The sequence below is a fragment of the Blautia sp. OF09-25XD genome (genome assembly GCF_003482095.1).
Taxonomy (GTDB): domain Bacteria; phylum Bacillota; class Clostridia; order Lachnospirales; family Lachnospiraceae; genus Fusicatenibacter; species Fusicatenibacter saccharivorans.
This window is the reverse complement of sequence record NZ_QUMG01000020.1, coordinates 1-57,671: the sequence shown is the minus strand read 5'-3', so window position 1 is coordinate 57,671 and position 57,671 is coordinate 1. Positions and strand designations below refer to the sequence as shown.

Below are 57,671 nucleotides of genomic sequence, written 5' to 3'. Positions count from 1 at the left end.
GACAGCTATCTGGAATGGTTTTCCCATGACAGGTTTCTTTCTGCCTTTATTATGATTCTTAATATCCATTCTTCTCACCTCAGAGTCATGTAGTCTTCAGGCTCTGCAAGAATGGCATCACCATCTGAAACATATCCTGTCCAGGTGTCTTTCACAAAGGTATCTTCTCCATCAAACACAATATTCTCATCTGCCGGATAAGCTTCCATGTGTTTAGATATCGCAAGGCAGGTTACCGTGAAAGTATCCTCGTCCTGAACTTTTTTTCCATCTTTTGTAACTTTGCTCAATATGTAACCATCATCTGTTTCTTTGACTTCCACGGAAATGCCGCTGACCACAGGCAGAGAGCCTCGGTTAAACGGAATAAATCCGCCCTCATAGCCTTCTACAAAATTTTTGACTGTCTCTTTCAGTTCTGCTCCGCTCATCTTGCTGCTGTAAGCCGAAAGACTATTTGGCATGATCATGTCTCCCGCCATTTTTTCTGTATAGCCGGCTTTCAGCACGTTTCCCGTAAAGCTGTTTCCGGTTGCAATCAGCACATCTGTTCCATAAATGCCACGCAGAGTGTTTGCCATAACAGAATATGCTTCATTACCTCCACTGCTGTGGAAACGACTGGAATAAGCCTTCTGTGAATCCAATACTATTTTCTCAGAAGTGGATTTCTCCTCAAGGAGCTGGGCATTAAATGACTGATAAGCCTGCCCTGCATCATATTCTCCTGAAATCATCTTAGACACCACATCCTTGGACACAGAGAAAAAGTCATTTGACGCAATACGGATATACATATGGTTTTCCTCTATCACAGGTTTCACATCTTTCATATATTGTGTAAGATGGAGTTCCACATCCTGACTGTAGCTTAACAGATCCTGTCCATCACTAATGATCCGGTTCTGCGCATCCTCCGAAAGCATTGTGTCCAACACCTTCATTGCTTTCTTTCGACGTGTCTCATCCTGTGTCAGATCTCGTTTTAAAGCCACCTGGAAATATGGCGTAGTCATAATCCACTTTTCACCGTTCTCCTGAAAGAATGGAAGAAACGTTGTGTTGATGCCCTGATCCTGAAACATTTTTACACCGGCAGAGCTGCCAAAGTACATGGCAAGCTTGCCACTTTGATACATTTCAACTATGTCATCATAATTCATATCCAGATCATCCTGACTCAGACCGGTATCCTGGATAAACTGTTCCATACGTTCAAAAGCCTGCGGCCAGACGGTACTATCCAGACCTTCTCGATTTGTATTATCCGGGTCACTGTAGGTGGTGCGCCACTTGCGTCCGTCTACAGAAGACAGCTCTGAAGCAGACAATCCCTGCAGTGTTTCCATACAGGTGTAATCATAATAATAGTCTGCAGTAAACCCACGGATTCCCACTTTGTCAAATGCCTGGCAGGCAGAGACAAAGCTTTCATAGTCTGTTGGCAACGGGATATCATATTTTTCAAAAAGATCCTTGTTCACTACAAAGCCATGGGCATCTGCACACACCGGAAGCCAGTTTACGCTTCCATCCTCGTTCATAAAATTGCTAAGGTATGTATCATAGACAGCGCCTGACGCATTGGTTGTGGAAAGATCCATCAGCTGTCTTTCAAGGAACTTGCATCATGAAGTGAAAAGCGACAGCAGGTTATAATATCCGGCAATCCACCATTTTCATTCAGAAATCTGTAGAAATCAAGATCGTTGTTGCCTACAACAAATTCAACATTGATATCCGGGAGCTGTTTCTGGATGTATGGTGCATATTTTTCATACAGGCTTGTGCTCCATAAGTACACCGTGATTGTGTCTGCATCTTCTTTCTCTGCACTTTTACTGCCACATGCTGACAGTAGTGATACGGCTGTCACCATTGCCAAAAGTACAGCCAAAACTCTGTTCCATTTTATTTTTTTCATTACAAGTTCTCCTTCATTTGCCCTGTCAATATATCCAGCAATTCCTAATTTTTCATCACCCCACCAATTTATGAATTACTTTTATCAGTAATTCCACATCAACAGGCTTAGCAACATGTTCATCCATTCCTGCTTCTTTTGCTCTTATTCTGTCCTCCGTGAAGGCATTTGCTGTCATTGCAATGATCGGTACCTCCTTTGCTTCCTCTCTGTCCAGAGACCTGATCATCTTTGTGGCTTCATAACCATTCATTACCGGCATCATAATGTCCATAAGAATGACATCAAATTCACCGGGTTCACTTTTTCTGAACAGCTCAACCGCTTCCTGCCCATTCCATGCTTTGGTCACGTCCGCGCCCTCATTCTGAAGCATAAATTCAGCGATTTCCATATTCAGCTCATTATCTTCCGCCAGAAGAATATGCAATCCCTTTATAGATTTTTCGGATACATCCTTCTGTTCTTCACGTTTATCCGCATCCGGATCTATTTTAAATGGAACCCGGATCACAAATGTCGTCCCTACGCCTTTTTCACTTTCAAAAGTAATGGTTCCACCCATTTTCTCGACCAGCTTCCTTGCAATGGCCATTCCCAGTCCGGTTCCGACAAACTTTGTGCGGCTTCCCGTATATTCCTGTGCAAATGGTTCAAAAATATGTTTCTGGAACTCCTCAGTCATTCCGATTCCTGTATCCCGGCAGATAAATTCCATTGTCGTCATTCCTGGCTGTTCGGATGGGATTTCCATGCAGCTAAGATAAATATATCCATTTTCTCTGTTATATTTCACTGCATTGGACAGGATATTCATCATCACACGTTTTACATACCCCGGACTTCCAATAAGATCACGGTGTATGATTTCTTTTTTCTCCCATACAATCCGGATATTCTGTTCTGCAGCAATCTGTTCAATTACAACAAGCACTTCCTCAGAGATTTTGCTCAGATTAAATGGACTCTCTTCCAGAACAACTTCACCCGACTCCAGCTTACTCATGTCCAGAACATCATTTACCAGTTCCAGCAACAGATTGGATGCCGCTTTAACCTTTGTTCTGTATTCCTTCTGCTTCTCCATATCATCTGCATAATGGTCTGCCATATTGATCAAACCGTAGATTCCATTAATCGGAGTCCTGATATCGTGGCTCATACGATGAAGGAATTCTGTTTTTGCCTCATTGGCGGCTTCTGCCTTTTTTGCTGCTGTCAGAAGTTCTGCTTTATATTTTTCATCTTTTTCAAATTCTTGTTTCCGGTACGCCAGATTGGTTCTGTATGTCCAGAACCAGAATATGCCGGACATCAGAAAATAAAGAAAAATAACACCTATAACACTTAATGGAAGATTACAAAACACTTCCGTATCCGGAAGATATGCGTAGATATAATAATCACGCTGTTTCAGCATGATTCCATAACATCCAATTCCTTCCTTCCTAAAATGATAGATATGCTGACTGTCTGTATGCTTTTTCATTGCCTGAACAACTTCGTTGTCGGCTGTATTCTGTCCCAACAGGCTCTCATTATTGCTGGCAACAACGATTCCGTCGTCTGCAACGATAATCGTTCCATCTTTCTGGATACTATAACCATTTAAAAGCCCCTGTATCGTCAGCGTATAGTTTCTGGCAAATTCAGGAGATGTGTAATAATAGATTGCAACGATACCCGGTGCATCTTTTCTGGCGCAGGCTGCAATGTCAATAAAGGATCCATCTTCCCTGGTAAACCGTTCCGAATAGCTTCTTTCTTCATATCCGGCAAAATCCATGATAATTTCTTTTTGCAGATACTCCGTAATCTCATTAGCCAGAGACTCATCCATGCTGTATTCACAGTCCGTCTTTCCTTCTGCATCCAGTACAATGATACCATCCACCCATAGAGTCTGCAGGTTTTCCTTCAGGAAATCCCGCTTAGCTGACCGCCGTTTTCTATTTCCATATCGATATTCGTACTCATCTGTCTGGCACTTTCAATGGCACGGAGAAGACTTTTGGATTCCGAAGATTCATTATAATGGGTGTAGGTGGAACACTGCACTTTGACATAATTTACAATCTCTACCATTCTTTTCTCTGCTTCCGCTTTCTCCGCATGAAAGAAATAAAACAGAGAGACTGCTGCCACACAGATTCCAATCAGACCACCGATCAGCTGGATTCGTTTTTCTCTTTTCATTCTCTTAATATCCAAGATCATCCACCTCCAGATACTTCTGGGGATCATCCAGATATTTTTCAATAATTTTCAGGGATGTGCCATCCTGCCGCATTTCTTCCAGAGTCTGGCTCATCTGCTCACAGATTCCTCTGTCATCATCTTTGCAAAAGCAACACCTATCCCGGTGATCATCAAAGGTTCTTCCAGGATTCGAAAGCTTACGTCATAATCCTTCATATACTGGACAACAGATTCCTCATGCGCAGCGACTGCATCTACATATCCTTTTCCCAGAAATGTATAGATCAGCTCCCTGTGTCCCAGGCTGATCAGATTGCCCAGCTTTGGGATTCTCTCATCCGTCCGGTTCAGAAAGATACCTTCCGGTTTGGTCGTGGACTGAACAGCCAGGTTCTTTCCCTCCAGGTCACTCAGTTTATAGATATCACTATTCTCATTTACAGCGACCACCTGCCGGCTTGCTATATATGGTCCCGCCCAGCGGTAATCGTCAAGGCGTCCTTCCATGGAAAAGCAGCCCATGATACAGTCAATCTCTCCGCTCTCCACCAGTTCTTTTTTCTTCTCCCAGTTGATCTGGACAACCTCCACCTGATATCCCATTCTTTTGAAAGCTTCCGCAGCCAGTTCTACATCGATTCCCGTCGGTACACCATCCTCATTCAGATAATTGTATGGTGGATAGCTGTCGCTGCCGAGGGTAATAACAGGCTTTTCGGTTTTTTCTTTCGTGTTATCTGTGTTTTTACACCCCGCCAGGGTGACTGCTAAAATCCCTGCAAGCAGAATGCCTGCAATCACTCTTTTTCCTTTCATTTTCTATCTATCCCTAACTATCCTTTTCGATTCTTTTATGTCCGGTTACTTTCCATTTGTCACTGTTCCGTGACCTGCGGTTCGGTACCCCCCCCCCGCCGGATTTTATGCTTCTAATCGTCTTTTCCAGTACCTTCATCTCAACCGGTTTTGAAACATGTGCATTCATACCGGCTGCCAGAGAATGCTGAATGTCCTCTGAGAATGCATTGGCAGTCATGGCAATGATCGGTATCGTCTTTGCCAGTTCATGGGAACTTCTGCGGATTGCCCTCGTCGCCTCATAGCCATTCATAACAGGCATCTGCACATCCATCAGGATCATGTCATAATCACCTGGAGCAGACTGCTCAAATGCCTTCAAAATCTCTTCACCATTTTCACAGATGGTACATTCCGCACCTGCTATCTTTAACAGTTCCGTCAGGATCTCTGCGTTCAACTCATTATCCTCTGCACACAGGAATTTCATTCCCTGCAGGATATTACCATCCTGCTCATCTGTTTCTTCTTGTGTCACCAGAGCAACTGTTCTATCCTCTGCAATTTTCAGATCCATGAGAACCTCAAAACAGCTTCCCTGTCCCAATTCACTCTCCACATCAATGGTACCTCCCATTGCCTCAACCAGATTCTTAGTAATCGCCATTCCAAGTCCGGTTCCCTGTATTTTATTTGTAAGGGAACTTTCCGCACGGGTAAACGCATCAAAAATTGTATCCTTGAAATCTGCCGACATTCCCATACCATTATCGCTAACTAAGAAACGGTACTTTGCATAGACAGATGACTTTGTCTCACATTCTTCTACAAAGAACTGAATTTCCCCACCTTCCTGGGTATACTTCACTGCATTGGAAAGCAGGTTGCTGAAAATCTGTATCAGGTGAACCTGATCCCCATTCACCCACTCATGTTGAATATTTTCTTTTATGATTGTAAGGGTCTGCTGCTTTTCATATATTTGAGTATGAAATATAGTGTCAAGTTCCTGTACAAGATCCAGAATAGAAAAGTCAGAATACTTGAATACTGTTTTTCCCGCCTCAATCTTGCTCATATCCAGAACGTCATTGATAATTCCCAACAGATGCTGCGATGAAATATCTATTTTATCTGCATACTCTATAACTTTTGCTTTATTACCTGCTTCATGTCTGATCAAAGATGTGATACCAATGATTGCATTCATAGGTGTGCGAATATCATGTGACATATTAGACAGGAAATCCGTTTTCGCCTTATTTGCATTTTCAGCTGTCTGTAAAGCCTCTGTTGCAACGTTCTTTGCCTTTTTCAGTTTTTGATTGACTACTTCCATTTCCTTCATTGTTTGTAAATGAAGTTCATTATTTCTTTTTTCATATTCTGCTTTTTGATCTGCAAGACTAAGTCTGGAAATACTGTAGAATAATCCGGCAAAAAGTAAAAGTATAAAACCTGCCATGAGTATTGTTGTAAACAACACCGTTTTCTGGTAATCCATCAGCACATTGTCCACAACTCCCTTGGCCACAATGCACACCAAAATGGTGTTGTTGCTTTCTATCGGGCAATACCCCAGATAATAGGGGTTCTGTTTTCCCAAAAGTGCAACTCCGGATTCTCTGTTATCAAACTTCTTTTTGAACAAATCAGCCTCTTCTTCTGTAATAGCCTGTTCCCCTTTTAAATGTTTTAACAAAGAATAATTACGCAGGTATTTATCTCCACTCTGGTTCGTATACGTAATATTTCCGTCATGATCCAGCATGAACAAATATGCTTTTCCATGATAACCTTTCAATTTTAACATGGAATCCAGTTTCGAATGATCATACACAGTTCCAATTGCCGTATAAGTTTCTCCATTGATCGTGTATTCCTGACATGGAATCGCAACCAGATAACCGTCTTTTTTCTTCTGATCATAATCAAGACGCACCAGTTTTCCAATATTGTATCCGTTCTTTAAGTCCAGCAGAAGTTTACTTGGCATATCAATCCGCATTTTTGTTCCACCTGCTGATATTGCCTGACCATTTTCCTGAAGGAATATAAGAGTACTTTCCGATTCTTTTTCCCATGCTTCAAAGAAATTTTTGTTCGTATCCGTTTCAAGAGACAGTTCCCTCTCATGAAGTAAGAATTCCTCAACCAACTGCAGCTGGCTGTAGTATCCACTCACCTGAAGATCATAGGTCTGCTGTATCTGTTCAACAACAGCTCCCATACTGCTTTTTCCATTTTCGCTGATATACTTATTAGACTTACTTATAAGATACTTGATACAAACTAAGCTTAAAAGAATCATAAGTAGTATAAGCAACAGCCTTGTTATTTTTTTTCTTTTGTTTACCTTTTGTTCTATCTCCACTTTTACTGTTCAACCTCTATATAGTCTTCCGGTGCTGACGGCTGCTGTCCATTTGACATTGCTTCGGTCCATGCACTTGATAATGTTGTATCTTTAAGCTGCTCAATCTCACATTTCAGATTTATTTTTTTCAAAACAGACATTGTGGTGTCTGTAAGAAGAATCGAGTATTCCTTTTCTTTGTCTATTTTCTTATCATTAACTGTTAAGTCCTTTAACGAAAATCCACTTTCCTCTTGATTGACGATCATTTTCATACCGGATGCAATTGGTAATTCGTATTTATTGGTTACGTAAAAATTCTCATCAGCATCAGCAAGATAATTTTCCACGAGTTCATAAACCTGTTTACCATTGATTTTTGCAACATATAATGGTGTATCTGAACTCTTCGCTGTCATCATGCCAACCCGGCTGCTGGTGCATTCTCCTTTGTACATAGAAGAAGTGAAATAATAATATGGTGCCAGAGCCAGCTGTGCATCATTTTCTTCTCTGATCGTAGTTAAAATGGAAGATGCTGCATCACGGCCATTTCTATCGTTCAGTGAAATGGAATATTCATTTTCAAAATTCACCGTTGCTTTTTCTTCTGGATCTTTACGATTCATTACACTGCGAAAAGTATCATAAGCCTGTATTTCATCCATTTCCCCTGACAGTAATCCGTGAACAGCCTCAAGACTTGCATCAAATGATTTTTGGGCGGAATATCGGATATAAACAGCATTATTATTAATTTCCTCTTCCAGTCCAGGCACATCCTGCATCATGGTTGGAACATCTGTATTCAATGAAATAACACCGCTTCCATCCGCAATCAGCTTTTGCCCCTCTTCTGAAATCATACAATCCAGCACATCCAGCGCAGTATCCAGTTTCTCCCGGTCTTTTTCCAGGTTTTTGTTAAATGCAATGTTTAAGGACGGAGTCATGTACACATAGGATTCATCCGATGTCTGTGAAAAGTAAGGAATACGGATCAGCTCCGCATCCATCTGTTTCTGCAGCTGCTGCATAACCGTCGGATGTCCATGAAACATTGCTGATTTTCCTTCGACAAACATCTGGGTTCCTGTATTGATATCAATATTGATATCTTCTTTACCAAAATGCGAGTCCTTAAGAAACTGACTGGTTTCTGAAAAAATACGTTTCCATAATACATCATCAAACTTTACTTCATCCGCTGCAGTCTCTGCACCGTTTCGCCATTCAATACCATCCAGCTTGTAAACTCACCGATTGCTGCAGCCTGGATGATTTCATTATTAGACCAGTCTTCACCAAGATCCATGGAATACGGTTTTATGCCATTATCATAAAACTGCTGACATGCCTGTACATATTCCTCATAATTTTCTGGAATCTTTACGCCATACTGATCAAACAGTGTTTTGTTGGCAATGATCGTCTGCGGAATACCACAGATTGGCAGCCACTGGATTTCATCCTCCGCATTCTTATAATATTGCACCGCATAAGAATAATACTTGGAAACAACATCATAAGAAGCAAAATCCATAAGATAAGGCTGTAAGTCCTGTGCATCTGTTCCAGAAAATCGACGTACTGTTATAATATCCGGTAATTCATCATGTTCTTTAAAATAACTGTATAAATCGGTATCATTGTTACCTATAATAAATTCAATATCCTGATCTGGAAACTGTTCATGGATATAGGGTGCAATATTTTTCATCAAACGATTTTCCCACAGATAAACGGTAAGATGATCATCATTTATAGATACTTCTTTCTTTGACTGTCCACATCCAGACAAGACAGCAGATGCTACAAGTACACCTGACACCACTGCTATCAGACAACGTTTTGCCTTTTTCATACTTTTATTTTCCTCATTCTTTCCTGATAAAATCATTATTGTTACGTCTATGAAATAACACCGTAAAAAAGCACCGTCAGACAGACAGTGCACCTCATTTTATGCAACTGGCTGCCATTTTAAAGGCCCTGTAGCTTTGCGTCCCAGACTTTCATCTGGTTTGCCAATTTCCTTATTATAGCTTTAATCTTATGTAAAAAACTGATTTTATTATACTTTAGTGTTCTACTATACACAAGAAAAAAATTAACATTTTAACGTTCAAAAACAAAAAAAGAACAGCCGATACATATACTCGAACTGTTCTCTTACTTCCGAAGTCCACGCAGCATTGACATTACTGTTTCCTGCTCATTTGTACTCAGATCATTCCATATCCCTAGAACTTCTTTCTGTTTTTCTGTCAGATTCTCTGAATTATCTTCTCGAAAAAACTGCGATAATGTCACGCCCAAAGCTACACATATTTTTTCAAGTGTGATCAGCGACGGCAGGTTTTCCTGCTCTGGTTCATATGGTACTTACAATTCCACGTTGTATGTGATAAACTATTATTGTCCATTTAGACTACCTTTACAATCCTTTTTACAGCAAGTATACTTATTATATCGAAAAAATAATATGAAAATATCTGCAGAAATTATTAAGATATTGCCAAAACATAGAAAACAAATCACGGAGATAACAGAAACCACACTTCCCATCAGACAGATCGTCCTGCAGACCGGCTTCAGCCAGCAGTCCTATTTCGGAAAATGTTTCCGTGAAAAAATGAACTGCTCCCCACGGGAATACCGCAAGAACAGAACCGAATGCCGCTTTGTATAAAATGGCATCCGGTTCTGTTCTTTTTATTTCGCTGCGGCACTTGCCCAAAACGCTCTATTTCTTCCCGCAACCCATTTATTTTCTTTCACACAGTAGCTTCCTCTTAAACGAATATCTTCTGAAGAACTTCCGACCTCTACTGCATATCGTCCTTTTTCCACTTTCCAGTGCATATCAATGTCCAGAAAAGCCATTTGATCCGTTTTCACCTCAAAGCATACCGTTTTCTTTTCGCCCTTTCGCAGGTGAATGCGCTTAAAACCTGCCAGTTCTTTTACTGGTCTTGTCAGGCTGGCATATTCATCTCGTAAATAAAGCTGGACAACCTCATCTCCTTCACAGCTTCCCGTGTTCTCAACAGCGCAGGAGATCTGAACCGTATCTGCTGCCTTTTCATTTCCCATCGAGATATGTAAATCCGAATATGTAAATGTTGTATACGACAGTCCGTATCCAAAATAATATCTCGGTCTGTGCGGCATATTCACATAATTGGCAAAACCGATACTGCCGCTCTGATCCCAGGAGGAACCATATGGATGATTGTAATAAACCGGAAGCTGTCCCACTCCATAAGCAACGGTAACCGGAAGTTTTCCTCCCGGATTATATATTCCGGTTAAAATATCAACTACTGCTTCTGCTCCTGTTTCTGATGGACTCCATGCTTCCAGAATAGCATCTAAATATTCCTCTGCAGCATCACTGGAAATCGGTCTTCCATCAAAGTGAACGCCAACCAATGGTTTTCCAAGCTGCGCAGCCTTGCGAATAAATGCATCCTGACATTTTGGAAGGTTAATATCAGTACTGTCAATTCCTTCTCCCATTGATGCCATGGAACACGTTCCGTGCTTACCGCCAAGCGTCAGTATCACAATGTCTGCCTGCTTTGCTGCCTGCAGCGCTTCTTCAAAATGACTTTCGTCGTTTCCTGCAATCGGATAGCCATATGCATATAAAATCTCACTTTCCGGAAAGCGGATTTGGAATTCTTCATACAGATTTCTGCATTGCGGTTTCTGTCTTTTCAGGATCTGATCAAACTGCTCTGTCTCATCAGACTGAATATTGGTTCCCGGAACCGTAATAATCTCATCTGCATCTGCCTGTACAACTCCGCTTACACCTGCAATAGAATTGGCAATCGCATAGGTAGACTCCATCATACACATATGTGTGTATCCACCAAACATTTTTCTGGCATACCCGGCATGCGGTCCGATCACCGCGATTTTTTTCCCTTTTGCCGCAATCGGCAATACGCCGTCATTTTTCAGCAATACCATGGATTCTCTGGCCGACCGCAGGGAAGTGTTCCTGTCTGCTTCCTGCATTACAAGAGCATGAAGCTCTTTTCCTTCCAGCGCATAGGGATTTTCAAATAAGCCCATTCTGAATTTTCCCTCCAGAACCCGCAAAACCGCTGTATCCAAAATATGGATATCCAGTTTTCCACTTGAAAACATCTCTTTTAATTTCTCATTATAGCCAGTACAGGACGGCATCTCGATATCCATTCCCGCATGAAGACACATCGCACCGGCTTCTTCAAATGTTTCTCCAATATGATGTACACTATGCGCATTTCCCACTGCACCGTAATCGCTGATGCACATGCCGTCAAATCCCATTTTTTCCCGAAGCAGTTTCGTAAGCATGTTATGAGAAGCAGATACATCTTCTCCATTCACAGCGCAATAACAAGGCATAATACCTTTCAGATCTGACTCTGTGATTGCTGCCTGGAAAGGTTTTGCAAACACTTCTTCTAAAAGTCGCGTCGGCGTTTCGCTGTGTGTTCCATGAATTCCACCCTGCGAATTATGAAAAGCCACAAAATGTTTTGCCACACTTTCTGCTTTTCTTGAAGCAACTGTATTCTTTTGTATTCCTTTCGTATACGCTGCCCCCATCGCACTTACAAGGGAAGCATCTTCTCCATAACTTTCTCCAAAACGGCCCATACGCGGATCTCTTGCCACATCCAGAACCGGTGCCAGTATATGGGTAATACCACAGGCCGTTTCCTGTCTGCTCACAATTTCTGCAATCTGTTCTTCCAGCTTGGGATCAAAGCTTGCTCCCCTGCCAATCCCAGACGGAAAACTGGTGGAGTCCTGAATGAAGGCCCCGCACAATCCTTCCATATGAAAGATTGCCGGTATTCGATGGGCACTGTTTTCCATCACAATCTTCTGCACTTTTCTCTGCCATGCAGCCACTTCATCAAGTGTCTCCATCCTGCGCATTTCCAGCGTGCTTACTTCTCCCATTCCGTATTTTGTCTCCTGCTGAATTTTTTCAAAGTTATAGGCATCCTGATCAAAAGGAAAAACACAGTTAATCTGTGCCATCTTTTCATCAAGGCTCATTTCTTTGAGCAGAAGAGAGGCTCTTTCTTTGGCACCCAGTGTATGATCCCTATATGATTTCATTTAAATACGCTCCCCTTTCTCAAATAACTTCAGAACATGTAACAATCTTGCAACACTCCTTTCCAGATCTTTTCTGGTAATCCGTCTCTCCTGATAGGCCTGCAAAATCTGCCGGATCACCGGCGGGCCACCCGGCATCACAATATCATTTCCCGCTGCCACAGCATCGCCGCCATCTGCGACAATATCCATATCGCCCCAGTCAGTAACGACAACACCATCAAAGTTCCATTCTTCCCGTAAAATATGCGTACACAAATCTCGATTTCCAGCTGCAAGAACCCCATTAATTTTATTAAACGATGTCATAATAAAGGATACTCCGGCATCTCGAACCAACATTTCAAAAGGTTTCAGATAAAGTTCCCGCAATGCACGTTCCGTAAGGATGGAATCTACCGCATCGTACCGCTTCTTCGCACTTCCTCTTCGATACGTTTCCTGTTCATTCACGGCAAAATGTTTGGGGCAGACGCGGACAGGATGATTTTCCTGAACGCCCTTTGTAATCTGGACCGCACAGATTCCGGTCAGATAAGGATCCTCCGAAAAATATTCAAAATTTCGCCCGCAAAGCGGATTCCGGTGCAGATTGACTGCTGGTGCCAGCCATACGTCAACCGCTTTCTTTTCGCACTCTGCGCCAACCGCATTTCCAAACGCTTCCCACAGTTCTTTATTGAATGCGCAGGAAATCAGCATAGCCGTTGGCCAGGCCCCCGTTCCCACACCTGCCGGTCCATCTTTATAAAAAATGGAATGAATACCTTTTTCTGGCATAGCCGGGGAGACATATCCTTTTGCTCCGACTGGATGATCGTTTTTGGTCAGTGGATTTCCCTGACCATCCAATATAGTTTCCGGCTGTTCCTGTTTGCTGAACGCTGCAAATGGAATTCCAGGTCCATACCCCACACACAATGCAGCCAGCTGTTCGATACTGAAATTTTTTACTTGTTCCATTTCATCCCGTAAAAGATCATATCTTTCCTGCTCTTTTAAACCATCGGTCTCTTCTTTTTTCTTTTCATGCATTCGGACCTTTTTTCGTCCTTCTCTTGCAGATAGTACCTGCAAATGCTCTACATTGCAGTTTTGCACGCAAAGACGATTCACACATTTTTTAATTACGTAATCTTCTCTTATCTGGATTTCTCCTGCAAAAATTGTCTCACGGGATGAATTTCCGATAAAAAACTGATATTTTCCCTTTTCCAGGATATATGATGCAGATGTCTCAACATATCCTGCCAGATCCTGCATGGATATTCGGATCGAAATATTCTGTTTCTCCCCCGGAGCAAGAAGTCTCGTTTTTGCAAAGCCTTTTAATTCTTTTTCCGGTTTTTCCGACTCTGTACCAGAGCAGGACAAATAAAGCTGTATCGTTTCTTTTCCTGCATAATTTCCGGAATTTGTTACCTCCGTAATAAATTCCACCTCTTCTTTTTCCTGTTTCATCTCTTTCGGAAGAATCGTAAACGATGTGTAAGACATTCCATATCCAAAGGGGTACAATACCTGTTTCCGAAAAGTATCAAAATAGCGATACCCCAGATAAATGTCTTCCTGATACACCGTTACCGGGCTTTTCGTATATCCTGTACTTCCATTTGCCTTTGCATCCAGTCCATAATTTTCGTAAGTTAAAATTTCATCTTCCTGTTCTTTATTCCAGGTGAAATTTTCTGCTGTCGGGTAGTCTTTGAAAGACTCTGCCATGGAAAAACTTAATTTGCCAGATGGATTCACAGCCCCCGTCAGAATATCAGCTAATGCTCCGCAGCCTTCTTCGCCCGGAATTCCCAGAAACACCACGGCCTTAATTGCGGAATAGGCGTTCACCCACTGCATATCGATCATTCCATTAATATTCAGTACAACGATCACATGTGGAAAAACACAGCACACCTGTTCCAGCAGTTCTTTTTCGGATTCGGTAAGTTCATAATCACCTTTGATGTGCCTGTCACATTCTTCCCCACCGGAATTCCTTCCCAGCACAAAAACAGCGGTATCGGTAAACTCCCTGGCTTTCTGCATCAGCTGCTCCGGAATGTGATACTCTGTCCACATCGGCTGATATTTTCCAAAGATCTCATACATAAAACCACAGTTCATATTTTCTACATTTGTGATATCAATACCGTCAATCACAAACTTTTCCGATTCGTTTTTTTGATGGCTGGTGTAAAATTGTTTTAACCCTGCTTCTGCACAGATTCCTCTTTTTTCACATTCACATAAGAGATTCTTGTTTGCAAGGGATTTGGATGCTCCCGAACCGTTTCCCGAAAAAATGGTTTCTATCTGTGCCCGTCCCAAAAAAGCCACCTTTTTTTCTTTTAATGGCAAGATCTGCTCTTCATTTTTCAAAAGAACAATTGATTCTTCCACAAGTTCCTGAAAAATACTTTTTTTCATCTCTTTTCCTTTCTTTCTGCTGATGTCTTCCTAAACAAGCCTCTTTTGTCTATTTACGCAATATAACATGGACTTCATGCATTTTTCCATCCTTGAAATCAGGCAGCACAAACCCATCTGCTTTGTCGGACATATCGCAAACTGCTCCATCTGTCTTAATTTCAAGCACTCCTTTTTCCAGATGATCTGGATTTTCGATGATTACATGATAATCAGCACCTCGAAAATGTCTGGTCACTTCTGCCTTTTCCCATTCTTTCGGCAGACACGGATCGATCCGCAGTCCATCGTAATCCCGTTTGATTCCGAGGATTCCTTCGTACACCCCCATCATGCACCACGCAGAAGTTCCCGTTGTCCAGGACTGGTAGGATTTTCCATAATATCCGGGATTGGTAGAATAACAGTTTGTAAAAACATATGGTTCTGCTCCGGATTGCATGGATGGATTTTTATCACTGTCCGGCATAATTTTTTTCAGTGTTTCGAATGCTTTGCTTCCTCTCCCCACCTTGCAGTCCATCAGAATTTTAAACCCTGTAGCATGACAGTATACACCACCATTTTCAAACAATCCTGGCAGCATGCCGGACATTCTCCCTACATTTGGCGAATACTTCTGATACGGCGGAAGATTTAACGGAAATCCAAAATCATGCTCCATGGAATCCACTGCTTTTAATATCTTTGGTAATTTCTCTGCATCTGCAACATCTCCTAAAACAGCCCATGTCTGCGCGTTCAGATAAATTTTGCTTCCTTCGCTGTTTTTGGAACCAATATTCTCCACATCACTTAACGCCCGCATGTACCACGCTCCATCCCATGCATATGCATTAATGCTGTTTCGTAAGATACGATATTCCTCTGCTATTTTTCCGGCATATACCTGATCGCCTTTTTTCTTCAGTAATGCTTCTAATTCCTTCAGTGCCAGGCAGAACTGATGGGAAAGCATTACGGATTCCGCATATTCATCCGTTGTAACATTGAGTGCATCATTCCAGTCCGCAAAATAAATCCGTACCAGTCCATGCTTTCCTTTATCCTGCAGCAATCGATTCACAGCCGCTTTCACATGATCCAGAACAGCCGCCTTCCCTCCATCCTGCCATTCAATCTCCAGATCCAGGATAGAAAAGTCTCCCGTTTCTTTTATCAGCTGGCAGACAGCCCATATGATCCAGAACGGCTGATCGGAATACCGGGTATCATCATAAGGATACCACGTAAGAACTCCATGACCATCCCGAAACTGATGGCGAAGACATTCCAGAATCTCTTTTTTTGCTGTTTCCTGCCGATAGTTTAACAGGCCAACTGCAATCTGAAGATTATCGCGGACTCCTTTTTTCCCGACAATGCAAAAATCTACCTGTTTTTTCACCCAGTTATTCATCATGTGATTGATTTTTTCATCCGGCGTTTCCACGGTCAGCGAACGATATTTTTCCAGATAATGCGTTTCTGCTTTTTCAAGTTCCTTTTCCACAGCTGCAGAATTGGAAAACTTTTCCGATACCGCCCTTGCCTCTTCAAGTGATTCACTGATTCCAAATACAAACTGTAATTCTTTTTCTTCTCCTGGCTGTAGCACAATTTTATGCTGCAGCACACCGCCAAGAATAAAAAGGGCCGCTTTGGAATTTGTACAGTCTTTTCCCTTTACGACAATGTCCGGTCTCTGGAAAAGCGCGCTTGCTGATGCATCCAGCCTTGTTATGGTACTGGTTGTCCCGCAAAATGCTTCCAGATTTCCATCATATGCGTATGCCGGCTCTGATGCTGCCAGAAATGCGTTGTATCTTTTGTGCGGTGCGAAAGGATGTGCGGATCTGCAATATACACCCTTTAACTTTTCATCATAATCTGTTTCCATACAACGATACATTTCATAATATCGCGGATAAGAAAAGCCCTCCAGATAAAAGCTGACTGCTGAAAATATGCTGAGATGGCGCTGTCTTTCCCCTGTATTTTTTATTTTCAAAGTCCACACTTCCTGGTATCCTTCTTCCGGTACAAACAGCCGCCAGGAACTTGCAATATTCTGATAAGAAGACTGGATTCTGGAAGATCCAATGCTGTGTACGCACTGATAATTTTCTACTTCCGTATTTAATGGACCTTCGCCGATATTCCAGCATTCTTTGCTTTTCTCGTCTCTTAGATAGATATATCTTGCATCGTCCTGATTCATCATACACATATCTGCTTTTTCACTGAGGTAATAGCTGCGCCCATGTCCTGTCTGGGAAATCTGCGCACAGTAATGATTTTCATTCCACAGATAATTATACCAGTATCTTGGTGTTCTGGTTTCTGTTATAATGCAGGAATTTCCATCTTCTGAAAATGTATAAGGTTTCTTTTTTTCATTGCATAATGTATCGCTCATTTTCAATTCTCCTTATTTTTAACCTACAGAGCCTGCCACTGGCAGTTTCTGTAAATTGAATGACAACTGCAAAGTCGGTACAGTCTTTCCTGTACCGACCTTGTAGTTTCTCCGTTTATTTTTTCTCTTTTCTCGCAAGTACTTCTTCCCGCATCTTTGGTAATTTTTCTTCCAGATCAAATCTGGTAAAAATCAGGAACATAGCCAGGTTTACAACCAGCGGAAGATAGTTGGAAAATCCATAAATCGAATATCGCATGGAAGCAGTTGCACTTTCCAGCGATGCCTGATATCCGCCAATGGCAAGAAATGCGGATAAGATAACAGATCCAAGGCCGCTTCCCACTTTACTTCCAAATCCTATAGCTCCGCCCGACATTGCAACTAATTTCTTTCCATATTTCCATTCGTTATAATCTACCGTCATTGCTGTTAATACGCCGTACAGACACATCAGTGGAATCTGGATAAAGCTCGCCACAAGGCTGGTTGCTGCATAAACCATAAAGTTTTCCGGAATAAAGCAGCGGATCAGGGATGGAATGGCAGCTCCCATTAACCCAAGCTGAATTGTTTTTGTAACACCCAGCTTCGAAATGATCGGCTTGGAAACCACAAATCCGATTACCGTTGCCAGCATACCTGCCGCTCCTATGACTGCAACAAGATTATCGTTGCCAAAAATCCATTTTGCATAGTATGTACCCGAGGCTGCTGCCACTGCAGCGGTAATATTGGTAATCAAATTGAACAGAAGAACGATCACCCAGTATTTATTCTGCAATAACATTTTTATAGCATCTTTAAATGGAACTGCTTCCTCTTCTTCTGTTTCTGTCGGTGCTGTTTCTGATGCGTTTTCCGATTCGCTTTCAAAATCCGAAGCAAATTTTGCTTTTCTTCCATTGTTGTAGCAGATCAGGAAAAGTAATAAAACGCCAAGTGCAAGCGCAACACCATATTTGATCCATGCACTCTGTGTACCACCCAGCATATTGGTTACCGGAATTGTGATAATAGCAATGATTGTTCCGGCACCGTAGTTTCCGACTGCACGGAACAGCCCCATATTGCTTCGCTCACTCTGGCTGTGAGTACGCACAATCATAACCGCTGAAAACGGTGTGGCAATCATAGTATAAATAACTGCTGTTAAAAGAAGATTGGTAACCAGTACATAAATCAATGCCGCTGTCTGTCCTGCCTGAATCGGGACCGTAAACATCATAATGATGATGACTGCTGCAGGAATCGCCATTTTCAGCATCCAGGAGTAATATTTCTTATTCCCACCTTTGGAGTGGTCAATCATATTTCCCACCAGAACATCCGTCAGTGCATCTATAATCTTAGCGATCATCATCGCAATTCCGACTCCGCCTACCGCCATGCCGACTTTATCTGTATAAAAGTAAGTAAGCTGGCCAACCAGATTGGCCATCACGCCTAACGCTAACTGACCTCCCATATCAGCCATATAATCTCTTTTTCTCATAACTCTTCTTGCCCCGTCTGCATCATAGAGGACTTTTTGTTTCTTTTTTCCCATATCTTTTTCTCCCATCGTTTTTTACAGCCGCTGTTTTATACTTGTATTCTATCAAGTATTTTGTTTCTTTTATTACATATAGCAATTTAATATTATATATTTGGGCATTCTTTTTTTATTTTTAAATTATATTGAACACTTGGAAGATTGCCTGACAGAAGAAAACATACTCCTTTTTCTGTCTCTTTTCCTTCTATTCTTCCAATTTCATTTCCCATTGGATCTAATGCTGTAAGAACGGCCTCCTTAGCTTTTACGTAGATTCTTCCTTCCAGCGTTTCGGCATATAATTTTCCCTGAAAGTGTACTGCAGTAAACGGAAAGCCCATCATCTGTGCACCTTCCTGATACGTTGTCTTGTCCATTCCCGTTGTTCCCATCGCAGTGATCACAAATTCCTCTGCCTGCTCCAGTTTTTCCTTTCCCACTGGAAGAAGTGCCAGCGTAATCCGCTCATTTTCTGACTGGATCTCAATTTTTTCAGACAGCCGCAGACTTTCTGCTGGGCTTCCACTGAAATATCCGCAATACGGTGTATGAATTACGAACCGGGCATGTGCCGGATCAAACACCAGCTCTTTTGTATCAGAAATCAGTTTTCCATCTACCAGACCACATTCCTCCGAAAGTATCTTCCATTCTTTCATTGCCCGGTCAAGAATTGCAGCAAATTCACGATAATCTCCTGTGCCTGCGATTTTCTGAATTTCATCAAAGACAAGTGCCTGTGCTCCCAGATACACGCCTTCTCGTATCTCTTCTGCATTCTTCGCTGCCTGTTTCAGCCTGTTGTGGTCTTTATATTTCCGCCATGCGTCACGATACGGTGACCATGCATAATACACACCGTGTTCTGCCTCCGAGAGATCTGCCCCATTCAAAAATCCTGCGTTCACTGCAACAGCCGCGTCTCCCTGATAGGTATCCCCTCCGTCCAGGAATACATTTCGCATACATGTGATGTAAGGTAAAAAAGTAGTTGGCATTGCGTGCATTTTCGGCAGTGTTTTCAAATCGTTCTGTGTATATACGACATCTACACGGTTTTTAGCCGCCGATACCAGCCCTTTGAGAAATACAGATGCCATAAATCCCCACTGACAGATAACCGCCGGATCATTATATACATCAAAAACACTCCAGATTTCATCGTCCGGCTGATCGTCCGCCTTTTCTGACGTATGATAATTGTATAAAATCAGTCCGTCCCAGTCGTTCAAGCATGCATAGGCAACCGTGTGCACATATGCTGTCGAATGGAAAGGATGTTCCCCATATTCGTTCCACTCACTGAGCATGAAAGGCTTTCCTTTTACAATGGCAACGGAAGCAAGATTTAAAAGTGTTGTTGCCATAGAACCAACTCCTGTCTGCATGGTCAGCGGGTTCGTTGACACATATTCGGCCGGCCCTGCAACCAGATAGGTATTTGCCTCCTGGATCGGAAGCAGCGGGTGATTAAAATAGCTGTTATTTTCCATAAAATCCCCGTCGGTATGGCCATATACATCCGCTGCACCGGCAACCAGATTGCTTGTCACGATCGGAACTTTTACTCCAAGGGAATGAAGATAATCTTTCATATCCTGATAAAAATTACGATTCATCGTAATGCCAAATTCCATAAAATCAGCATAGCGGGCCGGACTTTCATTTTCTTCCCATTTTCCCAAAGGGTCGCATTCCGGCTGATAGAAATTACCTGCGGCTCCCTGCACAGTTCCTTTCTCCGGATCTTCTTCCTCGCCAAGCGCACATTTTCCTTCAAACGTCCATGCTTCTTTCAGACGCTCTCTTGTTCCATATTTCATCAAGAGGAAGCTGTTAAAACGATTTTGTACCTCATCCCGATATGGCTGCATCTCTTCCCGCTGATCCGTTTCCATCGTTCCTTTAATCGCAGAATCTTCATTATTGATCTGAACCGTGATCACCGCCGGATCGTCAATCAGTGCAAGACCTGTATAAGGATTCACATGACAGAGAATCTTTCTGGCATATTCTTTTTGCAGCTCTATCATCCGTTTATTGTACATGGGAAAACGTTTGATGCAGCTTCCCGCATTTCCTGGGTAGTCCAGTCCATCTCCTTCTACAAAATCTCTTGCAACGATAAGATCAATGTGAAGGTAAATACCCCGCTCTTTCAATTTTGCGACAAAATAGTCAAATCGATCCAGACCTTCCGGATGAAATTCTCTCCCGTTTCCTTTTTCATAATCTAAAAGTGGAGCTTCTTTACAGCTGGACCAGCTACGTGGTTCTTCGCTGATTGGGGCATCTGCTGCATGGAGCCGAATCACATTCACGCCCAGGCTCGCAAAACGTTCCGCCAGTTTCTCTGCGGTTTCATGATCCGGGGTATTTGATCTTGCAGCCACATTAAACCCAAGAAATTTTGCCCTTACACCATCTTCAAAATAAAAATGGCCATTCCTTGTCGTTACAAATCCATGTTTTCCAGCTGGTGCATCCAAAAGATAAGAATAATCGAGAACACCTTTATTTGGATTCGTTTTATTAATTTTAATCGGTTGTCTCATGCGTATGATCCGCCTTTCCTTTTTTCTAATCGCACTTTATCAAAAATGAAAGGAAAGATATTACATAAAAACATACAAAATTATATGTTTTCGTATTGTTATTTTTCTTTTTCCATTTTATACTTTAAATTTGGAAGTGAAGGAATCGTGAATTGCTTTGCAGAAACTTTCAAACGAAAATTTGATCCACTGCATCCCACAGATACCAGGAGAATATCATATGAATTATGTTACTTTTTGTAAAAATTACTATGCCGTTACAGGAATTCCTACGAATCTAATTACTGAAGCAGGAGCTATTTACTCTGCTTTATCAGAACAGCTCCACATCTCAACAGAGAGTCCTTATCCGCTTTATCCATCCGATTATAATCCCGAATTTCGTTTTGCATCTCCCGACATTGTATATGGCTCTGTCCAAATTGAAGCTACTGGTGAATATATCATCTTAGGCCCGGTTTTTTCCGTTCCTGTGACAGATGAGCTCGTCCGCAGTTATATGCATGACTCTGCCACGCCTCTGAAGTACAAGGAAGTAATCGCTGAGGCTCTCGCCTCCATTCCCCGGTTATCACATATCCAATTTTGTCAGCATCTTGTTTTCCTGCATCAATGTGTGAACCACAAGGAAATCAGTGTGTTGAAATTATTGGGACAGCGTGCACCCCAGCAATTGCGGCAGAGCCAGCAGCATTTGAAATCCATTACAGAAAATATGGAAAATAAAAAGATGCATAACACTTACCAGTTTGAATGCGAACTTTTTCAGTTTGTTCAAAACGGAAATGTAAATGCTTTGCAGAATTTTTTGAAGAATAATACATTACAATTAGAAGAAGGCAGACTTGCAAAAACCCCGATTCGCCATGCCAAAAATCTTTTTATCGTGACAGCAATCAAAACCGCTGTTCTTGGCGCCATTCCGGGAGGAGTAGATATTGAAAAAACATATCAGCTTCTGGATCTTTATATTCAGGAATGCGAGGCACTGCAGTCACTGGAAAAAATCCAGGCACTGCAATACTCCATGATTCTGGATTTTTGTCAGCAGGCAGGTGAAACCAAAATCCCTGCTGGAATCTCAAGAGAAGTTTATACCTGTATGAATTTTATCCGTACACATACAAACGAATCCATCTCCGTGAATGATGTCGCGGATTCCATTCAGAAAAGTACTTCCTACACGATGAAAAAATTCAAAACTGAGCTCGGCTTTACCATAGGTGCTTTCATTACAAGATGTAAATTAGAAGAAGCTAAAATGCTTTTAACCTACAGTACAAAAAGTCTGGCTGAAATCAGCAGTTATCTCTGCTTTTCCAGCCAACCTCATTTTCAGAGTTTATTCAAAAAACAGTATCATATGACTCCTTTAGAATACCGGAAAAAATCCGGTGTAATGGATACTATACGGCTTTAGTTTATCCTTTCCAGAGGCCCATTACAAAAACCTCACCTGCCGTTTTATCTTTTGTATGAAAACAGCCGATGAGGTTTTTGCTAAGAATGAACATCAGTGCAGATGATAAACCAGTTTCACAAACGCCGGATCATCATGGTTTACAATTTCACTGTGTCCGAGATGTTTGTAAAACAGAACATAAAAAAAGCTTTCAATCCTTGTTTCAATCCCTCTGAGTTCATCATACAATCTGTCGTTTCACCCCTTATTTTCTGACATTTCTGTGGAAATATACTTTTTTCTTCCTCCTTCATTGCGAATCTTTCCGGGAAATGCTATAATAGCCAAAGTTGAAAGCGCGAAATCCGAAGCATTTGCAAGCTGCTTCGGAAAAAAAGACCATCCCCCGGACAAAAAGAGAGGGGATATGTCCATCCTACGGGACATAAGAAAGGAGTTATTCTATGCCTTATGATGACGTACAAAAATTTTCAGAGGCAGCCGTAAACAAAGCAAGGCTGCTGAAAGAACACCCGGGGAAATACTTTCTCCGTGCAGTCATGGCCGGTTTCTTTATCGTGGTTGCCATGATTTTCTCCAACGTGGTAGGCAATACGTTCCAGAGTACAGATCCTGCCTGGGGAAAACTGCTTGGCGGTATTGTGTTTGCCATTGCGGTTCTGCTGATCGTTTTTATCGGTGCAGAGCTTTTCACCGGAAACAATCTTGTTATGGCATTTGGGGCCTATGACAAAAAAGTCTCCTGGGCACAGGTTGGAAAAGTATGGCTGGTAAGCTACATCGGAAACTTTGTCGGATGCCTGATTCTCTCCGTAATTTTCGTACTGGCAGGTGCTTCCGGTACTGCCGATTATTACGCAGGATTTATTGGAAATAAACTTTCCATTCCTGCCGGAGAAATGTTTTTCCGTGCCATTCTCTGCAACTTCTTCGTCTGCCTTGCCGTTGCCTGCGGCATGAAATGCAAAAATGAAGTTGCGAAATTTTTCATGATCATACTTTGTATCTCCGGATTCGTTGTTGCCGGTTTCGAACACTGCATTGCCAATATGGCAACCTTCGTTACCGCCGCACTTCTCGTTCCGGGCGGCATCTCTCTTACCGCCGCGCTGAAAAGTATGGTAATTGTAACTATCGGAAATATGATCGGAGGCGGACTGCTCCTTGCCTGGCCGCTTCGAATGATGAGTGCAGATAAATGACAAAATCCTTATACATTGCGGAGAAACCGAGCGTCGCTCAGGAATTCGCAAAAGCATTAAAACAGAATATGCAGCGCAGGGACGGGTATCTGGAGTCGGAAACTTCCATCGTAACCTGGTGCGTCGGCCACCTGGTTACGATGAGCTACCCGGAAAAATACGATCCTGCGTTAAAAAGGTGGAGTCTTGAGACCCTGCCTTTTTTGCCTGAAAACTTTAAATATGAAGTAATCCCGGAAGTAAAAAAGCAGTTCAACATCGTGAGCGGCCTGCTCCACCGGGAAGATATCGAAACCATTTATGTCTGTACCGACTCCGGGCGCGAGGGAGAATATATCTACCGCCTCGTCGCACAGATGGCCGGTATCAAAGACAAGAAGCAGAAACGTGTCTGGATTGATTCACAGACAGAAGAAGAAATCCTGCGCGGCATCCGCGAAGCGAAGGATGAAAGCGAATACGACAATCTCTCAGCTTCCGCTTATCTCCGTGCCAAAGAAGATTACCTGATGGGCATTAACTTTTCCCGTCTTCTCTCGTTAAAATACGGAAACGCCGTCGCATCGTATCTCGGCACCAAATACCAGTCCATCTCTGTCGGCCGTGTCATGACATGCGTGCTCGGCATGGTCGTGCGCCGCGAACGCGAAATCCGCAGTTTCGTAAAAACACCGTTCTACCGTGTCATCGCCGGTCTTTCTTTTAACGGGCGGAATTTCGAAGGCGAATGGCGTGCCGTTAAAGGAAGCCGCTATTTTAACTCGCCGCTTCTCTATAAGGAGAATGGATTCCAGAAAAAAGAAGACGCACAGAAGCTGATTGACGAATTAAAAGCACAGAACCCTCTGATCCCGCGCGTTCTGAAAATGGAGCGGAAAAAAGAGAATAAAAATGCGCCGCTGCTCTACAACCTTGCGGAGCTGCAGAACGACTGTGCCCGCTTCTTCAAAATCAGCCCGGATGAAACGCTGAAAGTCGTCCAGGAGCTTTACGAGAAAAAGCTGGTTACCTATCCGCGTACCGACGCCCGTGTGCTTTCTTCTGCCGTTGCAAAGGAAATCAGCAAGAACCTGCGCGGCCTGCAGCAGTACAACATCTGCCGCGGTCTTGCGGATGAAATTTTACAGGGCGAGAGCTGGAAAAAGATCGGTTCCACCCGTTATACGAATGATAAACAGATCACTGACCACTACGCAATCATTCCGACCGGACAGGGCCTTGGCAATCTGCGGAATCTTTCGGAGCTTTCCGCCAAAGTATACGAAACGATTGTCCGCCGTTTTCTTAGCATCTTCTATCCATCGGCCGTCTATCAGAAGGTCGTGCTTGTGACGGAAATCGGCGGCGAACAGTTCTTTTCCAACTTCCGTGTCCTCGTGGAGGAGGGCTACTTAAAAGCAATGCACTACTCCTTCTTCCGTAAAAAGGATGAGGACGAGGACGGAAAAAAGGACGAGGAAACAACGTGCGATCCCGCATTTCTTGTCGCGCTGTCCCAGTTAAAGAAAGGCAGTGAACTGAACCTGCTCGGCCTTTCAATGAAAGAGGGCGAAACCTCCCCGCCGAAGCGCTATACTTCCGGTTCCATGATCCTTGCGATGGAGAATGCCGGACAGCTCATCGAAGATGAGGAGCTGCGTGAGCAGATCAAGGGAAGCGGCATCGGAACGAGTGCAACGCGTGCGGAGATCTTAAAAAAGCTTGTCTTTATCAAGTATCTCGCGCTGAACAAAAAGACACAGGTCATCACACCAACGCAGCTCGGTGAAATGATCTATGACGTCGTCCACCAGTCCATCCGCCCGCTTCTGAACCCGGAGCTGACAGCAAGCTGGGAAAAGGGACTCACCTATGTGGCGGAGGGATCCATTACCTCTGAGGAATATATGGGAAAACTGGAAAACTTTGTAACACGCCACACCGTGAATGTAAAGCAGATGCGGAACCAGTTCCAGTTAAAGAGCAGTTTTGATGCGTCCGCGCCGTACTATAAAAAAGCCTCTTCCACACGTTCCGGTGCCGGAAAAAGCACGTCTTCAAGAAGCTCTTCTGCAAAGTCTTCTTTGAACAGAAAAAAGACCGCACAGAACACTTGAAATGTGGTAAGATAAACAGGAACAGAAAAAAGAAAGGATGAATCACTCATGAAAGATGCAACCATTTCTGAACTTTATGATTTAACCCAGACCATTGCCGCAAAAATCTTTGAAGGCAAAACGTATCCATGGGAAGTGCTTCCGCTCATCAAGGACTTTATTCTTGAACTCGGCGAGACGCTTGATCCGGCAGAATACGAAAAACGCGGTGAAAATATCTGGATCGCAAAAGATGCCAGTATCGCACCGACCGCTTCCATCAACGGCCCATGCATCATCGGAAAAGGCGCGGAGATCCGCCAGTGTGCTTTTATCCGCGGAAATGCCATCGTCGGCGAGGGCGCTGTCGTTGGTAACTCCACCGAGCTGAAAAATGTCATTCTCTTTAATAAAGTACAGGTTCCGCACTACAATTACGTCGGTGACTCTGTTCTTGGCTACAAAGCGCACATGGGTGCCGGTTCCATTACTTCCAATGTAAAGTCCGACAAGAAGCTTGTCGTTGTCAAAAGCGCCGATGAGCAGATCGAAACCGGACTGAAAAAATTCGGTGCGATGCTCGGCGATGAAGTTGAGGTCGGCTGTAACAGCGTATTGAACCCGGGAACGGTTGTCGGAAGAAATTCCAACATTTATCCACTCTCCTGTGTTCGCGGCGTGATCCCGTCAGGTCATATTTTTAAGAATGCGAAAGAAATTGTCAAAAAATCTGATAATTAAAAAAAATCTCTTTTATCGAGAGAAAACCAAACCGATTGATTTAAAAGACCGCCGGAAATTTTATCGTTTTCCGGTGGTCTTTGCAATTTTTTATCAAAATATGCTGGACGAATGACCAATTTTGTGAGACAATAACCATAGGTCTGTGAACAGGCTGGAAACAGTCCGTTCGAAAGACAAAAGCTCAAATAAGTACATATTTGAAAGGAGTTTAACAATGACTTATTCACACGAAGTAGAAATGATGTGTCCGGTTGCCCAGGGCGTGCATCACGGTGCAGCTCCGATTCCGGAGGAAGCAAAATGGGTAAAAGCAAAAGAAATCAAAGACATTTCCGGATTCACTCACGGTATTGGCTGGTGCGCACCGCAGCAGGGTACCTGCAAGCTGACTCTGAACGTAAAAGAGGGCGTTATCCAGGAAGCTCTCGTTGAGACCATCGGATGTTCAGGAATGACTCATTCTGCAGCTATGGCATCTGAGATTCTGCCAGGACTTACCATCCTTGAGGCACTGAATACTGACCTTGTGTGTGATGCTATCAATACTGCTATGAGAGAGCTCTTCCTGCAGATCGTTTACGGAAGAAGCCAGAGTGCATTCTCCGAGGACGGACTGGTTGTAGGCGCAGGCCTGGAAGACCTTGGTAAAGGACTTCGTTCCCAGGTTGGTACCATGTACGGAACTCTTGCAAAAGGACCTCGTTACCTGGAGATGACCGACGGTTATGTAACAGGTATCGCTCTGGATGCAGATGATGAGATTATCGGTTACAAATTCATCAACTTCGGAAAGATGATGGACTTCATCAAAGCCGGCGATGATGCAAACACAGCTTTCGAAAAAGCAAGCGGACAGTACGGACGTGTTGCTGATGCTGTTAAGATCGTTGACCCGAGAAAAGAGTAATCAGATAATTTAGGAGGATAGGAAAATGGCTTTATTTGAATCATATGAAAGAAGAGAGAAACAGATTCTGGCTAAGCTTGCTGAGTACGGAATCAACTCCATCGAAGAAGCTGCAGAAGTTACAAAAGCTGCTGGCCTTGATGTATACAAAATGATCGAAGGCATTCAGCCAATCTGCTTCGAGAATGCAAAATGGGCTTACACTGTAGGCGCAGCAATCGCAATCAAAAAAGGATGCCGCAAAGCTTCTGAAGCTGCTGCAGCAATCGGTGAGGGACTTCAGTCCTTCTGTATCCCGGGTTCTGTAGCAGATCAGCGTAAAGTTGGTCTTGGCCATGGTAACCTTGGTAAAATGCTTCTGGAAGAGGACACCGAGTGCTTCGCATTCCTGGCTGGACATGAGTCCTTCGCAGCTGCTGAGGGTGCTATCGGTATCGCTGAAAAAGCAAACAAAGTACGTCAGAAACCTCTGCGTGTTATCCTGAACGGTCTTGGAAAAGACGCTGCTCAGATCATCGCTCGTATCAACGGCTTTACTTATGTAGAGACTGAGTATGACTACTACACCGGAGAACTGAAAGAAGTATTCAGAAAAGCATACTCCGATGGACCGCGTGCGAAAGTTAACTGCTACGGCGCTAACGACGTTCGCGAAGGCGTTGCTATCATGTGGAAAGAGAACGTTGACGTTCCATCACCGGAAACTCCACCAACCCGACTCGTTTCCAGCATCCAGTTGCAGGTACCTACAAAAAAGAGCGTATCGAAGCTGGTAAAAAATACTTCTCCGTTGCTTCCGGCGGTGGTACAGGACGTACTCTTCACCCGGACAACATGGCAGCAGGTCCTGCTTCCTACGGTATGACCGATACTATGGGACGTATGCATTCTGACGCTCAGTTTGCAGGTTCTTCTTCTGTACCGGCTCACGTAGAAATGATGGGTCTGATCGGCGCAGGAAACAACCCAATGGTTGGTATGACTGTTGCTGTAGCTGTTGCTGTTGAAGAGGCAGCAAAAGCTGGCAAATTCTAAGATTAGCCAAACCTTGCGTAAATAAAATTATTTGAGCAAAAAAGAAGCGCCGCGGGAATTTTCCCGTATGGCGCTTCTTTTTTGCTGCTTTCGATATCCTGCAAAGTTGGGCGTGCAGATTGCAGGAACGATGTTTCAAACACATGCTATATTCTTTTGATCCATGCACAAAAAACGCCTCTGAACCCAAAACGTTTCAGAGGCGTTTTTTATATCATTCTAAGCATTATTTTGCAGCGATAAACTTCTTTGCAACCAGTGTCTCTGCACAAAGTACTGCTCCGCCTGCTGCGCCGCGGACCGTGTTGTGGGACAGACCTACGAATTTCCAGTCGTAGATGGAATCCTCTCTTAAACGGCCTACGTTGATTCCCATACCGTTCTCGTAGTTGACATCCAGTGTTACCTGCGGACGGTTATCTTCTGTCATGTAACGGATGAACTGTTTCGGTGCGCTTGGCAGATTCAGCTCCTGCGGAAGGCCTTTGAAGTTCTCCAGTTTTTCGATCAGCTGCTCTTTCGTCGGTTTCTTGCGGAATTTTACGAAAACAGCTGCGGTGTGTCCGTTTAATACCGGAACACGGATACACTGACAGGTGATCTTCGGCTCAGTTGCTTTTACGATCACGCCGTTTTCAATTTTACCCCAGATACGAAGCGGCTCCTGCTCGCTCTTCTCTTCTTCTCCGCCGATGAACGGGATGATGTTGCCTTCCATCTCCGGCCAGTCTTTGAAGGTTTTTCCTGCTCCGGAAATTGCCTGGTATGTGGTTGCAACCACTTCATATGGCTCGAACTCTTTCCATGCCGTTAATACCGGTGCATAGCTCTGGATTGAACAGTTCGGTTTTACAGCGATAAAGCCTCTCTTGGTTCCCAGACGTTTTTTCTGAAACTCGATAACATCGAAGTGCTCCGGGTTGATTTCCGGAACTACCATCGGAACATCCGGTGTCCAGCGGTGTGCGCTGTTGTTGGAAACAACCGGTGTCTCGGTCTTTGCATATGCTTCTTCAATCGCTTTGATCTCATCTTTCGACATATCAACAGCGGAAAATACAAAATCTACGGTAGATGCCACATGCTCTACATCATTTACATTCATCACAACGAGCTTTTTCACTGCTTCCGGCATTGGAGTATCCATTTTCCAGCGTCCGCCGACTGCTTCCTCATATGTTTTTCCGGCACTTCTCGGACTTGCTGCCAGGGTCACAACTTCAAACCACGGATGGTTCTCCAGCAGAGAAATAAATCTCTGTCCTACCATACCGGTTGCTCCTAAAATTCCTACTCTCAATTTCTGCTCCATTGGTTTCATCTCCTTGTTCTTCTGTGGCGTACATTTGTGCGTCTCATGTCATACTATACCAATTTTTTCAAAATTGCAACTGTTTTTTCAATTTTCCTGTAAATATTTTTTATTCTGCTCGATGACAGCCTGCATCGCATCTGCTCCCGGCGCACCGATCGTGTTGCGTCGTTCTACGCAGTTCTTCATGCTGATGGCATCATAAATATCATCCTCGAAGACCGGGCTGATCGCTTTGTACTCTTCGAGTTTCATATCATCAAGGGAGATTCCTTTGTCAATGCAGTACAGAACGAGACGGCCGACAATGCCATGTGCATCGCGGAACGGAACGCCTTTTCCAACAAGGTAATCAGCTGCGTCCGTTGCATTCGTGAAACCGTTCTTTGCACTGTTCTCCATGCGGTCTTTTTTGAAGTACATGGTAGAAAGCATGCCATTGAACAGAGCCAGGCATCCTTTTACGGTGTCGATGGTATCGAAGGTCAGCTCTTTATCCTCCTGCATATCTTTGTTGTACGCCAGCGGGATTCCCTTCATAGTGGTGAGCATTGACATCAGAGCTGCGTAAACGCGGCCTGTTTTTCCTCGAACAAGCTCTGCGATATCCGGATTCTTTTTCTGCGGCATGATACTGCTTCCGGTGCTGTATGCGTCGTCGATGTCCACAAACTGGTACTCATTGGTATTCCAGATGATAATCTCCTCGGAGAAGCGGGAAAGATGCATCATAATCGTAGAAAGAGCACTGAGGAGCTCAATGACATAGTCACGGTCGGATACGGAATCCATGCTGTTTAAGGTCGGGCCGTCAAAGCCGAGCAGCTCTGCTGTGTAAGCGCGGTCCAACGGATACGTCGTTCCAGCCAGCGCACCGGAACCGAGCGGACAGTAATTCATTCTCTTGTAGATGTCTGCAAGGCGGCCTCTGTCGCGGCGGAACATTTCAAAATATGCGCCCATGTGATGTGCCAGTGTGATCGGCTGTGCTTTCTGCAGATGGGTGAATCCCGGCATATAGGTGTGAATGTTCTCTTCCATGATTTTTTCAAGTGTTACCAGCACCTCTTTGACGAGTGCATCAATCTCGGTGATCTCATCGCGGACATAAAGTTTCATATCGAGGGCTACCTGGTCATTGCGGCTTCTTCCGGTGTGCAGCTTCTTTCCGGCGTCTCCGATGCGGTCGATCAGGTTTGCCTCCACGAAGCTGTGGATATCCTCATATTCGCTGGTGATTTCCAGTTTTCCGCTCTCCACATCGGCAAGAATCCCCTCCAGTCCTGCAAGAATCTGGTCTCTCTCCTCTTCTGTCAGGATGCCCTGTTTTGCCAGCATCTTTACATGTGCCATGCTGCCTTTGATGTCCTGTTTATAGAATTTCTGATCAAAGCTGATGGATGCATTAAAATTATACACTAACTTGTCGGTCTCTTTTGTGAACCGTCCGCCCCATAACTGTGCCATTTTCATTCCTCTTTTCCTGTAAGTTTTTTAAATTATCATGCATTATTATACAAGCATCCAACCTTCCTTTGCAAGTCAAATCACCTACTTTCCCGAATTTCGGCGTTTTGTGTAGTTTTTTTCCAGCCAGCCCAAGATGCCGTACAATCCTGCCGCAACGAGGCAGAGAATCAGGATGGACAGGATTACCCAGTCAAGTCTGAACAGATTTGCCCACCTTTTTGCGGCAGAGACGCTCGTCAGCCGCCCGATTTGCCGCTATCCAGAGCTCTTCAGAGACGATAGCAGGAATTTTCCCCGCATAGACGTACTGCCCGCCCGGCGGTGTAGGGAGCGTTTTTCCGGTGTTAAAATCGTAATGCTTCCTGTTCATGACTACGGTGCCTTTATTCATGGGATTCCGCACCATGCGGATAATGTCTGTTCCAGAGAATGGTTTTCCGGCGCGGCTGCGGACGCCCTCCGCTGCCAGAACCGCCGCAATTTTCCGTCCGCCGAGACCGTCTGCACAGAGTTCGTACATACGGCGCTTCACTGCGGCCTCCTCCGGGATGATCTCAATCGCTCCGTCTGCCGTCCGCCGGTAACCATAACTTTTTGAGGTCAGCACCGGCTTTCCATTATTCTGCTGCCGTTTCTGGTGCGCCAGATTCATCTTCTTGCTCAGCTCCCGGCTGTACTCCTCCGCCAGAATCGCCTTAATGCCGGTCAGAAGCGCGTCTTCCGGCGAATAGAATGTGTTCTCCAGATAAAAATACAGCCGCTTTCCGGCGCAGTTTAAGCGGTCTGCGAACAGATACCAGTCCCGCGTGTTCCGCATCAGGCGGTCCTGCGACTTGATTACGACGACATCAAACCTGTTCTGCTCGAGATCCTCGTACAGGCGGTTATATTCCCATCTGCCCTTCCGGCTCGTACCGGAGCGGCTCTCCACGTAGGCATCCACAAGCCTCCATCCTCTTGCCCGGATTGCCTCTTCCGCCTCCGCCGCCTGCCTTACCAGCGCATCCTTCTGATTTTCCTCCTCGGTGCTGCACCTTGCATAATAAACCGCACGCAGCTTCTCCTCTTCCATCTCCTGTCTCACTTTCCAGATGCTTCTCTTTACTATATAGAAAAAAGGACCGGAAAGTTCCGACCCTCTTTTTGTAATTTCTTTTACGGATTGCACCGTCCGCACGGCTCATAGCCTTCGGCGATCAGGTCCTCGCGCGGTCCCTGATATGTCGCCTTGTTTTCATCCTTAATCGAGCTGACGCTGGAGCATGACGGCAGGTGGAATTTCATGCTGGATGTGTTCATGACATATTCCTGCTGATCCGTCATCGTTCCGCTGCTTTCGCTTAACGTGCTGTCTCCCGTTGCATAATTAATTGAGATGCCCGGCTGATTGTTGTATGCGAAGATATGGAAGGAAATGCCCTCGCCGTCATCTTCCATGGAAAGTGCCTCCATCTCCACACCGTCCGCTACAAGGTTGTCCCCGATAAAAATTGGTGTAACGCGGTACAGCACATGGTTTCCGGTCTCTTTGACGTAGTCGGCAACCATGTTTTCAAACGGCAGCATGCCCTCGACATTCAGATAACGTGTTCCAGTGATCAGATTCTTCTCGTTTGCATTCTCACCGGTCAGCTGGTATCCGATCAGATGGCAGCGGTTGTACAGATATTTACCTTCCACCTGATCGTATTTTACCGTATGCCAGCCCGTCGGCTTTACCTGGCCGATCACGCCGCGCTTCTCCGTCGGCATCAGATCCTGGCCGATATTCGCCTCTGCCACGCCGCACCGTCCCAGGCTGTCCAGATTGCTGTAATGCTCGTACGACTCGGTCGTCTTTTCCTCATCGGTAAAATCCGGCTCATTTCCGTTTAAAACGACATACGGTTCACCGGAAAACTCCGAAACATCAAGAACTGAAACGGCCGTCGGTGCCTGATCGGTAATCTGGGATTCCGTCATCGTATAAGCGGCCGTAACCTCCGAACCGGAATCTGCTCTCTCCGTCGAGAGAAGATCCTGCGCCTCACAGCCGGTCAGTGTCAGAACAAGAAGCGCCGCCAGCAGCAGAAGCTGTTTTCTTGGTTTTTTCATTTCTCATATACCTCTTTCGTTATTTTCTCATGGGAATAGCCTGCAAACTCCTCCTCGGACACTTTATTCCATTTGGAAAGATCCAGGTCGAATTTCCGGTCAGACGGATAATGCCGGTTCCACCAGAAAACGATGATTTTCTCTATCTTCGCTTCCACAGCCTGCAGTCCCGTATTCTCCACAAAGCAGTATTCTCCTTCGCCTGCCTGCTCCAGAAAATCTGCCGCCGCCTGAAGTGTTACCTTCCCACTCTCCTTCTGCTCCGCGAACAGCTTTTCCGAAGCCGGATTCATCCAGAGCGTTTTCCCCTCACACAGTTCGCAGATTTTTTCCGTTACCACGCGGTCCCGCGAAACGCGTCGTCCGCCAAACTGCATTCCTCTTCGTTCTTCCAGACATACGATTCCAATCATCTGTCATCCTCCCTTCTCTTGCGTGTGCATATCTGAACACCTGACTGCCGTAGATAATCAGATAGCCAAGCCCCTCTCTTGCCCCGATAAACTCTCCGATTACAACACCGACGAGGCACAGGCCGATGTTGACCTTCCACACGGCGAGCAGCCCCGGAAGCGACCACGGCAGCACGACGCGGAACAGCATATCCTTCTTCGTTCCGCCGAGTGTTGCAATCAGGCGGAGCATATCCGGCTCCACACCCTGAAAGCTGCTGTAAATGCTGATCACCGAGCCGAATATCGCAACGGAAATGCCGGCCGTGATGATCGTTTTCACGTTTGCCCCCATCCACACAATGAGAAGCGGGGCGAGCGCCGATTTCGGCAGGCTGTTCAGGACTACCAGGTACGGCTCCATCACCGCAGAAAAGCGCGGAAAGAGCCACAAAAGCACAGCGAACGCCATGCCAAGTGCCGAGACGAGCAGAAAGCTGATTCCCGTCTCATACACCGTGATCCCGATATGGCGCAGAAGGTTCTGCTCCGTCAGCAGGGTCACGAACGTTTTTCCCACCCGCACAGGGCTGGAAAAGATAAACGGATCGATCCATCTCAGATCCGCCGCCACCTCCCATAATACCAGAAAACTGACGAGAAGCAAAGCCCGAAACACCCGCACCTGCTCCCGTTCTCTTTTTTTCTGCCGGAGATACGCCCTCTGAAAGCTGCTCTCCGGCGTTTTTGCCTGCTCACGCATTTTCATTCAGCTCCTTCCAGATGGCATTGAAATACGTTTTAAATTCCGGCGCACTGCGCGCTTTCATCGGCGTGCGCTCCTCCATCGCAAACCGGATCGGAATCTTTTTTTTCACATATGCCGGCCGTGCCGCCAGAACAATCACACGGTCCGCCATGCTGATGGCCTCCGAAATATCGTGTGTCACGAGAATTGCTGTCTTTCCCTCTTTTTTGATGATCTTTCCGATATCATCACAGACGTTCAGCCTCGTCTGGTAGTCGAGAGCGGAAAACGGCTCGTCAAGCAGCAGAAGATCCGGCTCCATCGCCAGTGTACGGATCAGTGCCGCCCTCTGCCGCATACCGCCGGAAAGTTCGGACGGACGGGCATTGGAAAAGGATTTCAGGCCGTATGTCTCCATCATCTCCCCAACTTTTTCTTTCCGCTCGGGTGTCAGCGTGCGCGAAATCTCAAGGCCCAGCAGAACGTTGCTGTAGATGGTCCGCCATTCAAACAGGTGGTCTCTCTGCAGCATGTAGCCGATATGGAGATCCGCCTCCGTGATCGGCCGTCCGCGGCTCAGCAGAGTTCCCGCCTCCGGCTTTAAAAGACCGGAAATCAAGTTCAGGATCGTGCTCTTTCCGCAGCCGCTCGGTCCGACAAGAGCAACAAATTCCCCCGGTTTTACCGAAAAGGTCAGATCGCACAGCGCCGGTGTTTCTCCTTTCATGGTGTGATAGGACAGTGATATATGCTCTAATGACAGGATTTGATCATCCATTTTTTTGCATCCTCCTCTATCTATAAGATATCATATGCAGCTTGCATCCCAGCCGCGCTGAGGCTATAATAGAAAGGATTGAAAGATACCAGGAGGTTTGAAGATACATTATGACCAATAAAAGAAATTACCAGAAGGAGCTGGATGCGAAGATTGCAGGACTTCACGGTGAAGTTCCGACCTTGCTGCTGCACAGCTGCTGTGCGCCGTGCAGCAGTTACGTGCTGGAATATCTGTCGCAGTATTTTTCCATTACGCTCTTTTACTATAATCCCAACATCTATCCACCGACGGAGTACGAGCACCGCGTGGAGGAACAGCAGCGTCTGATCCATTCTCTTCCCGCCGTGCATCCGATTTCCTTCTGCCCCGGACCGTACGATTCTGACCGGTTCTATGAGCTGACACGCGGGATGGAAAATGTGCCGGAGGGCGGCGAGCGCTGTTTTGTCTGCTATGAAATGCGGCTCCGCGAAGCGGCCGAAATGGCAAAGCAGCTCAAACTCGACTATTTTACAACAACCCTCTCCATCAGCCCGCTGAAAAACGCGGAAAAGCTGAATGAAATCGGAGAACGGCTTGCCGCCGAATACAGGATCCCATATCTCAATTCAGATTTCAAGAAACGGGGCGGCTACCAGCGTTCCATCGAACTTTCCCACGAATACGGCCTCTACCGCCAGGACTACTGCGGCTGCGTCTTTTCCCGCCGGGAACGCGACGCACGGGTGGCAGCACAGGAAAATGGCAACAGCTGATGTGCTCTTTGAAGTGTCCGGCCAAAAGCTCCGTCAGGATATGCTGTACGAACTGATTTTCCTGAAACTTGTAACAGCAAACGCCCTTTGCAGCAGATCTTTTTCCTGCAAAGGGCGTTCGTATTTCTGTCATATTTCTCATGATACCAGAAAACCCGCAGAACCTTACGTCCTGCGGGTTTCTAAAGAATAAGCCGAAAATCAGATTCGAACTGACGACCCCTTCATTACGAGTGAAGTGCTCTACCGGCTGAGCTATTTCGGCCTGTGAAATTCATTTTCTGAATGACACAATCATTATTATACCGTATTTTTTTGAAATTGCAAGCATTTTTTTGAAATTTATGAATCTTTTTCTAAAATTTGTTCCGCCCCACTGATTTCCTGCCGTTTTCATCCTTGTTGTTTTCACATCCCTGACGCAAATTTTATGCATAAACTTTGTCCTTGCTTTCAAAATTAAGGAAAACCATCACTTTTCCTTATAAAAATTAATGTATTTTGAAAGAAAAGCATTGACAACCGCCAAAAAAGTAAGTATAGTTTTTAACTAAAGGAAGAAAGGGGCTGTTGTCATGACCATGCAATACGATAATCTGGAAGACAAGCTCAGTCAGCTTGTAGAGTATACGAAAGATTCCGGAAAGATTGATTTATCTTTATACACTGAGTACGATGTAAAACGGGGACTGCGTGATTCCACCGGTAAAGGTGTTCTCACCGGCCTGACCGAAATTTCCGATGTTATCGGCTTCGATATTGATGAGCGCACCGGCGAAAAAGTTCCGACCGATGGCCGTCTCTATTTTCAGGGCTATAACGTCGCAGATCTGATCAAAGGTATGGAAGGACGACGCTTCGGTTTTGAAGAGATTACCTATCTTCTTCTGTTCGGTTCTCTTCCGACAGAACCGCAGTTAAATGATTTCAACGAAATTTTAAGTATCTACCGCGAGCTGCCGGACACTTTTGTCCGCGACGTTGTCATGAAGGCAACCAGCAAAAACATGATGAATACTCTGCAGCGCTGTGTGCTGACCCTGTATTCCTACGACGAAAAGCCGGATGACATTTCCATTCCGAACGTCCTCCGCCAGGCTTTGAGTCTGATCGCCAAAATGCCGCTGATCGCCGTTTACGGCTACCATGCATACCGCCACTACCACGAAAACCAGAACCTGATCATCCGAAATCCGAAACCGGAGCTGTCGATGGCTGAAAACATTCTGCAGATGCTTCACCCGGATGGAGAATACACTGCTCTGGAGGCAAAGGTTCTCGATGTTGCGTTAATTCTTCACGCAGACCACGGCGGCGGAAATAACTCAACATTTACGACACACGTTGTCTCCTCCTCCGGAACCGATACCTACTCTGCTGTTGCGGCTTCTTTAAGTTCCTTAAAAGGACCGCGCCACGGCGGTGCCAACTTGAAGGTTATGGAGATGTTTGAAAATATTGAAGAGAATGTTACAAACTGGGAAGACGAAAACGAACTGCGCACCTACCTGACCAAAATGCTTGATCGTGAAACATTCGATGGAACCGGTCTTATCTATGGTATGGGCCATGCTGTTTATACCCTGTCCGATCCACGTTGTGTGATTCTGAAAGAATATGCAAAGAAGCTTTCCGCTGAGAAGCACCGCGAGAAAGAATTTGCTCTCTATGAGTCTGTAGAACGCATTGCCGGCGAGTGTATCGCCAAAAAGCGCCGTCTGCTCAAACCAGTCTGTGCAAATGTTGATTTCTACAGCGGTTTCGTCTACGCAATGCTTGGCCTTCCAAAAGAGCTCTACACCCCGATCTTTGCTATCTCCCGTATCTCCGGCTGGTCCGCACACCGGATCGAAGAGCTTGTCAACGAAGGAAAGATCATCCGTCCGGCTTATAAATATGTCGGTCATCATCGTCCGTACGTTGCCATTGAAAGAAGAACCCCAAGAAAGACTTCCCACAGTTTTTCAAATAACTAAAAAATTATGCAAAAAGGACATCTGCCCGTACCATTCTGGTATCGGGCAGGTGTCCTTTTATTGCCAAGTGATCTCTCGAAAAACCCGCGGAGCGTGCTTCTCATGGTTATAAACAAAACTCTGCGTTATACCCGGATCTTTGTTCCCTTGGTATCTCGTTTTGCCAGCTTAATCTTCGCTGTCAGAGAAATCTCTTTGTCGTGATACGTGATCGTGTAATCCATCCGGCTTGCCAGCAGATACGCATGCTCTACCGCGTCGTCCTCTGCCATACGGATACCACGCACACCAACGGCTGCTTTTTTCTTCTCCGGCACTTCACTCGTAAGGAAGCGCAGGAAGACACCGTTTTTCGTCTGCAGAACCACATACTCCTGCTCCTGGCAGACCTCGGCAAGAATCAGACGGTCCTCCTCGGATGAAAGCTTCGTCGCCGCGATCGTTCGTTTTACGACATCAAACTCGGATCCATCGACAAGTTTTACCATACCGGCCGCGCTGACGAACAGCAGCTTATTGTTCTTGATATTTTCCAGTGCATCGACGTAAATCATCTGCTCCTTCTGGCTGCTGTAATTTCCAAGGTTGTCGATCGGCGTTCCCTTGTCACGGAATCTTCCATACGGGATGTCCATTACTTTGATGCTGTGCATCATGCCAAGATCCGTAAAGACGCAGATCTTATCGGTGTTTTTGCACTGGAACACATATTTGTTCTCGTTGTGCACAGCCTCTTTGTTCCGCTCGTAAGCAGACGTATCGATCGTCTTCGCATAACCGAAGCGGTCCATCAGGAAGACAACATCCATCTCCTCGACCTTCAGCTCCTCAAGAACAATCGCCTCAGCATTCTCAATCGCCGTTTTCCGCTTGTGGCCGTACTCTTTTTTTATCTGCGTCAGATCTTCCATAATAACTTCCGACATCGAGTCGTAATGATTTAAGATATCCTCGTACTTTGTAATCTTCGCCACAGTCGCCTCATGATCTTTTAAGAGTGCTTCCACTTCCAGTCCGATCAGTTTCTGCAGACGCATCTCCAGAATCGCCGTTGCCTGGCGTTCCGTAAAGCAGAGCTGTGCTGCCATACGCTCACTTGACTTTGATTTGAAGCGGATACCATCGGTCACTCCCATAATCAGACACTCTTTGACCTGCTTCTGTGTCTTGCTTCCGCGCAGGATCTCAATGATCAGATCGATCACATCGCATGCCTTGATCAGACCTTCCTGCACCTCGCGGCGCTCCATCTCTTTGCGGAGAAGGTTCTGGTATTTGCGGGTTGCCACTTCAAACTGGAAATCAACGTGATGCTCGATCACCTGTTTAAGGCTTAACGTCTCCGGTCTTCCATCTGCCACGGCGAGCATGTTGACACCGAACGTATCTTCCAAACGTGTTTTCTTGTACAGCAGATTCGTGATCCGCTCCACATCCGCGCCTTTTTTCAGTTCGAGCACGATGCGTGTTCCTTCTTTCGAGGACTGGTTGGAAATGTCGACGATTTCCGGCGCTTTCTTGCTCTCCACAAGCCCCGCCACATCGTTCAGGAACTTTCCGATGTTCGCACCGATCATCGGGTACGGAATTTCGGTGATCACAAGATACTGCTTTCCGTTTCTGCCTTTCTCCACTTCCACTTTTCCGCGGATTTTAATCTTTCCGACACCTTTTTCGTAGATCGACAGCAGGTCATCCTGATTGACGACAATACCGCCGGTCGGGAAATCCGGTCCTTTGATGTATTTCATCAGACCTTTGACGGTGATGTCGTTGTTTTTCATGTAGGCCTTGACCGCATCCACAATCTCACACAGGTTGTGCGGCGGAATGCTTGTTGCCATACCGACAGCGATACCGTCTGCGCCATTCAACAGAAGGTTCGGCACGCGCACCGGCAGAACAGACGGCTCTTTTTCCGTCTCGTCGAAGTTCGGTACGAAATCGACAACGTCTTTGTCGAGATCCTTTAAATAGACCTCCTGTGTAATTTTCTGCAGTCTCGCCTCGGTATATCGCATTGCAGCGGCACCGTCACCCTCAATCGACCCGAAGTTTCCGTGACCGTCCACAAGCGGCTGCCCTTTTTTGAAATCCTGTGCCATTACGACAAGAGCATCGTAAATGGAACTGTCGCCGTGCGGATGGTATTTACCCATCGTATCGCCGACGATACGCGCGCACTTTCGGAACGGCTTGTCGTACTGGATGCCGAGCTCATACATGTCATACAGAGTACGGCGCTGTACCGGCTTTAAACCGTCCCGCACGTCCGGAAGCGCTCGGGAAATGATGACGCTCATCGCATAATCAATATAAGATTTCTGCATGACCTCAGAATATTCGGTCCGTATAATCTGATCTTCTGATTTTTCTTTCATCTTCCTTTGTCCTTCCTGTTAAATATCCAGCTCTGCATCGGTTGCATGCTCATAAATAAATGCTTTCCGCGGCGGAACCTCGGTTCCCATCAGTACTTCCGTCACATCGGAGGCCATACGGGCATCCTCGATCTCCACACGCTTCAAAAGTCTCGTCTCCGGATTCAGTGTCGTCTCCCAGAGCTGCTCCGGGTCCATCTCGCCAAGACCTTTGTAGCGCTGCAGCGTAAATTTTTCTTTGTGTGTCTTTCTGTATTTTTCCAGTGCTTTGTCGTCGTACAGATACTCTTCTTTTCCGCGGGACGGCATTGCCTTGTAAAGAGGCGGCATCGCGATATAGACATGTCCCTCGTAGATCAGCTCCGGCATGAAACGGTAGAACAGTGTCAGCAGCAGCGTTGAAATATGCGCACCGTCGACATCGGCATCTGCCATGATGATAATTTTATCGTAACGGAGCTTTGTGATATCGAAGTCGTTGCCGTAACCCTCGGAAAAGCCGCAGCCGAATGCATTGATCATGGATTTGATCTCGGCATTTGCCAGAACTTTATCAATAGAAGCCTTCTCTACGTTCAGAATCTTACCGCGGATCGGCAGAATTGCCTGGAAATTACGGTCACGCGCCGTCTTTGCGGAACCGCCCGCAGAATCTCCCTCGACGATAAAGATCTCGCACAGCGACGGGTCCTTTTTCTCGCAGTTTGCCAGTTTGCCGTTCGTATCAAACGAATATTTCTGCTTGGTCAGCATATTCGTCTTGGCTTTTTCTTCGCTTCTGCGGATTTTGGCAGATCGCTCAGCGCAGGCAAGAACATTTTTCAGCACTTCGAGATTGCGGTCGAAATACAGCGGAATCTCCTCGCCCGTTACTTTTCCGGCGGCCTTTGCCGCATCCGGGTTGTCCAGCTTCGTTTTTGTCTGACCCTCGAACCGCGGATCCGGGTGCTTGATCGAAATAACAGCGGTCATACCGTTTCGGATATCCGATCCCGTAAAGTTATTGTCTTTTTCTTTTAAGACACCGATCTCTCTGGCATAGCTGTTCATAATCGTCGTAAAGGTCGATTTGAAACCGGAAATATGGGTACCGCCCTCAGCGTTGTAGATATTATTACAGAAGCCGAGCACGTTTTCCTGGAATTCGTTGATATACTGGAACGCACATTCTACGGTAATGCCCTCAGATTCCCCTTTGAAATAAATCGGATCGTGGATTGCCTCTTTATTCTTATTCAGATCGCGCACAAAACCAACAATGCCGTCCGGCTCGTGATACGTCAGGTGCTCCTCTTTTCCATCGCGCAGATCGGAAAAATAAATGGTAAGCGCCGGGTTCAGATATGCAGTCTCATGAAGACGGCTTTTGACCTCTGTTGCGGAAAAACGTGTTTTCTCAAAGATTTCCGGATCCGGCAGGAAGTTGATGCGGGTTCCGCTGTTCTTCGTTTTTCCGATCTTCGGCAGCAGCCCATCCTCATCGAGTTCCTGTACGGCAACACCTCGTTCGTAGCGGTCGTGATAAACCCAGCCGCCGAGGCTGACCTGTACGTCAAGATAGGTAGAAAGCGCATTGACAACCGAAGAACCGACACCGTGCAGACCGCCGCTTGTCTTGTACGCATTGTTGTCGAATTTACCGCCGGCGTGCAGGGTTGTAAAAACGAGACGCTCCGCCGGAACGCCTTTTTCATGCATGCCGACCGGGATTCCGCGGCCGTTGTCGGTCACGGTCGCCGAGCCGTCTGCTTCAAGTGTTACGTGAATGGTGTCGCAGTAGCCCGCAAGATGCTCGTCCACCGCATTGTCTACAATTTCATAAATCAGATGATTCAGGCCTTTCCGCGAGGTACTTCCGATATACATACCAGGGCGCTTACGCACTGCTTCGAGACCTTCCAGCACGGAAATACTGCTGGCATCATACGTTTCTTTTTTTGGCATAACTGTTCTATCCTCACTTATGTGTTACTGTCTTTTTCTCTTAAAAATACTTCTGTCTGTCCCATTTTGGGGGCACAGTATTTTATTATATCATTTTTCTTCCCGGAATAGCAAGATTTTCTTTAGAAGAAAGAATCTCCTCCGTTCATCAGCTCCTTAAAAGAAGTCACGTAGCGGTCTGCTTCCTGCTCCATCTTTGCGCGGTTTCCTTCCCCGCTTCTGTCATACACGCCCACAGCCGCAAATCCGCCCATTTTGGCGCCGCGGATTCCCGTTAGGATATCTTCATATACCACACACGTTTCCGGCGGAAGAGACAGCTTTTCAGCCGCTTTCTCGTAGATATCCGGAAAGCCCTTGCCGCGCTTTACTTCCGAGACGGTGACAAATGCTTTAAAATACTCATAAATCCCATTTCTCTTTAAGGCCGGCTCATACAGCTCCGGGCTCGATGAGGTAGCAACCGCCATGCGGATTCCTTTTTCTTTTAAATAGCGGAGATATTCTGCTGCCCCGTCTTTTAACTCCACTTCATACGTATAGGCGTCGACCGCCATCTGATGCCACTCCTGAATCAGTTCTTCCGGCGTTTCCGGAAAGCCGAACCGTCTGATCGTGTAGCGGGCAGCCTCCAGAAAGCCGAGCGGTGTAATCGCCTCCTGATAATCCGGCGGAACCTCAAGTCCTCTCTTCTTTAAAAATGCAATATCGATGTCATCCCAGACCCGCATCGAGTCGAGCAGTGTTCCGTCCAGATCAAAAATGGCTCCTTTGTACTGTTTCATTTGTCTTCTCCTTCTCTATTCTAATCTTTTTTCTTTCTTTTTAGAACGTATTTCTGTTTTTAGAACATTTGTTTGTTTTATCATACCATAACTGGTAAAAAATGCAAGTAAAATGCGAATTTCGCTACTTTTTGAAATTTTTTAAATTTTTTTCAAAAAACACTTGCATTTTCTCCAGACATCGTGTATTATAAGCGAGTACGGTTCGTTGGTCAAGAGGCTAAGACGTCGCCCTCTCACGGCGAAAACAGGGGTTCGATTCCCCTACGAACTGTTGAAGGTTTCACAGAGTTCCTTCTCTTTTAAAAATTCTGTTCTATATCATATGGTTCGTTGGTCAAGAGGCTAAGACGTCGCCCTCTCACGGCGAAAACAGGGGTTCGATTCCCCTACGAACTGCTTTTAAACGGAGCCTGCATGGCTCCGTTTTTTGCTGTGCTGATTTTTTTCTTCCTATCATAAACGCCAGTAAAAAAGCCCGGCAGTTTTCTGCCGGACTTTTCCTTTTTTCTGACAACTCTTTTATTCTGCGTAGATCTTAACCAGTTCTTTCAGCATTGCCATCGTCTTTTCCATCCCCTCAACGGTAATGTGCTCATACGGTCCATGGCATGCATATCCGCCGGTTCCGATGTTCGGGCACGGCAGACCCATGAAGCTTAAGCGTGCGCCGTCTGTGCCGCCGCGGATCGGAAGAACAATCGGCTCCATGCCGGCTCTTCTGGCTGCCTCTTCGGCATTCTCAATCAGATGGTAGCAAGGACGGATCTTCTCAGCCATGTTGCGGTACTGCTCTTTGATCTCCAGTTTTACCGTTCCCTCGCCGTATTTTTCATTCATTGCTTTTTCAATCCGGCGCAGATTCTCTTCTTTTGCTGCAAATTTCTCTGCATCGTGATCACGGATGATGTACTCGGACTCGGCATGTGCCACATCGCCGGACATACTGGTCAGATGATAGAAGCCTTCATATCCTTCGGTATTTCTCGGGGACTCTGCTTCCGGCAGAAGAGACTGGATCTCGCTTGCAACAGCGATTGCATTGATCATCGTGTCTTTTGCTCCGCCTGGGTGGATGTTAAATCCGGTCACCGTGAATTTCGCTCCGGCTGCATTGAAGTTTTCGAATTCGATTTCTCCCTCTGTGCCGCCGTCCACGGTATAGGCAAACTCCGCGTCAAAGCCTGGAACATCAAAAAAGTCAGGGCCTTCACCGATCTCCTCATCCGGTGTAAATCCGATGGAAATCGGACCGTGCGGGATTTCTCCGGCAAGAAGGGCTTCTGCCAGTGTCATAATCTCTGCCACGCCCGCCTTGTCGTCTGCACCGAGCACCGTTGTTCCATCGCTTGTGATCAGCGTTCTGCCGGCCAGGGATGGAAGATGCGGGAATACCGAAACCTCCAGTGTTCTTCCGCTGTCAGCCAGCTTCAGATCCTTTCCGTCATAATTTTCATGTACGATCGGATTTACCGCATGATCTGCAAAATCAGATACCGTATCCATGTGTGCGATAAATCCCAGTTTTGTCTTTCCTTCGTATCCTTTTGTTGCCGGAATTTTTCCATAGACGTAGCATTTATCCTCTACACGGACATCCGATACACCGAGCGCTTTCATTTCTTCTGCAAGCTGGTCTGCCAGGACTCTCTGACACTCGGAAGACGGATGGGTTCCGCTCTTCTCATTGCTCGGTGTCGGCACTTTAACATAATTCAGTAATCTTTCATATGCTTTCATTTTCTTCTTCTCCTTCTTATTTCATCAGCTTCTGGATGGTTTTACAGAGCTCATCCACGGCGCCTTCTTTTCCCTGCCGGATATCCTCCACAACGCAGGATTTGATGTGGCTGGAAAGCAGTACCTTGTTGAAGCTGTTTAATGCAGACTGGATCGCGGATACCTGGGTCAGGATATCGACGCAGTAGCGGTCGCTCTCCACCATTTCCCGTATTCCGCGCACCTGGCCTTCAATTCTCGAAAGACGGTGGATCAGATCTTTGTATTCTTTTTCGTCCCGCACTTTTTTCCGGTCGCATTCACTGCAGTGTGTACAACATTCACCCATGAGGTTTCCTCCTTGTGTTCCGTCACTCTATATACCCCGTCTGGGTATGAATTTATGATACTCTTTTGCCCAGACTTTGTCAATCTTCGATTTTTGCCGCAAGCGCGCCGTACAGCTTCTGGTTTACCAGACTTGCCGCGCTGCACTCCGCCTCCGGCGCGTTCGCCGACGGCTCTCCGCAGAGATCGACCGCGAGCACCTTTCTCCCCGCAAGACAGTCCTTTGCAAGGGACAGCAGCTCATCCACACGCACATTTCCCTGATCCCAGTTCGTATCAAGCTCCTCCTTTGACAGAATGTCCTTATCGACCGACAGATATACCGGAAATGTTCCCGCATGGGATGCAAAAATCTCTTTGATCTTCGCCGCTCCGCTTCCGTCGTCGAGCTCTTCCTGTGTCACAAACCAGACATGCTCCATCGCTTCTGTCTCCCGCACCGACGCCTCCGGCGGGCCGATCACACAGATTCCTTTGATGTTTTGATACGCCCCGGCAGCATCCCGGATCCAGGAACCGCAGGAGAGCACCGGAAGAAGCGCCGGCGGCTGCATATCGGTATGGTGGTCGAATACGGCTAAAAACAAATCTTCTTTTTCAAGTCCCAGCAGCAATTTGCTCATATAGTGATAATTGCCGGAATCCAGAAGGCGGATCCGCGGCAGCTCTTTCGTTTCTTTTTTTCGGCCAAGTTCCGCTTCCAGAAACTGCTCCGTCTCTGGATCGAGATAACCGTCAGTTCCCCGGAGCTCTCTTAGATCCCAGATCTTTCCCGCCTGCTCCCAGGCATATCCTTCGGACTCATAAATTCCGGAAAGGCTAAAACAAAATGGTTTCATCTTCTCTTTTACTCCTGTTATTTATTTAATGGATTCAGCTTTCTTCCCGCCGTCACAAGAAGAACGGCTGATATCAGAAGCTGCAGAACGGCACTCGCCTCCGGCAGATAATGGATCAGCGGATTCTGTCCGTAATTTCCAAGCAGATAGCAGAGCTGTTCCATCTCTCTTCCATTCCCAAGCTGGCGGCTGATGATCCCCGCAAACGAGGTAAACGGATTGAAAAGAAGAAGGTAAATTACACCTCCTACATCAATCTGCTGATAAGCTGCCGTCATCTCCTGCTGCAGCAGTCCTGCGTAGTAGGCAAGCCCCGTGCAGGCGCATATTCCTACGACCAGAAAAACGACAATGACATAGGAAAGAACGGTCGCCAGTGTGGTCCGCTTAAAAACAACCGAACAGAAAATGCCGATACTGCCGACAAAAATCCCGGTCAGAAGAAGGCTCCCGCCATCAGAAGCAGTCCGCCAAGGCCGATACCGCCGAACACCACAACAAGGGACAGCACCGGCAGTGCCGAAACCGTCAGTATCAGAACAACGCCAAGCGATGCCTCCAGCTTTCCCGTAATGATTCTCCACGGGTTCAGGTTCGTCGTCAGCAGCACATCCAGCGTTTTTTTCTCACGCTCCAGCGAAATGCTTCCTCCCGCAACCGCCGGAACCGAAAGGACAACGAGAATAAACAGAAGATACGTCATCAGAATATAGCAGTTCATCGGAACGCTGTAGCTGACCGGTGCCAGATAGCCAAGCTGGCTGCTCTCCCCGAAATAGCAGACAAACGCAACCACGGCAAGCAGCAGATTGCAGACAAAAATAATCCAGGAAATCCGCGATGACCGCGAGTTCCGCTTCATTTCTTTTTCAAATACAGGATTTAACCGCACGTTTCGTTCCCTCCTTATCCGATCGTGTTTCCGAACGTTTCTGTGTTTCGGCTCTTCTGTTCCGTTTCCCCGGTCAGATGAAAGAACAGGGACTCCAGGCTGTTGTGTTCCCGTGCAAATGAAACCACAAGGATTCCGGCATCCACCAGTTTCTGCAGCAGATACGCCTCCTCCTCCCGGCTTCCCGAAAACCAGGCCGCAATCTTGTTTTCATCCACAGAAAGGCGGCTGACCTGCGGATCCTGCCGCAATAGTTCCAGCGCCTTTGGCACCTGGTTCAGCACAGTGATGCGCAGCGGATTGGAGCTGTCGACCGCAAGCATAATGTTTTCCAGCTTTCCCTGCTGTACCATGACACCTCCGTTGATGACACCGATGCTGGTGCACAGATCTGCTAATTCCGAAAGAATATGGGAGCTGATCAGAATCGTATAATCCTCCCGCGCCAATCGCTGCAGGAGAAGCTGAAAATCCTTTCTCGAACGCGGATCCAGACCGGAATTCGGTTCGTCCAGCACCAGAAGCTTCGGTTTATGGATCATCGCGCGCGCCAGACAGAGCCGCTGCTGTATGCCCCTTGAGAGCGAATCCACCATCTGCTCCTCTTTTCCCGATAGTTCGACCATCTCCAGCACTTCCCGCGCACGGACGGTTCCTGCCCGCCCGTAAATTCCATACGATGCGGCAAAAAATTCCAGATACTCTATCACGTTTAAGTTTTCATAAACGCCAAAGAAATCAGGCACAAAGCCGATCAGGCTTTTCTGCTTCAGAATATTTTTTGTCGTCCGCACGCCGTCCAGCCACAGATCGCCGCCGTCGCTCTTTAAAAGCCCTGAAATAATGCGCAGCGTCGTTGTTTTTCCCGCACCGTTCGGTCCGACAAAGCCGTAAATATCGCCTTTTTTTACTTCCATATCAAGACCGTTCAGGGCATATGTTTTTCCGTATTTTTTGGTCAGTTTCTCAATTTTCAGTATCGGCATTTGGCTCCTCCGCTAACAGGTTCTCCAGATATTGCTCCGGTGGGATCTCTTTCGCCTTTACGATCAGATTCGGTGCCTCATAGTATCCATAATTTTCATGATACTCTTCTCCCTTTTCCTCTTCGGAAAGACGGTACCGCACACGGATCTGGTTGTCCGCATTCACATACTGCGCCTCCAGCGCCGGATCACTCGCAAAATCGATCTCCCAGTCGGAAATTTCATCATACGTTCCCGTCTGAAAATTGTACAGCTCAATGATTCCATTGAAATTCCGGATCTTGGTCCCATCCTCCGTGCGGGCTTTCTCGAAAGCAAGCGAAAGAATGGTTCCCCGTTTTCCTCCCCCGCCGGTTTCTGCCGCCTGGATCTTATCTTCTAACGCCGTCATCGCATACGGCCAGAATGCAGGATCATAGATTCCCTCGGAATCCGGCTGCATCACGCCTTTAGCATACATTCCATACAGACACCAGATGTTGTTGTTTTCAAAGACACCGTTCAGATAATACGTTACTTCTGTTTCCTCTTCCGAGATTCCGCCGGAATTCGGTCCCATTTCAAAGCTTACCGTGTTTCCGCCGTCCCATCCGCTGTACTCCTGCGCATACGGACAGTACACAACGCCGGCCTCTTTCATGTCCACAAACACTTCCTGATAGTAATACGAGATTCCATACGCTTCGTATCCGCTGTCAAGCTGGAACGTATCGTCATTGCCTGCCAGCTTTCCAAAGAAAAGGCAGTTGTCACTCCGGTTCGGCATGTGATTATAGATGACGCCGTCCAGATAATTTTTCTCTATCTCCGGCAGATCTTCTGCCGCACTCCAATTTCCGAAATCCCGCACGCTGTCCGCTTCTATTCCATCCAGCGTGATCGTCTCCCCGTTTTTGATGTCTCCAATGAGGCACAGTAACCTGGAACGGCGATCACACAGCTCTCCAGATCATAGCCTGTCTTATTTTCCACGGTTCCGCTGATCTTCTGATCCCAGAAATGAAACGTGCCTTTCAGTCCTTCGCCTTCGTCCAGCGTTTCCATCCGCTGCATGCCGAACTCATTCAGGGCAAATGCAGCCTGATTGGAAATTTCTGCCCTGTTTTTCTGTTCTCCGAAACTGATCTCCGTCTTTTCATATTCCGCATCCTCCGTTTCCGGCTGTGCCGTGCTGTTGGACATATAGTCCATACGGTTGTACGTCACCAGATCGTAGGACGGATCCAGATACAGCTCATAGGAAGCATTGTACGGCGCCTGTGCACAGAAATTAATGTAATCTTTCTGGTATGTATCGTACTGCCAGATTTCTCTTACATACGTCAGCACCGGGGCCTTGAGCCTCGTGCTCTGGCCAAACAGACTGATCAGCATAACAAAGACGGCCGAGCAGGCACAGATCGCCCCCCAGAGATACTGACGTTTTCCTGTTTTTTTCAAAAAGAAATACAATCCCGGCCCTGCCAGAACCAGATAGACCAGAATCAGGCCGCCGTACAGCACCGTATTCGGACGGTTCCGGATCCTAGTGTTTTCCAGAAGATCGGAAATCGTATAGTATTTCTGATAATTCGTATTTCGTTTTGCCAGAAGGCGGCTGGTGGTCTCTTCGTCCAGAATATTTTTCAGAAAATCTACCGGCGCTTCTTTAAACGCACTGCGCTGGCTTTCCGCAAATGTCTCGTTTCCCGAAAAGGTAATCAGAAGACCTCCCTCTGCCTGCCAGAGATCAATTTCTTTCTGGATTGTCTCATCCAGTTCTTCTTTTGACTGCTCCAGAAGGATCAGCACATCCGGCGAATACGACTCCGCAAGCCCGACAAGCTCCTCTGCCCGGACAGATGCAGCTTCCACCTCATAAATCCCGTCGTTCAGCGTAACTCCATTCAGCTGCTGCCCGTAATTAGTTTCTTCTTCCACAACGCAGACTTCCACCTTGGACTGGAAGAAGCCTTCACTCGAAATCGTTTCTTCCCGACTGTACACCGTGTCCCTCTGGCTGTTCTCCAGGCACAGGACACAAAAAGACGTATTTTCCACCAGAAGCCCTGCCGAAAAAGTCTTTGTAACGGTTCCGTTCGCCGGAATATAGATTGGAAAACGGTACGTAAAAAGGCTGTTTCTTCCATCGCCCGACCGCTTGACCCCCAAAAACAGTTTTGAGAGAATGCCTTCTCCACTGTTTCTGCGGTAAATCGATTCCGCGGCGTTTTTTATCTGAAAAACAAAGTATCCTTCAAATTCAACAGCGCTCTCATTTGTGATTGTCACACGAATCGGTACGTGATTCCCATCCTGATAGTTTCCTTCGAATCCATAAGAAAAATCAATCTGGTATTCCCCTGCGTAGCTGTTGGCAAGAAGCTGCTTTTCTTTCCCGTCGCTTCTTCCGCCATCCGACGGCGTGTTCTGATAAAGTTCTGTCCGCGTTGTCATCGCAGACACCCTCTGAACTCCCGCCAGAAGCAGAATCAGCAGCAAAATACCGGACAGACAGCAGATTTTGCTTCTTCTTTTCCTGTTCATCGCTTTTCGTCCTCTTTCTTCCCCTTTGGCATTCCGACCGGCAGTTCCACCTCAAAGACGGTTCCCTGCAGATCACTTTTTACCCGCACCTGTCCGTGATGCAGTTCCGCAATCTGCTGTACAATCGCAAGTCCAAGTCCCGTCCCGCCGGTATCGCGGCTCCTCGACTGCTCTGTCCGGTAAAATTTCTGGAAAATATGATCCAGTTCCTGTTTTGGAATGATCCGTCCGTAGTTAATGACACGCGTGACCACATATTCGCCCTCTTTTTCCATTGAGACGCGGATCTGTTTTCCCTCTTTTCCGTATTTGACAGCATTGTTCAGCAGATTTCCAAAGAGCCGTGCCAGCAGCTCACCGTCCGCCTCGAGAAAAATCGCATGTTCCGCATGCAGAAATTCCACCTGAAGCTCATTTTTCACAAAAGACGGCGTCATCTCGTCGAGCATCTGCTCCATCAGCTGCACCAGATCAAGTTTTCCGAGATGCAGCTGCATCTCTTTGTGCTCCAGCTTGACGAATCCAAACAGTTCGTTCGTGAGCTGCTCCAGACGGAGTGCTTTCTGATAGGCAATATCGATATAATGATTTCTCGTCTCCTCATCCAGATCCGTCCGCGTGCGCACCCAGCCGAGATAGCCGATAATCGAAGTCAGCGGCGTACGGAGGTCATGTGCCACGGATGAGACGAGATCGTTTTTCGTATGCTCCGCGATCCGTTCCCGTTCCATAATTTCCTTGATATTCTGCTGCATCGTATTTAAGTTCTCCGCCATCACAGAAAACTCGTCATTTCCCTTTACCTCGATCGGATGATCAAAATCCCCTGCTGATATCTCCTTTACCTTTTCCAGAATCTTCCCAATGTATCGGATGGTTTCGCGCATCAGGAAATAAAAGGTCAGGCAGAACGAAAGCAGCGCAGCCGCCGTCAGAATCATCGTCCGCACCGATGGGCGGAGGCCTCCCGGTCCGATCCAGGCGCTCCGGTAACCGATGTTCATCAGTCCATTGCCGAAAAAGGTCAGAATCCCGTCGGTAAGCGTCACTACAAGCACCGTGACAAGTGCACTTACAATCAGATCAAAGACCATCCTCTGGCTGAAGTTTTTTATAAAATCAGGCTTCAATTTTGTATCCCACTCCCCAGACTGTTGTAATAATCTTATCTTCTCTTGTGTCGTCTTTCATTTTTCCGCGCAGACGGCGGATATGTACCATAACCGTGTTGTTCGCCTCATAGAATTTTTCATGCCAGACGCGCTCGAAAATTTCGTCTGTACCGAACACGCGGCCCGGGTTGGAGGCCAGCAGATACAGAATATCAAATTCGATCGGTGTCAGCTTGATGCTTTCTCCGTAGCAGACAACCTGATGGGTTACCTTGTTGATTTCCAGATGCTTTAAGGAAATCACTTCCTGGCGCTCGTGCGGCTTCGACGGATTCAGTTCGCGGTAGCGGCGGAGCTGGGATTTTACACGCGCCATCAGCTCCAGCGGATTGAACGGTTTTGCCACGTAATCGTCTGCTCCCGTTGACAGACCGACGATCTTGTCGATATCCTGCGTTTTGGCACTTACCATGATGATCGGAATGTTGTTCGTCTCCCGGATGCGGCGGCACATCGCAATACCGTCCATATCCGGCATCATCACATCGAGCAGCACCAGGTCGATTTTTTTCTCCTCCAGAATGCGGAGTCCCTCTTTTGCACTGTACGCTTTTAATACCTGAAATCCATCGCTGATCAGATAAATTTCCAGCAGATCCGCGATTTCTTTTTCATCATCCACAACTAAAATATTTGTTTCTTCCACGTCGTTTCCATCCTCTCTGTTTTTAACTACCGTAATGGTACCATGAATATTCAAAAAAATCTTTACTTAATTCTTACGTCTGTATTATCTATTATAAAAAGAAAAGCCGCCTTCCACAAGAGGCCGCTTTTCTTTTCTTCTTATATTTTTTATCTTCGTACTGCGCGGCGGTATACCACAAGAGAAACCGCTGCGGAAATGACCTCTGTGATCCAGAAGGCGTGCCATACGAAAACGCCGCCTCCCAGATGGGACAGCAGGTAAGCTGCCGGGAGAATGACAATGACATTTCGGCAGAGGGAAATGATCAGGGAAGATCCACCTTTTCCGAGTCCCTCCAGCGCACCGGAGGATGTGATGGAAACTGCCGAAATCAAAAAGCCCGCGCTGATGCGTGTCAGTGCCTGTCCGCCAAGACGGATGGTCTCCGGATTGCTGCTGAACAGTCCGATCAGCTGTTCCGGAATGGCAAGGCAGATGCCGGTTCCAATAAGCATGATCACCGCACACATAATCAGGGTGATCTCATAAATCTTCCGCACACGCTTATGCTCGCCTGCGCCGTAGTTGAAGCCGATAATCGGGCGCATGCCCTGTACAATGCCGTTTGCTGTCAGATAGATGAACGTCTGCAGCTTGTAGTAAATGCCGAGCACGACAACGTAGCTCTGGGAATACACGGCCAGGATTCCATTCAGTGCGGAAATCAGAAGAGACGGCAGCGCCAGGTTCAGGATCGCCGGGACGCCGATCGCATACAGTCTTCCGACCAGATTTTTTCCTTCTTTTAAATATTCCGGATGGATTTTGACCGAAATCGGGCGGATCTTGTAAATGATCCAGTAAATCACGACCGGTGTCACCTGACCGATGCCGGTTGCAAGCGCCGCACCCTCAATTCCAAGACGCGGGAACGGTCCGATTCCGAAAATAATGAGCGGATCCAGAATGATGTTGACAATACAGCCGACCATCATACCGGTCATCGTCACTTTCATCCGGCCGACTGCCTGAAAACCTTTTCAAAGTAAAGGTTTGCCATGATTGCTATGGTAAACAGAAAGATAATCCGTGAATACCGGACACCAAGATCGATGACAGTTTCGGAAGAAGAAAACATCCGCAGGAAACGCTCGATGACCAGAAGGCTTCCGATCGTTAAAATAACCGCATGCAGCATGGTAAGGGCAAGGCCCTGTGTTGCAGCACAGCCGGCTGCCTTTTTGTCACCCGCTCCCAGATAATACGAAATCACCGCATTCAGTCCGATTCCAAAACCGATGGCAACGGCATTTACAAAATTCTGTACCGGATAAACCAGGGAGAGCGCCGTCATGGCATCTTCGCTGATCTGTGCGACAAAGAAGCTGTCCACAATGTTATATAAGGAATTGACCAGCATCGAGATTACCATTGGAAGCGCCATCGAAACCAGCAGTGGAAATACTGGCTTTTCTTTCATAAAGTTTTCGTTCATTATTACCTCCATTTGTGATCTTTTCTGTTGGTGGGCTTACGTGCAGGCACGGACTTTGCTCCATTGCCACAAAAAAAGCCACGCAATTATCTGCTTTCGATAATTGCGTGGCGAAAAGAACTTTATTACAAGTTGAAAAATCCACACCAAGTTTGAGAGCAATATACCACACTTTGCCCGGGCTTGTCAAGATTTCTCCTGTAACTTTTTTTATTCTACATTTTTCAGTGCCTCGTCCATCGGAATCTTTTGGATGTGGCGGAACTGCAGCACAGCGATAACAGCATACGCCGCAAGGCCCATCAGATACATTTTTCCGTAAATTGCCGGATCAATATAGTATGTCAGCCAGCCGCTGTACTCGGAAAGCATAATGACATAAATCTGGCGGATCAGCGCGGAGGCAATGATCAGGCTGACACCGATTGAGACGATCACAACCCAGGTTGTCGCCGTCAAATACAGACTCAAAATTTCCCTGTTCTCGTAGCCGAGAATCTTTACCATCGAAATCGAAGTCGTATTCTTCTCGATGATCAGCTTCGTCAGCAGATAAATCAGCAGCATGAACAGTACAATCGAGAAAACATTGATCAGCTGGAACATTTCTCCCATCGACACATTGAGCTGCCGTGAAATCTTTGTCATATCATCTTCCGTAATTTTCGTCGCGATATACGATTCCTCCAGGTCCGTGATCGGCTCGTTAGAGAAATAGCCGTTAAAGTAGTCCTCTGGATGATCGAATTCCTCGCAGAAGACATCCATCTGCAGAAATACCGCAAGGGCTCCCGGGTAGGCATAAATGCTTTTTACTTCAAAGCTGTACGTTTTGTCCTCATATGGCTCTTTCAGTTCCAGTGTATCGCCGACTTTCATTCCATATTTTTCGGCATAACCGTCGGAAATCGTCACGCCGTCCTCAAACAGTTCAGCGGAAACATATTTGCTGTCTTTCTGAATTCCATATACCGAAATGCTCTCGCCCTCCCGGTTTTTCGGAATATTTTTCAGCGATGTAAGAGCAAACGTTTCCACGCCTTCCGTATTTGTCTTCAGCGATGGCGTCAGAAGTTTCTGCACAATTCCCATCAGCGTGTACTCATCATCCTCATCGATCGGATCCGGAACATTTAAAATATACTGGTAATCTGCCAGCATATTTTCCACCGCCTCCGTCTGGTAATGTGACAGCAGCGGTTTCATCATCATACCGAACAGCAACAGAATATTGGCAAATACGATACCGAGAAACAGGGTAAAGTAACTCGATTTGTTCTGCAGCAGGATCCGCAGACGAAACCGCGAGAAGAACCGGAAGTTCGGAAGACGCACCGCATGGCTTTTTCCTTTCTTTGCAAAATCGTGGCGCAGAAAACGCAGCGGTGACAGACGCAGACGGCCGGAAATCAGCACCGCGTTGATCACAAACATCAGAATTGCCGGAATTACGGTCGTGAGCAGAAATGCATTGGCATTCCACCGCGTCTGATATGTCGGCAGACTGTAGCTTCCATAATACATACCGGCGCAGATATCTTTAAACACGGTGTATCCCAGAATATTTCCAATCACCGCCGACAAAATCGTAATCAGTACCGGCAGGGACAGATAATGCAGCAGAAGTTCCCGTCTCGTATAGCCGGATGCGCGCAGCGTTCCGATCACCGACGCTTCTTTTACAATCGTATTGTTTGTCGTAACTGCAAAAATGAACGCCATGATGGCAATCAGGATGTACAGCAGTACCTCCACCATCACCTTGTCACCGCCCATATCGTCGCCGGTAAATTTGATTGCCTGATTGCCGTAGCGCGGCAGATAACCCGTCAGCGAGGAATGAGCCGCCAGAACCTCGACGAAATCATCGGACCATTCTTTTTCCTCGTTTTCATCTTTCGGTTCCGTATCATATTTCCAGGAATAGCAGTATTTGATATGGTCATCGGTAATGGCATCATACCCTTCTTCGGTCATGATTCCCACACCGAATTTAACCGCATCGAACATCATGTCACTCGAATTGCTGAACAGCGCACTGTAATCCGAAAGTGCCACAAGACCGGTAACCGTCAGTTCTTTTTTATCAACCGAGATCACATCACCGACCTGCAGGTCATTATTGTCCGCATACATACGGTCAATTGCAATTTCATCCTTCTGCTGCGGCATTTCGCCTTTCATCAGGCAGACCAGATTGACCTCTGTTCTGTTTTTAAAAAGACGGATCGTGCTCTCTGGTTCCGAATCCAGATCCGTGTCGGCATCTTCGTCTTTATAGAAATTCTCGTAAATCGTTACCTTCTCTTTTTCCAGCCGTGTTCTCTGGTTGTCGGTGAGCTTCTGTTCTGTTGTAAAATTTCCGTTTTCCACGTTGTATTTTTCAAAGCTTTCATCGTAAGCATACAGCATGCTCTCATCCGCAACGAGAAAACCGGACACAAAGCCAATCGTCGCCGTCATAAACAGAAAAATAACGAGATATTTTCCAATATCGTTCTTCAGTTCCCGCAGCAGGCGTTTTCGTAATGGATTTTTCATACTTCCACCCCGCTTTACCAGTCCAGATCGCCGGCGGCGATTTTGGTCTCATTGACGTAGTTTTTACGGATCTGGCCGTCGCGCAGACGAATCACGCGGTCCGCCATGTTTTTGATCGCATCATTGTGTGTTACCATGATGACGGTGTTGCCGTACTTCTGATTGACGTCCTCGATCAGCTTCAAAATTTCTTTTGAAGTATGGTAATCGAGTGCACCTGTCGGCTCATCACAGAGCAGAATGCTTGGATTTTTGATGATAGCTCTTCCGATTGAAGTACGCTGCTGCTGACCGCCAGAGAGCTGGTTCGGCAGCTTGTCGCGGTGGTCATAGAGCCCCAGTGTCTTTAACAGATCGTTGATGTCGAGCGGATGATCGCTTAAGTATGCGCCAACTTCCATATTTTCTTTCACCGTCAGGTTTGGAATCAGATTGTACATCTGGAAAACGTATCCTAAATGTTTTCGTCTATACCGTGTCAGCGTTTTTTCATTCATATCCTCAATTTTTTCGCCTTCAATCACGATCGAACCGCTGTCCGCCTCGTCGATTCCGCCGATAATATTCAACAGTGTCGATTTACCGGAACCGGATGGACCGAGGAGAACACAGATTTCACCTTTTTCCACAGAAAACTGAATTTCCTTTAAGACCTCCACACGGCTTTCACCGGTTCCAAAACTCTTCTTCAGGTTATTAATCTCAAGAAACATAACTTTCCTCCCTGCATCTTTTTTCCTGAGTGTGTAAGAGTCTGTTTTGTGTTAGACTCTTCTAACCCCATAATACTGCTTTTTCTGTGAAATGAAAAGCGCTGTTAATGAGTATTTTTTCTCATTAGCAGCGCTCTTTCTTTTATTTTTTAACAGTAAAAAACCATCGGATCTCTCCGATGGTTTTTCCGATATACCTTCAAAACCGCATACACTACACATCTATCATTCCATTTTTTGTGAACACAACCATTCAGGTCAAGCCCTCGACCGATTAGTAACAGTCAGCTCCATGCCTTACGGCACTTCCACCCCTGCCCTATCTACCTCGTCGTCTTCAAGGGGTCTTACTTCTTTCGAATGGGATATCTCATCTTGAGGGGGGCTTCACGCTTAGATGCCTTCAGCGTTTATCCCTTCCCGACTTGGCTACCCGGCCGTGAACCTGGCGGTTCAACCGGTACACC

At 46.1% G+C, this 57,671-nt stretch carries 41 protein-coding genes, 3 tRNA genes, 1 rRNA gene, 5 pseudogenes and 1 riboswitch (1 of these 51 running past the window's edge); of the genes and pseudogenes, 12 read left to right on the top strand and 38 right to left on the bottom strand.

Annotation, left to right across the window (positions count from 1 at the left end):
• From DXA93_RS14815 to DXA93_RS18660, 8 genes and pseudogenes are all read right to left on the bottom strand, one after another.
• Window positions 1-69, bottom strand: a pseudogene (locus DXA93_RS14815) (ATP-binding response regulator) (it extends 2,882 nt beyond the left edge of the window).
• 5 nt (window positions 70-74) lie between these two features.
• The gene (locus tag DXA93_RS14810) at window positions 75-1,604 is read right to left on the bottom strand and encodes an extracellular solute-binding protein (protein WP_243109232.1); all 1,530 of its coding nucleotides are present in this window, start codon (window positions 1,602-1,604) and stop codon (window positions 75-77) included.
• Window positions 1,604-1,924, bottom strand: coding sequence for a hypothetical protein (locus DXA93_RS18670; RefSeq protein ID WP_243038290.1), 321 nt, complete (start codon window positions 1,922-1,924; stop codon window positions 1,604-1,606). Before DXA93_RS18670 ends, DXA93_RS14810 begins: the two co-directional genes overlap by 1 nt.
• Window positions 1,925-1,979: 55 nt before the next feature.
• Window positions 1,980-4,141 (bottom strand): annotated as a pseudogene (locus DXA93_RS14805) (ATP-binding protein).
• Window positions 4,125-4,939: pseudogene (locus tag DXA93_RS14800) on the bottom strand (substrate-binding periplasmic protein). Before DXA93_RS14800 ends, DXA93_RS14805 begins: the two co-directional pseudogenes overlap by 17 nt.
• Before the next feature lie 13 nt (window positions 4,940-4,952).
• On the bottom strand, window positions 4,953-7,151 hold the full coding sequence (locus DXA93_RS14795) for an ATP-binding protein (protein ID WP_119208628.1): 2,199 nt from the start codon (window positions 7,149-7,151) through the stop codon (window positions 4,953-4,955).
• Between the two features lie 146 nt (window positions 7,152-7,297).
• Window positions 7,298-8,230 carry a 5'-nucleotidase C-terminal domain-containing protein gene (locus DXA93_RS18665; RefSeq protein WP_243109231.1) on the bottom strand — a complete coding sequence of 311 codons (933 nt, stop codon included), beginning with the start codon at window positions 8,228-8,230 and terminating at the stop codon, window positions 7,298-7,300.
• Between the two features lie 242 nt (window positions 8,231-8,472).
• Window positions 8,473-9,141 (bottom strand): extracellular solute-binding protein, encoded by a 669-nt coding sequence (locus DXA93_RS18660; protein WP_243038287.1) that lies wholly within the window; start codon window positions 9,139-9,141, stop codon window positions 8,473-8,475.
• Window positions 9,142-9,240: 99 nt separating this feature from the next.
• Window positions 9,241-9,316: riboswitch (cyclic di-GMP riboswitch) on the bottom strand.
• A gap of 446 nt (window positions 9,317-9,762) precedes the next feature.
• Here DXA93_RS18660 and DXA93_RS21015 point away from each other — a divergent pair.
• Window positions 9,763-9,969 carry a helix-turn-helix domain-containing protein gene (locus tag DXA93_RS21015; RefSeq protein WP_118594530.1) on the top strand — a complete coding sequence of 69 codons (207 nt, stop codon included), beginning with the start codon at window positions 9,763-9,765 and terminating at the stop codon, window positions 9,967-9,969.
• A gap of 23 nt (window positions 9,970-9,992) precedes the next feature.
• On the opposite strand, the gene DXA93_RS14775 is transcribed toward DXA93_RS21015, so the two are convergent.
• From DXA93_RS14775 to DXA93_RS14755, 5 genes are all read right to left on the bottom strand, one after another.
• Window positions 9,993-12,407, bottom strand: a complete 2,415-nt coding sequence (locus DXA93_RS14775; RefSeq protein WP_117510211.1) for a glycoside hydrolase family 3 N-terminal domain-containing protein — start codon at window positions 12,405-12,407, stop codon at window positions 9,993-9,995.
• Window positions 12,408-14,831 (bottom strand): glycoside hydrolase family 3 protein, encoded by a 2,424-nt coding sequence (locus DXA93_RS14770; protein ID WP_118641139.1) that lies wholly within the window; start codon window positions 14,829-14,831, stop codon window positions 12,408-12,410.
• 49 nt (window positions 14,832-14,880) lie between these two features.
• Complete coding sequence (locus DXA93_RS14765) at window positions 14,881-17,229, bottom strand: GH36-type glycosyl hydrolase domain-containing protein (RefSeq protein WP_118594532.1); 2,349 nt, start codon at window positions 17,227-17,229, stop codon at window positions 14,881-14,883.
• 115 nt (window positions 17,230-17,344) lie between these two features.
• A complete protein-coding gene (locus DXA93_RS14760) occupies window positions 17,345-18,778 on the bottom strand; it encodes an MFS transporter (protein WP_022463024.1) in 1,434 nt (477 codons plus the stop codon).
• A gap of 92 nt (window positions 18,779-18,870) precedes the next feature.
• Window positions 18,871-21,321, bottom strand: a complete 2,451-nt coding sequence (locus DXA93_RS14755) for a beta-galactosidase (protein ID WP_117510213.1) — start codon at window positions 21,319-21,321, stop codon at window positions 18,871-18,873.
• Between the two features lie 220 nt (window positions 21,322-21,541).
• Between DXA93_RS14755 and DXA93_RS14750 the strand changes: the two genes are divergently transcribed.
• The 7 genes and pseudogenes from DXA93_RS14750 (at window position 21,542) to DXA93_RS21010 (ending at window position 28,867) form a co-directional block, all read left to right on the top strand.
• Entirely contained in the window at window positions 21,542-22,741 is a 1,200-nt protein-coding gene (locus DXA93_RS14750) for a helix-turn-helix domain-containing protein (RefSeq protein ID WP_022463022.1), read from the top strand.
• A gap of 446 nt (window positions 22,742-23,187) precedes the next feature.
• A complete protein-coding gene (locus DXA93_RS14740) occupies window positions 23,188-23,946 on the top strand; it encodes a formate/nitrite transporter family protein (protein WP_118594533.1) in 759 nt (252 codons plus the stop codon).
• Window positions 23,943-26,042 (top strand): DNA topoisomerase, encoded by a 2,100-nt coding sequence (locus tag DXA93_RS14735; protein ID WP_118594534.1) that lies wholly within the window; start codon window positions 23,943-23,945, stop codon window positions 26,040-26,042. The genes DXA93_RS14740 and DXA93_RS14735 overlap by 4 nt, the downstream gene beginning before the upstream one ends.
• Window positions 26,043-26,090: 48 nt before the next feature.
• On the top strand, window positions 26,091-26,762 hold the full coding sequence (locus DXA93_RS14730) for an acyltransferase (RefSeq protein ID WP_118594535.1): 672 nt from the start codon (window positions 26,091-26,093) through the stop codon (window positions 26,760-26,762).
• Window positions 26,763-26,979: 217 nt separating this feature from the next.
• Window positions 26,980-27,672 (top strand): iron-sulfur cluster assembly scaffold protein, encoded by a 693-nt coding sequence (locus tag DXA93_RS14725; RefSeq protein ID WP_022463018.1) that lies wholly within the window; start codon window positions 26,980-26,982, stop codon window positions 27,670-27,672.
• A 25-nt stretch (window positions 27,673-27,697) separates the two neighbouring features.
• Window positions 27,698-28,707 (top strand): annotated as a pseudogene (locus tag DXA93_RS20725) (GGGtGRT protein).
• A gap of 67 nt (window positions 28,708-28,774) precedes the next feature.
• On the top strand, window positions 28,775-28,867 hold the full coding sequence (locus tag DXA93_RS21010) for a DUF6783 domain-containing protein (RefSeq protein ID WP_369123061.1): 93 nt from the start codon (window positions 28,775-28,777) through the stop codon (window positions 28,865-28,867).
• 66 nt (window positions 28,868-28,933) lie between these two features.
• On the opposite strand, the gene asd is transcribed toward DXA93_RS21010, so the two are convergent.
• The 7 genes from asd to DXA93_RS14685 all read right to left on the bottom strand — a co-directional run bounded on the left by asd (window position 28,934) and on the right by DXA93_RS14685 (window position 35,501).
• Window positions 28,934-30,019, bottom strand: coding sequence for an aspartate-semialdehyde dehydrogenase (gene asd / locus DXA93_RS14715; protein ID WP_022463016.1), 1,086 nt, complete (start codon window positions 30,017-30,019; stop codon window positions 28,934-28,936).
• A gap of 87 nt (window positions 30,020-30,106) precedes the next feature.
• The gene (gene argH, locus DXA93_RS14710; RefSeq protein WP_119208634.1) at window positions 30,107-31,486 is read right to left on the bottom strand and encodes an argininosuccinate lyase; all 1,380 of its coding nucleotides are present in this window, start codon (window positions 31,484-31,486) and stop codon (window positions 30,107-30,109) included.
• Window positions 31,487-31,679: 193 nt separating this feature from the next.
• Window positions 31,680-32,573, bottom strand: coding sequence for a recombinase family protein (locus tag DXA93_RS14705; RefSeq protein WP_147398226.1), 894 nt, complete (start codon window positions 32,571-32,573; stop codon window positions 31,680-31,682).
• 71 nt (window positions 32,574-32,644) lie between these two features.
• Entirely contained in the window at window positions 32,645-33,583 is a 939-nt protein-coding gene (locus tag DXA93_RS14700) for a DNA/RNA non-specific endonuclease (protein ID WP_118594537.1), read from the bottom strand.
• Complete coding sequence (locus DXA93_RS14695; protein WP_022463012.1) at window positions 33,580-33,876, bottom strand: hypothetical protein; 297 nt, start codon at window positions 33,874-33,876, stop codon at window positions 33,580-33,582. The genes DXA93_RS14700 and DXA93_RS14695 overlap by 4 nt, the downstream gene beginning before the upstream one ends.
• A 16-nt stretch (window positions 33,877-33,892) precedes the next feature.
• A complete protein-coding gene (locus DXA93_RS14690; RefSeq protein ID WP_117812857.1) occupies window positions 33,893-34,738 on the bottom strand; it encodes an ABC transporter permease in 846 nt (281 codons plus the stop codon).
• A complete protein-coding gene (locus tag DXA93_RS14685; RefSeq protein ID WP_118594538.1) occupies window positions 34,731-35,501 on the bottom strand; it encodes an ABC transporter ATP-binding protein in 771 nt (256 codons plus the stop codon). The genes DXA93_RS14690 and DXA93_RS14685 overlap by 8 nt, the downstream gene beginning before the upstream one ends.
• A gap of 110 nt (window positions 35,502-35,611) precedes the next feature.
• Between DXA93_RS14685 and DXA93_RS14680 the strand changes: the two genes are divergently transcribed.
• Window positions 35,612-36,259: an epoxyqueuosine reductase QueH gene (locus DXA93_RS14680; protein ID WP_118594539.1), complete on the top strand. Its 648-nt coding sequence runs from the start codon at window positions 35,612-35,614 to the stop codon at window positions 36,257-36,259.
• A 192-nt stretch (window positions 36,260-36,451) separates the two neighbouring features.
• On the opposite strand, the gene DXA93_RS14670 is transcribed toward DXA93_RS14680, so the two are convergent.
• Window positions 36,452-36,524: transfer RNA gene (locus DXA93_RS14670), tRNA-Thr, on the bottom strand.
• 310 nt (window positions 36,525-36,834) lie between these two features.
• Here DXA93_RS14670 and DXA93_RS14665 point away from each other — a divergent pair.
• Complete coding sequence (locus DXA93_RS14665) at window positions 36,835-38,235, top strand: citrate/2-methylcitrate synthase (protein WP_118594540.1); 1,401 nt, start codon at window positions 36,835-36,837, stop codon at window positions 38,233-38,235.
• A 125-nt stretch (window positions 38,236-38,360) separates the two neighbouring features.
• Here DXA93_RS14665 and DXA93_RS14660 read toward each other — a convergent pair whose 3' ends face one another.
• From DXA93_RS14660 to DXA93_RS14650, 3 genes are all read right to left on the bottom strand, one after another.
• Window positions 38,361-40,616 (bottom strand): DNA gyrase/topoisomerase IV subunit A, encoded by a 2,256-nt coding sequence (locus DXA93_RS14660; protein ID WP_118641143.1) that lies wholly within the window; start codon window positions 40,614-40,616, stop codon window positions 38,361-38,363.
• A gap of 18 nt (window positions 40,617-40,634) precedes the next feature.
• Window positions 40,635-42,560 (bottom strand): DNA gyrase/topoisomerase IV subunit B, encoded by a 1,926-nt coding sequence (locus tag DXA93_RS14655; RefSeq protein WP_117805360.1) that lies wholly within the window; start codon window positions 42,558-42,560, stop codon window positions 40,635-40,637.
• Between the two features lie 122 nt (window positions 42,561-42,682).
• The gene (locus tag DXA93_RS14650; RefSeq protein ID WP_118641145.1) at window positions 42,683-43,345 is read right to left on the bottom strand and encodes an HAD family hydrolase; all 663 of its coding nucleotides are present in this window, start codon (window positions 43,343-43,345) and stop codon (window positions 42,683-42,685) included.
• Window positions 43,346-43,547: 202 nt separating this feature from the next.
• On the opposite strand from DXA93_RS14650, the gene DXA93_RS14645 reads away from it, so the two are divergent.
• A tRNA-Glu gene (locus DXA93_RS14645) sits at window positions 43,548-43,619 on the top strand.
• A 53-nt stretch (window positions 43,620-43,672) separates the two neighbouring features.
• Window positions 43,673-43,744, top strand: a tRNA-Glu gene (locus DXA93_RS14640).
• 123 nt (window positions 43,745-43,867) lie between these two features.
• Here DXA93_RS14640 and pepT read toward each other — a convergent pair.
• The 14 genes and pseudogenes from pepT to DXA93_RS14570 form a co-directional block, all read right to left on the bottom strand.
• Complete coding sequence (pepT, locus tag DXA93_RS14635) at window positions 43,868-45,085, bottom strand: peptidase T (protein WP_055217684.1); 1,218 nt, start codon at window positions 45,083-45,085, stop codon at window positions 43,868-43,870.
• Window positions 45,086-45,101: 16 nt separating this feature from the next.
• Window positions 45,102-45,413, bottom strand: coding sequence for a metal-sensing transcriptional repressor (locus tag DXA93_RS14630; RefSeq protein WP_022463104.1), 312 nt, complete (start codon window positions 45,411-45,413; stop codon window positions 45,102-45,104).
• Between the two features lie 79 nt (window positions 45,414-45,492).
• Window positions 45,493-46,251 carry an arginase family protein gene (locus DXA93_RS14625; RefSeq protein WP_055228568.1) on the bottom strand — a complete coding sequence of 253 codons (759 nt, stop codon included), beginning with the start codon at window positions 46,249-46,251 and terminating at the stop codon, window positions 45,493-45,495.
• A gap of 17 nt (window positions 46,252-46,268) precedes the next feature.
• On the bottom strand, window positions 46,269-46,529 hold the full coding sequence (locus DXA93_RS14620) for a hypothetical protein (protein ID WP_119188799.1): 261 nt from the start codon (window positions 46,527-46,529) through the stop codon (window positions 46,269-46,271).
• 158 nt (window positions 46,530-46,687) lie between these two features.
• On the bottom strand, window positions 46,688-47,143 hold the full coding sequence (locus tag DXA93_RS14615; RefSeq protein WP_119188798.1) for an ABC transporter permease subunit: 456 nt from the start codon (window positions 47,141-47,143) through the stop codon (window positions 46,688-46,690).
• 14 nt (window positions 47,144-47,157) lie between these two features.
• Window positions 47,158-48,123 carry an ABC transporter ATP-binding protein gene (locus DXA93_RS14610; protein ID WP_118594582.1) on the bottom strand — a complete coding sequence of 322 codons (966 nt, stop codon included), beginning with the start codon at window positions 48,121-48,123 and terminating at the stop codon, window positions 47,158-47,160.
• Window positions 48,110-48,979 (bottom strand): hypothetical protein, encoded by an 870-nt coding sequence (locus DXA93_RS14605; protein WP_119188797.1) that lies wholly within the window; start codon window positions 48,977-48,979, stop codon window positions 48,110-48,112. Before DXA93_RS14605 ends, DXA93_RS14610 begins: the two co-directional genes overlap by 14 nt.
• Window positions 48,980-48,990: 11 nt before the next feature.
• Window positions 48,991-50,655: a hypothetical protein gene (locus DXA93_RS14600; protein WP_119208626.1), complete on the bottom strand. Its 1,665-nt coding sequence runs from the start codon at window positions 50,653-50,655 to the stop codon at window positions 48,991-48,993.
• Window positions 50,652-51,749 carry a sensor histidine kinase gene (locus tag DXA93_RS14595; RefSeq protein WP_070103249.1) on the bottom strand — a complete coding sequence of 366 codons (1,098 nt, stop codon included), beginning with the start codon at window positions 51,747-51,749 and terminating at the stop codon, window positions 50,652-50,654. The genes DXA93_RS14600 and DXA93_RS14595 overlap by 4 nt, the downstream gene beginning before the upstream one ends.
• 25 nt (window positions 51,750-51,774) lie before the next feature.
• A complete protein-coding gene (locus tag DXA93_RS14590) occupies window positions 51,775-52,473 on the bottom strand; it encodes a response regulator transcription factor (protein ID WP_022462401.1) in 699 nt (232 codons plus the stop codon).
• A gap of 149 nt (window positions 52,474-52,622) precedes the next feature.
• A pseudogene (locus DXA93_RS20720) lies at window positions 52,623-53,950 on the bottom strand (MATE family efflux transporter).
• A gap of 210 nt (window positions 53,951-54,160) precedes the next feature.
• On the bottom strand, window positions 54,161-56,491 hold the full coding sequence (locus DXA93_RS14580) for an ABC transporter permease (protein ID WP_118594571.1): 2,331 nt from the start codon (window positions 56,489-56,491) through the stop codon (window positions 54,161-54,163).
• Window positions 56,492-56,505: 14 nt separating this feature from the next.
• A complete protein-coding gene (locus DXA93_RS14575; protein ID WP_117802463.1) occupies window positions 56,506-57,204 on the bottom strand; it encodes an ABC transporter ATP-binding protein in 699 nt (232 codons plus the stop codon).
• A 254-nt stretch (window positions 57,205-57,458) separates the two neighbouring features.
• Window positions 57,459-57,671 (bottom strand): 23S ribosomal RNA (locus tag DXA93_RS14570); the annotation flags it as partial.

Excerpts from the sequence above, each read along its gene's own strand:
- DXA93_RS14810 (WP_243109232.1), bottom strand. The coding sequence starts at position 1,604 with ATGGATCTTTCCACAACCAATGCGTCAGGCGCTGTCTATGATACATAC.
- DXA93_RS18670 (WP_243038290.1), bottom strand. The coding sequence starts at position 1,924 with ATGAAAAAAATAAAATGGAACAGAGTTTTGGCTGTACTTTTGGCAATG.
- DXA93_RS14795 (WP_119208628.1), bottom strand. The coding sequence starts at position 7,151 with ATGGGAGCTGTTGTTGAACAGATACAGCAGACCTATGATCTTCAGGTG.
- DXA93_RS18665 (WP_243109231.1), bottom strand. The coding sequence starts at position 8,230 with ATGACTCCGTCCTTAAACATTGCATTTAACAAAAACCTGGAAAAAGAC.
- DXA93_RS18660 (WP_243038287.1), bottom strand. The coding sequence starts at position 9,141 with ATGAAAAAGGCAAAACGTTGTCTGATAGCAGTGGTGTCAGGTGTACTT.
- DXA93_RS21015 (WP_118594530.1), top strand. The coding sequence starts at position 9,763 with ATGAAAATATCTGCAGAAATTATTAAGATATTGCCAAAACATAGAAAA.
- DXA93_RS14775 (WP_117510211.1), bottom strand. The coding sequence starts at position 12,407 with ATGAAATCATATAGGGATCATACACTGGGTGCCAAAGAAAGAGCCTCT.
- DXA93_RS14770 (WP_118641139.1), bottom strand. The coding sequence starts at position 14,831 with ATGAAAAAAAGTATTTTTCAGGAACTTGTGGAAGAATCAATTGTTCTT.
- DXA93_RS14765 (WP_118594532.1), bottom strand. The coding sequence starts at position 17,229 with ATGAGCGATACATTATGCAATGAAAAAAAGAAACCTTATACATTTTCA.
- DXA93_RS14760 (WP_022463024.1), bottom strand. The coding sequence starts at position 18,778 with ATGGGAAAAAAGAAACAAAAAGTCCTCTATGATGCAGACGGGGCAAGA.
- DXA93_RS14755 (WP_117510213.1), bottom strand. The coding sequence starts at position 21,321 with ATGAGACAACCGATTAAAATTAATAAAACGAATCCAAATAAAGGTGTT.
- DXA93_RS14750 (WP_022463022.1), top strand. The coding sequence starts at position 21,542 with ATGAATTATGTTACTTTTTGTAAAAATTACTATGCCGTTACAGGAATT.
- DXA93_RS14740 (WP_118594533.1), top strand. The coding sequence starts at position 23,188 with ATGCCTTATGATGACGTACAAAAATTTTCAGAGGCAGCCGTAAACAAA.
- DXA93_RS14735 (WP_118594534.1), top strand. The coding sequence starts at position 23,943 with ATGACAAAATCCTTATACATTGCGGAGAAACCGAGCGTCGCTCAGGAA.
- DXA93_RS14730 (WP_118594535.1), top strand. The coding sequence starts at position 26,091 with ATGAAAGATGCAACCATTTCTGAACTTTATGATTTAACCCAGACCATT.
- DXA93_RS14725 (WP_022463018.1), top strand. The coding sequence starts at position 26,980 with ATGACTTATTCACACGAAGTAGAAATGATGTGTCCGGTTGCCCAGGGC.
- DXA93_RS21010 (WP_369123061.1), top strand. The coding sequence starts at position 28,775 with ATGGCGCTTCTTTTTTGCTGCTTTCGATATCCTGCAAAGTTGGGCGTG.
- asd (WP_022463016.1), bottom strand. The coding sequence starts at position 30,019 with ATGGAGCAGAAATTGAGAGTAGGAATTTTAGGAGCAACCGGTATGGTA.
- argH (WP_119208634.1), bottom strand. The coding sequence starts at position 31,486 with ATGGCACAGTTATGGGGCGGACGGTTCACAAAAGAGACCGACAAGTTA.
- DXA93_RS14700 (WP_118594537.1), bottom strand. The coding sequence starts at position 33,583 with ATGAAAAAACCAAGAAAACAGCTTCTGCTGCTGGCGGCGCTTCTTGTT.
- DXA93_RS14695 (WP_022463012.1), bottom strand. The coding sequence starts at position 33,876 with ATGAATCCGGCTTCGGAAAAGCTGTTCGCGGAGCAGAAGGAGAGTGGG.
- DXA93_RS14690 (WP_117812857.1), bottom strand. The coding sequence starts at position 34,738 with ATGCGTGAGCAGGCAAAAACGCCGGAGAGCAGCTTTCAGAGGGCGTAT.
- DXA93_RS14685 (WP_118594538.1), bottom strand. The coding sequence starts at position 35,501 with ATGGATGATCAAATCCTGTCATTAGAGCATATATCACTGTCCTATCAC.
- DXA93_RS14680 (WP_118594539.1), top strand. The coding sequence starts at position 35,612 with ATGACCAATAAAAGAAATTACCAGAAGGAGCTGGATGCGAAGATTGCA.
- DXA93_RS14665 (WP_118594540.1), top strand. The coding sequence starts at position 36,835 with ATGACCATGCAATACGATAATCTGGAAGACAAGCTCAGTCAGCTTGTA.
- DXA93_RS14660 (WP_118641143.1), bottom strand. The coding sequence starts at position 40,616 with ATGAAAGAAAAATCAGAAGATCAGATTATACGGACCGAATATTCTGAG.
- DXA93_RS14655 (WP_117805360.1), bottom strand. The coding sequence starts at position 42,560 with ATGCCAAAAAAAGAAACGTATGATGCCAGCAGTATTTCCGTGCTGGAA.
- DXA93_RS14650 (WP_118641145.1), bottom strand. The coding sequence starts at position 43,345 with ATGAAACAGTACAAAGGAGCCATTTTTGATCTGGACGGAACACTGCTC.
- pepT (WP_055217684.1), bottom strand. The coding sequence starts at position 45,085 with ATGAAAGCATATGAAAGATTACTGAATTATGTTAAAGTGCCGACACCG.
- DXA93_RS14630 (WP_022463104.1), bottom strand. The coding sequence starts at position 45,413 with ATGGGTGAATGTTGTACACACTGCAGTGAATGCGACCGGAAAAAAGTG.
- DXA93_RS14625 (WP_055228568.1), bottom strand. The coding sequence starts at position 46,251 with ATGAAACCATTTTGTTTTAGCCTTTCCGGAATTTATGAGTCCGAAGGA.
- DXA93_RS14620 (WP_119188799.1), bottom strand. The coding sequence starts at position 46,529 with ATGACGGCAGCTTATCAGCAGATTGATGTAGGAGGTGTAATTTACCTT.
- DXA93_RS14600 (WP_119208626.1), bottom strand. The coding sequence starts at position 50,655 with ATGAACAGGAAAAGAAGAAGCAAAATCTGCTGTCTGTCCGGTATTTTG.
- DXA93_RS14595 (WP_070103249.1), bottom strand. The coding sequence starts at position 51,749 with ATGGTCTTTGATCTGATTGTAAGTGCACTTGTCACGGTGCTTGTAGTG.
- DXA93_RS14580 (WP_118594571.1), bottom strand. The coding sequence starts at position 56,491 with ATGAAAAATCCATTACGAAAACGCCTGCTGCGGGAACTGAAGAACGAT.
- DXA93_RS14575 (WP_117802463.1), bottom strand. The coding sequence starts at position 57,204 with ATGTTTCTTGAGATTAATAACCTGAAGAAGAGTTTTGGAACCGGTGAA.